This window comes from Pseudomonas grandcourensis (assembly GCF_039909015.1).
In the GTDB taxonomy this organism is placed as follows: Bacteria; Pseudomonadota; Gammaproteobacteria; order Pseudomonadales; family Pseudomonadaceae; genus Aquipseudomonas; species Aquipseudomonas grandcourensis.
Map to the genome: position 1 here is coordinate 5,207,810 of NZ_CP150919.1, position 55,687 is coordinate 5,263,496.

Below are 55,687 nucleotides of genomic sequence, written 5' to 3' on the forward strand. Positions count from 1 at the left end.
AGTTGGATGGCCCATCGAACCAAGCGGTCACATTTAAGCATTGTCCGACGAAAACGCCTAAAGCAACAAATCCTCCAGACGACCGTGCAGGCGTTCAGGAAGATTCTCTTGAATCTCGATCAAGGCGCGCTGAATGGCACTTTGAAAACCCTGGACCCCGGCAGAACCGTGGCTTTTCACCACAATCCCCTGCAAGCCGAGAAAGCTCGCGCCGTTGTGCCGGGCAGGCGCCAGATCGGCCTGCAAACGCTTCATCAACGGCAGCGCCAGCGCGCCGACCACGCGAGAGGCCAAGTTCTTCCTGAACAACGCCTCGATGCGCCCGGCAATCATGGTCGCCAGACCTTCGCTGGATTTGAGCAGGATGTTGCCGACAAAACCGTCACACACCACCACATCCGCTTCGCCACGGTACAAACCGTCGCCCTCGATAAAGCCGATGTAATTGATGCCACGGGCGCCTTGCAACAACGTCGCTGCCAACTTGACCTGTTGATTGCCCTTGATGTCTTCGGTGCCGATGTTCAGCAACGCCACCCGAGGACGCACTATGCCCAGGGTTTCAGCCGCAACCGAACCCATGACCGCAAACTGCAACAGATGCTCGGCACTGCAATCGACGTTGGCGCCCAGGTCGAGCAACTGGCAGTAACCCTTCTGTGTCGGAATCGCCGCCACCATGGCCGGGCGGTCAATGCCCGGCAAGGTCTTGAGCACGAACCGCGACAACGCCATCAGCGCCCCGGTGTTGCCGGCACTGACACAGGCCTGGACCTTGCCGTCACGCAACAACTCAAGCGCCACGCGCATCGACGAGTCAGGTTTGCCACGCAGGGCCTGGGCAGGCTTTTCGTCCATGGTGATGACTTCGGACGCCGGTGTAATCGACAGGCGCGCGCGATCCACAGCCGGATGGCCAGCGATCAATTCTTCAAGAAGGGAGGGTTGACCGACGAGGGTCAGGTGCAGCGAAGGTGTAGCAGACAAGCAAGCAAGGCTGGCCTGGACAATGCTGCGGGGACCGAAGTCCCCGCCCATTGCGTCAATCGCGATGACTTGAGCGGACAAGTGATTACTCGTCAGCGCCCTTGTCGATCACTTTACGGCCACGGTATACGCCTTCTGGCGATACGTGGTGACGCAGGTGAACTTCACCGGTGGTTTTTTCTACAGACAGGGTGCTAGCCTCGAGAGCGTCGTGCGAACGGCGCATGTCACGGGCAGAGCGGGATTTTTTGTTCTGCTGAACAGCCATAATTGATTAACTCCTAAACGTTTGGGTCACGCTTTAACTGCGCCAATACACTGAACGGGTTGGACCGCGTTACCTCGTCCTCGCTCGGTTCGGGCTCATCGAGACCCGCCGGCTGCTGGCATTCTTCCGGATGATGAGCAGGCACAATGGGCAAGGCGAGCAGAAGCTCCTCCTCGATCAGTGACTGCAGATCCAAAGGATCTTCGCCCAGTTCCAGCACGTCATAACCTTTCGGCAACGACTGGGTATTCGCACCCTCCTTCACCACAGCGTAACTGCATTCGCTGTGGATCGGCAGGGTGACCAGCTCAAGACAACGCTGGCAAACCATTTTGACTTCAGTGTCGATAAAGCTGTGGATGACCACAGATTTACGTTCATCTCGTTCAAAAACGAATTTAGCCTGCACCGTACCGACAGTGTCGGAAAGCGGGTCGCAGAGTCTCTCCAAATCGGCCAGCAGCATTTCACCTTGAAGGGTGGTGCCACGATCAGCCAATTTGCGCGGGTCAACGTGAGGTGGAATCGGGTCATTCAACATAGGCGCAGCATTATAGGGATGCCCCCGCCCATGTCAAAGGAAATTCAGCCCTGTCCGTCACTTGGAAGCCTCGCTAGAATTCGCACCTGCCTTACGGAGTTGCGCATGCTGCCATTATTACTCGCTTCCAGCTCGGCCTATCGCCGGGAATTACTGACCCGCCTGCAGCTGCCTTTCACTTGCAGCTCGCCGGATATCGACGAAAGCCATCGCCCGGGCGAATCCGCCATCGAGCTGGTCAAACGCCTCGCCGAAGAGAAAGCCCGCGCCCTGGCCGGCAGCCATACCGCTCATCTGATAATCGGCTCCGACCAGGTCGCCGTGCTGGGAGAGCGGATTATCGGCAAGCCCCACACGTTCGAAAAGGCCCGCGAACAACTGCTGGCCGCCAGCGGCGCCAGCGTGACGTTCCTGACTGGCCTGGCCCTGCTCAACAGCCAGACCGGGCACTGCCAGGTCGATTGCGTGCCGTTCACCGTACACATGCGCACACTCGACGCAACCCGCATCGAACGCTACCTGCGCGCCGAGCAACCCTACGACTGCGCAGGCAGCTTCAAGGCCGAAGGCCTGGGGGTAAGCCTGTTTCGCAGCACAGAGGGCCCCGACGCCACCAGCCTGATCGGCCTGCCGCTGATTCGCCTGATCGACATGCTGTTGACTGAAGGCGTGCAAATCCCCTGAAAGCAAAAAGATCGCAGCCTGCGGCAGCTCCTACACGAATTAGCGTAGGAGCTGCCGCAGGCTGCGATCTTTTGACCTTAAAGCCGGATCAGCGCAGCGACGGCCCGTTAAAGCCCATCCACATCGCCAAATGCTCAGCAACGCTGGCACCGAGTTTTTTCGAGAAACGATCGAATGGCGACTCCTGAACGGTGAAGTCCACCAACTCTTTCTCGCCGATCACATCCCGCGCAACCGAACTGGCATTGCCCAGCCCATCGACCAACCCCAGCGGCAGCGCCTGCTCGCCGGACCAGACCAGGCCGGAGAACAGTTCCGGATGCTCCTTATCCTTCAGGCGATCGCCCCGCCCCTGCTTCACACTGCTGATGAACTGCTTATGGGTCGTGTCGAGCACGCCCTGCCAGAAGGCGGTTTCTTCCGCTTTCTGTGGCTGGAAGGGATCGAGGAACGACTTGTGCTCGCCAGAGGTGTAGGTGCGACGCTCGACGCCCAGCTTCTCCATGGTGCCGACAAAACCATAACCGGCCGCCGTCACACCGATGGAACCGACCAGACTCGCCTTGTCGGCGTAGATCTGATCCGCCGCACTGGCAATGTAGTAAGCGCCGGAAGCCCCCAGATCGGAGATGACCGCATAGAGCTTGATGTCCGGGTGCAGGCCGCGCAGACGACGGATCTCGTCATAGACATAACCCGACTGCACCGGACTGCCGCCCGGGCTGTTGATGCGCAGGATGACACCCTTGACCTTCTTGTCCTCGAAAGCCGCGCGCAGGCTGCCAACGATATTGTCTGCGCTGGCCGGCTCCTTGTCGGCAATCATGCCCGTCACATCGATCAACGCCGTGTAATTGGCACTGCGGGTAGCGGCCTTCTCCACATCCATCAGCGGCGAAAACAGGGCAATGGCACCGAACAGATACACAAATATCAGAAGCTTGAAGAATATCCCCCAGCGACGAGACCGCCGCTGCTCCTGTATGCTGGCCAGCAGCGTCTTTTCCAGCAGCTTCCAGCTTCTGTCGTCACCGCTCTCTGCGCTCGCCTTGGCGGGCGCCTTCCATTCGTCGGTCATGCCATCCACCCCAAAAACAACCGGTTAAGCCTGCTGACTCAGCCAGGCATGCAATTCTGAAAAACGATCGATGGCCAGTAGCGGCTCATACAACTTCAACGCTTCGATCGATTGAGCGCCGTAACTGACGGCCACCGAGCCCATGCCGGCGTTGCGCGCCATCTGCAAATCAAAGGACGAATCACCGACCATCAACGCCTGCTCCGGGCGAACCTCGCAATGCGCGAGAATCTGCTCGAGCATCAGCGGATGAGGCTTGCTGGCGGTCTCGTCGGCGGCGCGAGTGATATCGAAGTAATTCTCCCAGCCATGGGACTTCAACACCCGATCCAGCCCGCGACGGGCCTTGCCGGTCGCCACAGCCAGATGATAGCCCTCAGTACGAAACGCCTCGAGCGATTCGACCACACCCTCGAACAGCGGCGAAGGCACAGCCTCCGACGCAATGTAATGCTCAGCATAGTGCTCGCGGAAGGCAATCAGCTCGGCGTCGTCGATTTCGGGGTACAGGGTGCGGATCGCTTCCGGCAAGCCCAGGCCGATGATACCTTTGACGGCCAGATCATCGCGCAGCTCAAAGCCGGAACGTTGCGAGGCAACGTGCATCGCCTCGACAATCCGACCAATGGAATCGGCCAGGGTGCCGTCCCAATCAAAGATCAGCAGCTTGTAATCAGATGGGCGCACTCAATCGCTCCACGGTTTTGGCCCACATCTCGTCGACCGGCGCTTGCAGCTTCAGCTCACCGCCATCGGGGAGCGGCACGGTCAGCATGTAGGCGTGCAGGAACAGGCGCTTGCCGCCCAGATCGCGGATTTCCTTACTGAAATCGTCATCGCCGTACTTGGTGTCGCCCGCAATGCAGTGCCCGGCGTGCAACGTGTGGACACGGATCTGGTGAGTGCGGCCGGTGATCGGCTTGGCTTCGATCAAAGTGGCAAAGTCGCCAAAGCGACGCAGGACCTTGAACACGGTCACAGACTCCTTGCCCTCCTCCTCGTCGACCTCGACCATACGCTCACCGGAGCGCAGATTGCTCTTGCCGAGCGACGCTCGAACCTGCTTGATCGAAGACGCCCAGTTACCGCGAACCAGCGCCATATAGCGCTTATCGACGCCATCACCGCGCAAGGCCGTGTGCAAGTGACGCAGCATGCTGCGCTTCTTGGCGATCATCAGCAGGCCGGAGGTGTCACGGTCGAGACGATGAACCAGTTCGAGCTCCTTGCAATCGGGACGCAACTGACGAAAGGCTTCGATGACCCCGTAATTCAAGCCGCTGCCGCCGTGAACGGCGATGCCGCAAGGTTTGTTGATCACGATCAGCGCCTTGTCTTCGAAGACAATCGAGGCCTCGAGCCGCTGCAGCAGGCCTTGTGCCAGTGGCACCGGCTCGTCGCGCTCAGGCACACGTACCGGCGGCACGCGCACGATATCGCCCGCCTGCAGCTTGTACTCGGGCTTGATCCGACCTTTGTTCACGCGCACTTCGCCCTTGCGCAAAATGCGGTAAATCAAGGTCTTGGGCACGCCTTTGAGTCGGGCGAGAAGGAAATTATCAATGCGCTGGCCGGCATATTCCGGCGAGACCTCAAGCAGTTGTACGCTTGGAGTCGGGGGGGTAGTCGTCGTCATGGCGCGGATGATAACAATTTTTTATGGAATTGAAGCACTTAATCATTGCTGCTATAGTCGCGAACGCCGCCAAAAGCGGCCTGGACAGCGGACCAACGGTCAAAAACCGGCCCTGACCAACGCAATTCACCAGGACGCGAGGCCGTCCTACGGGGCTTTCGCTACGTAACGGTGGAGTTTGCAGGTGTAACGAGCGCAGGTGACATGAGGCCTGAATCACGCCACAAAGCAGAGTTTTCACTCGTTTTGCGAGCCATATTCACGGCCAGTTCACAAAGTGCAGTCAGCTGCGAATGACCCCGAGCGAAGGCATCGGAAACAACGCCTAAATTAGCCATGATGCGTGACCTCCCCTTTCGGAGCTCACGGTAAATGCCAACCCGCTGCGGATTCTGCGCGCGGCAGCACCCGAATTATCAGGGATACGTGTAGGGTGGAGATGCACAACCGCCGGACTGTGTAGCAACAGGCTTTCTCAAGACGCTTCATCTCGTCCACAGCCGCTGGTTGATTCCTCCTCCTGACTGAGTGCTTAAGTAGCCACAGCAAGCAGGACGCGTACGTCGCGATGAAGGCCCACATTGGCCGGACTTCGCTGGACACGGGAAATGGCCAACCACTCCCGACGCACCTGACACCGACCGTGAGAAGTCGTGTGTGCCGAACGCCGTTTCCGGCAGCCCGGAAACCGACGGTACTACATGAAAAGAATGCTGATTAACGCAACTCAACCCGAAGAGTTGCGTGTTGCACTGGTAGATGGCCAGCGCCTCTACGACCTGGACATCGAATCCGGTGCACGCGAGCAGAAGAAGGCCAACATCTATAAAGGCCGGATTACTCGCATCGAACCAAGCCTCGAGGCTGCCTTTGTCGATTTCGGTTCTGAGCGCCACGGCTTCCTGCCCCTCAAAGAAATCTCCCGCGAATACTTCAAGAAAGCCCCGGAAGGTCGCGTCAACATCAAGGACGTCCTGAGCGAAGGCCAGGAAGTCATCGTTCAGGTCGAAAAAGAAGAACGTGGCAACAAGGGCGCCGCCCTGACCACCTTCATCAGCCTGGCCGGTCGTTACCTGGTGCTGATGCCGAACAACCCGCGTGCCGGCGGTATCTCCCGTCGCATCGAAGGCGAAGAGCGCAACGAACTGCGTGAAGCGCTGAACGGCCTGGTTGCCCCGGCCGACATGGGCCTGATCGTGCGCACTGCCGGCCTGGGTCGCAGCAGCGAAGAAATGCAGTGGGACCTCGACTACCTGCTGCAACTCTGGACCGCTATCAAGGAAGCCTCGCTGGATCGTTCCGCGCCGTTCCTGATCTACCAGGAAAGCAACGTGATCATCCGCGCGATCCGCGACTACCTGCGCCAGGACATCGGCGAAGTGCTGATCGACAGCGTTGAAGCCCAGGACGAAGCCCTGACCTTCATCCGCCAGGTGATGCCGCAGTACGCCAGCAAGATCAAGCTGTACGAAGACAGCGTTCCGCTGTTCAACCGTTTCCAGATCGAAAGCCAGATCGAAACCGCTTTCCAGCGCGTCGTCGAACTGCCTTCCGGCGGCTCCATCGTCATCGATCCGACCGAAGCCCTGGTGTCCATCGACATCAACTCGGCGCGCGCCACCAAAGGCAGCGACATCGAAGAAACCGCGCTGCAAACCAACCTTGAAGCGGCCGAAGAAATCGCCCGTCAGTTGCGCCTGCGCGACATCGGCGGCCTGATCGTCATCGACTTCATCGACATGACCCCTGCCAAGAACCAGCGCGCCGTGGAAGAGAAAGTCCGCGAATGCCTGGAAGCCGACCGCGCTCGCGTGCAAGTCGGTCGCATCTCGCGCTTCGGCCTGCTGGAAATGTCCCGTCAGCGCCTGCGTCCGTCCCTGGGCGAAAGCAGCGGCATCGTCTGCCCGCGTTGCAACGGCACCGGCATCATCCGTGACGTTGAATCGCTGTCCCTGGCGATCCTGCGCCTGATCGAAGAAGAAGCCCTGAAAGACCGTACCGCCGAAGTTCGTGCACAAGTGCCGATCCCGGTGGCTGCGTTCCTGCTCAACGAAAAACGCAACTCGATCACCAAGATCGAACTGCGCACCCGTGCCCGTATCGTCATCCTGCCGAACGATCACCTCGAAACGCCGCACTTCGAAGTGCAGCGCCTGCGTGACGACAGCCCGGAAGCCGCGACCAACCAGTCCAGCTACGAAATCGCCGCTGCCGCCGCCGAAGTCGAAGAAGTCCAGCCAGCCGCTGCGACCCGCACCCTGGTTCGCCAGGAAGCCGCGGTCAAGACTGCTCCGGCCCGCGCCAATGCTCCGGTTCCGACCGAAGTTGCCGCCCCGGCCCCTGCCCCGGTCGCCGTACCGGAGCCAAGCCTGTTCAAAGGCCTGGTGAAATCGCTGGTGAGCCTGTTCGCCACCAAGGAAGAGCCTGTTGCTCCGGCCGTGGTTGAAAAACCTGCGACCACCGAGCGTCCGGCCCGCAACGAAGAGCGTCGCAACGGTCGCCAGCAAAGCCGCAACCGTAACGTTCGCCGCGATGAAGAGCGCAAGCCCCGCGAAGAACGTGCACCGCGTGAAGAACGCGCACCACGTGAGCCGCGTGAAGAGCGTCAGCCACGTGAAGTGCGCGAACCACGCGAGACCCGCGAAGAAACTCCAGCAGTAGCCCGCGAAGAACGCGCACCACGCGCGCCTCGTGAAGAACGTGCACCGCGCGCTCCGCGTGAAGATCGCAAGCCACGTGGCGAGCGTGAAGAACGCGTCCGTGAACTGCGCGAACCTCTGGATGCCGCTCCGGCCGCTCCGGCTGCTCCGGCCGTCGCTGCTACCGCTGAAGAGCGTCCGGCTCGCCAGCCACGTGAAGAGCGCGCTCCACGCCCACCGCGTGAAGAACGTCAGCCACGTGCCGAACAAGCCGCCGCCGCAACTGAAGAAGAACTGGTCACCAGTGAAGAGCAACTGCAGGAAGACGGTCAGGAAGGCGCCGAAGGCGATCGTCCACGCCGCCGTTCCCGTGGTCAGCGTCGTCGCAGCAACCGTCGCGAGCGTCAGCGTGACGCCAACGGCAACGTGATCGAAGGTTCGGAAGAGTCCGAGTCCGGCGAAAACGCTGAAGCGCCAAGCGTTGCCGATCTGGCCGCCGGCCTGGCTGTCACCGCAGCCGTTGCCAGCAGCGTGATCAGCGCTCCTGCCGAAGCTGAAGCCAATGTGCAAGCCGAACGCGCTACTGCCGCTACCCTGGAAGCAGCTCCGGTTGAAGCGCCAGTCGTTGAAGCGACCACACCGGTCGAAGTCACCGCCTCGCCGGAAATCGAAGTGGCGCCAGCGCCAGAAGCTCAGCCAGCTGTTGAAGCGGCTGCCGAGCCAGCGCCAGTAGTAGAAGCACCTGCCGTGGCTGCAGAAGCGGTTGTTGAAACCGTGACTGAAACCGTGCGTGAAGTTCGCGAAGAGCAAACCGCATTCAACTGGGTTGCCGAGCCAGCCGTCGCTGAAGCCGCTGCACCAGCCACTGAGACCCCAGTGGCTGAAGCCATGGTTTCCGAGCCGGTGGTTGCCGCCGCGGAACCGGCTCCAGCACCAGAGGTTGAAGCGCCAGTCGTTGAAGCTCCGGTCGTTGCTGAAGCACCTGCTCCTGTAGTCGAAGCTGCTCCTGCCAGCGCGCTGACGCCAAGTGGCCGTGCGCCTAACGACCCGCGTGAAGTGCGTCGCCGCAAGCGTGAAGCCGAGCGTCTGCAGAAGGAAGCTGAACTGGCTGCCGCTGCCGAACCTGCACCGGTTGTTGCTGAAGTGGTTGAGGCAGCTCCTGCCCCGGCTGCCGAAGTGGCTGCCGAGCCGGTTGAGTCGGTGATCCACGAAGCACCGCGTTCCGTTCAGGAAGCGGTAGAGCAAGCCGAGGAAAAAGAACACGAGCCTAAACCTCTCGTCTGATTCCATCGGCCACTAAAAAGCCCCGCCTGGTGATCCCAGGCGGGGCTTTTTTATATCTTTGAACATCCCACAAGGATCTATGCCGGTCTGAAGGTTAGTGCTTCAGGCACATCCACATCCCACAACACACCCGGATCATCCACCGCTACTTCTACTACCCGCCCCTGGGCAAACAACGGTTTGGCGCCACGATCCCCCGATAGCGCCACCAACCCCGCCGCGAAGTCCCGTCCGAACCCGACCGGATGCCCGTACTCACCGCTCTGCACGGGGACGCTGATACGGTCATCGCCGATACCCGCCACAACTTGCTCGATACTGGATGGCAGGATGAACGGCATATCCCCCAGCACCATCAGCCAGCCATCGAGTTGCTTGCAGGCAGCGACTCCCGCAGCAATGCTGTCGCCCATTCCCGTCGATTCGATCAGCACAATCTCGCAACCATAGGCCTGAGCCATGCGTATCACTTGCGGGCGGTCAGCAGTGGTCACCAGTACGCGTTTGTCCAGCGTCGCCGGCAAGTTGACCAACGAGTGCTCGATGACGGACCGCTCCACGCCGTCACGCCCGGTGCAATCGGCCACCAATTTATCCTTTTCGGCGCCCGCCGCCTGACGAAAGCGGCTGCCCTGCCCCGCCGCCAGTACGATGACGCCAATGGACTCGCTCATACGCTCTCCCGCACGGCTTTCTTCTGCTTCAGTTCGACGCCATTTTTGACCGCCACGATTTCCGCCATGAGCGACAAGGCGATTTCCGCCGGATTATGACTGCCGATGTGCAAACCGATCGGGCCATGCAAGCGGTCAATCGCCGGCTGTGACAAACCCAGTTCAGCCAGGTTTTCCCGGCGTTTCTGGCTGTTGACCCGCGATCCCAGCGCCCCGACGTAAAAAGCCCTGGAATCCAGGGCTGTGAGCAGCGCCATGTCGTCCAGACGTGGATCATGGGTCAAGGCCACGATGGCCGTGCGTTCGTCGGTCTGGATGTTCAATACCGCCTCATCCGGCATGCCCGAAACAAATCGCCCGTGCTGCTCCTCCCAGCCGTAGACGAACTCGCTACGCGGATCGCAAATCAGCACCTCGAAATCCAGCAGCCGGGCCATTTCCGCCACATAGCGCGACAGCTGCCCCGCGCCAATCAGCAGCAAGCGCCAGCGCGGGCCATAGATCGCCCGCAAGGTCTGTCCGTCGAACGTCAACACGTCAGCTTTACTGGCCGGCTGCAAAAGCACTTCACCGGTGGCCAGGTTCAGTTCACGCGCAACGATTTCATGGGCCTCGCAACGGGCGAGCAATTGCTCGACCCAATCCCCATCGTCGATACGCTCCTCGGTCAAGCGCAAGGTGCCACCGCAGGGCAAGCCGAAACGTGCGGCTTCCTCCCGGGTCACGCCGTAGGTGATCAATTGCACCGGCGGCCCGTCAAGCGCGAGGCGCCCGTCGTGCAGCCGGGCGATCAAGTCATCTTCGACACACCCGCCCGAGACCGAACCAATCACCATGCCGTCTTCGCGCAAGGCCAGCATGGCGCCGGGTGCCCGGGGCGCGGTGCCCCAGGTTTCGACCACGCTGTACAACACCACGCGCTGACCGGCGCGATGCCATTGCAACACGCTGCGCAGGACATTCAGATCGGCGCTGTCCATCAGGCGCCAGCCTTCTGCCAGCCCGACAGCTGATAACGAACCGGCAGGTTGCGGATGCGTTTGCCGGTGGCAGCAAAGATCGCATTGCACAGTGCCGGCGCAATCGGTGGCACGCCCGGTTCACCCACACCGCCCAACGGGACGTTGCCCGGTGGCGTCACCAGATGCACCGCCACTTCTTTCGGTGCCAGGGACATGCGCGCCACTTCGTACATGTGGAAGTTATCCTGCTGGACCTTGCCGTCCTTGAAGCTGATTTCCCCCAGCACCGCATTACCCAGGCCCATGACGCAGGCGCCTTCGAACTGCGCACGAATCCGCTCGGGATTGATCTGCGGTCCGCAATCGACGGCGATGTCAGCCTTGTGCACCAGCAGCGTACCGTCGTCCTTGACCTCCACCTCGATCACCGCCGCCACATAGGTCACGAAGCTGTAATGCACCGCCAGCCCCAGGCCACGCCCCTTGGGCAACTCACGCCCCCAACCGGCGGCTTTGGCGGCGGTTTCCAGTACCGTGCGCAGACGCGCGGTGTCGATCGGATAACGCTCGGGGGATTCGCCGTAGTTCCACTCTTCACTCAAGGTGCGCGGATCGATCTGACGGTCCGGGCCGAGCAATCTGATCTGGTACTTCAGCGGATCTTCCCCGGCCTTGTGCGCCAGTTCATCGATAAAACTCTGGATCGCGAAGCCATGGGGAATGTTCGATACCGAGCGATACCAACCCACCCGGGTATGCACCGTTGCCTCGGGGTTCTCCAGGCGAATGTTGGGGATCGCATACGCCATGTTGGTGAACCCCATGCCCAACTCGAACGCCGCCTCATGGTTCATGCCCGGCGCAAACAACGCGGTGATGCTCGGTGCCACCGTACGGTGCAACCAGCCGGACGGCAGGCCGTCCTTGTTCAGGCTGGCCTTGAGGTATTCCACCGACACGGTGTGGAAGTAGGAACAGTGGATGTCGTCTTCGCGGGTCCATTGCACCCGCACCGCTTTGCCGGGGAACTCCTTGGCGAGGATGGCGGCCTCGATGATGAAGTCAGGCTTGGACTTGCGCCCGAACCCGCCCCCGAGCAAGGTCACGTTGAACGTGACCTTGTCGAACGGCAGTCCCAGGCGCTCACCGATCCGTTCCCGGGTGACCTGCGGTGCCTGGCTTGGCCCCCAGGCTTCGCACGCACCGTCCTTGAACCGCGCGATGGCGACCATGGGCTCCATCGGCGACTGTGACAGATGCGGCAAGTAGTAGGAGGCTTCCAGGGTGTTATCGGCGCCGGCCATGGCCTGGTCGATGTTGCCGGTATTGCGCACGACTTTGCCGGGCTTGAGCGAGGCCGCTTCGAGTTCCTTGCGATAGGCAATCGAGTCGTAGCTGGCGTTGGGGCCGTCATCCCACTCGATTTTCAGCGCCTCGCGGCCCTTGATCGCCGCCCAGGTATTGCTCGCCACCACGGCGATGCCGCCCAGGGGCTGGAACTCCGAAGGCAACGGACGGCTTTCGATCTGCAGCACCTTGACCACGCCGGGGACTTTCATCGCCGCGCTGCCATCGAAGCTTTTGACTTTGCCGCCATACACCGCGGGCCGCGCAATGGTCGCATACAGCATGTCGTCGAAATGCACATCGGCGCCGTACACCGCACGACCGTTGACGATATCTTCACCATCGATGGCCTTGGTGCCTTCCTTGCCGATGTATCGAAACTCCGAAGGTTGCTTGAGCTTCAGGCTATCGCGGGCCGGAACCGGCAAGGCGCCTGCGGCGGAAGCCAGGGCGCCATATCCGATTTCGCGGCCGGACGGCTCATGGACGACCTTGTGCAATTGCGCATGGCATTCACCGACCGGCACTTTCCATTGTGCGGCGGCGGCCTGTTCAAGCATGGTCCGCGCAGCGGCACCGCAGCGACGCATCGGCTCGTACCAGTGACGCATGCTGCGCGAGCCGTCGGTGTCCTGATTGCCGAAGCGCGCTTCATCGCCGGGGGCCTGCTGTACCTTGACCATCGCCCAGTCGGCTTCCAGCTCATCGGCCACCACCATGGTCAAGCTGGTGCGCACGCCCTGGCCCATCTCCGAGCGGTTGCAGATCACGGTCACCGTGCCATCGGCGGCGATACTCACATAGACTTTCGGATCGCCGACCCAGCCGTGAGGCATGCCGTCGGCGCCGAACTTCTTCTCTTTCTCTTCGGCAAACGCGTCCTGCCAGCCCCAACTCGCGGCGACCACCAGCGCACCGGTCGCCCCCACGCCCTTGAGAAAACCACGGCGACTGAGGTTGCTCAGGACGAAATCATTCGGTAACCGGCTCATGCCTTGACCTCCTTCAGGTGAGTGGAGGCCTGGCGGATCGCGGTCTTGATGCGATTGTAGGTGCCGCAGCGGCAGATGTTGCCGAGCATGGCTTCTTCGATCTGCTCGTCGCTCGGGTTCGGGTTGGTCTTGAGCAGCGCCGTCGCCGACATGATTTGCCCGCCCTGACAGAAGCCACACTGGGCCACTGCCGTGTCGAGCCAGGCTTGCTGCACGACTTTGCCGATCGGGTCGGCGTGCAGGTTGTCGATGGTGCTGACATTCTGCCCGGCGACTGAACCGATGGGCGTGATGCAACTGCGTGCCGGAGCCCCTTCGATATGAATGGTACAGGCGCCGCACAGGCCCATGCCGCAGCCGAACTTGGTGCCGTTGTAACCGGCCACGTCGCGGATTGCCCAGAGCAGCGGCATGTCCTCGGTGACGTCGAGTTGATGGTCTTGACCATTGAGTTTCAGGGTAATCATGGGCACGCCCGCATAGGTCTTGAGTTATGGGGTCGAGCAATCTGCCGCTGGATCTCGGTCGGTCGCACGCAGATCGACTCAGGCTAGTGGGCTCTCTTATGCAGACGCAGACGTCTGCACCGGGCCTTTTGTGGAGCAAGAGTGTGCATCGTTAGCTGACTAAGTTAACCGAGCATTAACAAAAAAGCCCTGCACAATAAACATTGTGCAGGGCTTTTTGATCCGTCCTGGAAGCTTAGCTCAATAGCGGTTTGGCTCCATTTCCAGATCGACATGGAAACGCTCGAAAATGTCTTTCTGGATGCGCTGAGCCAGGTTCAGCAATTGCAGGCCCGTCGCGCCGCCATAGTTGACCAGCACCAGCGCCTGCAATTTATGCACGCCAGCATCAGCCTCACGGAATCCTTTCCACCCTGCCCGCTCGATCAGCCAACCGGCGGCCAGCTTCATCTGCCCGTCGGGTTGCGCATAGGCCACCAGGTCCGGGTATTCGCCCTTGAGCCGTGCAGCCAGCGCCGCCGACACCAGAGGGTTCTTGAAGAAGCTGCCGGCATTGCCGAGTACGGCCGGGTCCGGGAGTTTTTCGTTGCGAATGCTGCAAATGGCCTGGCTGACATCGCTGGCAGTCGGATGCTCGATGCCTTGTTCGGTCAGGCGCTGACGCACCGGGCCGTACTCCAGGTGCAGATGCGCGGCGCGGTCGAGGGCGAAACGCACACGCAGGATCAACCAACGCCCCGGTTCCTGCTTGAACAGGCTGTCGCGGTAGGCGAAGTTGCACTCTTGCAATGTGAAGTCACGCAGTTCGCCGGTCTGGCGATCAAGGGCGGTCAGGCCGGCGAACACGTCCTTGATCTCGACGCCATAAGCGCCGATGTTCTGCATCGGTGCCGCACCGACCGTGCCGGGAATCAGGCTGAGGTTTTCCAGGCCGGAGAGCCCCACGGACAGTGTGTGTTGCACAAAAGGATGCCAGGGCTCGCCCGCCTCGGCCTCGATCACCACTTTGCCGCCCTCATCGCTCAGCACGCGAATCCCGCGCGTGGCCATGCGCAGCACCAGCGATTCGATGTCCGCCGTCAGCAGCAGGTTGCTGCCGCCGCCGATAACCAGCACCGGGACCTTGTGCTCCAGCCCGTAGGCCAGGGCTTCGCGCACATCGGCGTCGCTATGGGCCTCGGCAAACAACCGGGCCTGGACATCCACGCCAAAGCTGTTGAACGGCTTGAGCGAAACCTGCGATTGAACCTGCAAACTCATAACCGTCCCTTCAATTCGATCACCAGCAAATCACTGGCGTGCTCGATCAGGTCCAGCACCTGCTCGAAGCCTTGCTCGCCGTCGTAGTACGGGTCCGGCACTTCATCGACCGGCGACTGGTAGCGACGCAGGAACAGGTCCAGTTCGGCCTTGCCCTTGGCCGGTTGCAAGGCCTTGAGGTTGCGCAGGTTGCTGTTGTCCATCGCCAGGATCAGGTCGTAGGTGGCGAAATCGGCACGGCTGACTTGCTGGGCGCGCTGGGCGGACAAGTCATAACCGCGCAGCTTCGCCGCAGCCTGACTGCGCTTGTCCGGCGCCTTGCCGACATGCCAGTCGCCGGTGCCGGCGGAGGCCACTTCAACCTGATCGGCCAAACCGGCCTCGCGCAGTTTATGCCGCAGCACGCCTTCGGCCGTGGGTGAACGGCAGATGTTGCCCAGGCAGACAAACAGAACCCGCATCACGCCTCCAGCAGGCGACGAACGCGCTCAAGGTCTTCAACGGTATCGACGCCGGCTGGCGGCGCGATCAGTGCGTCGGCCACGTGGATCCGCACGCCGTGCCACAGGGCACGCAGCTGTTCCAGACACTCGGTGTTTTCCAGCCAGCATGGCCCCCAACTGACGAAATCCTGCAGGAAACCGGCGCGGTAGGCATAGATGCCGATATGGCGGCGGTATGGCACACCTTCGGGCAACTGCTCAGGGTTCACGGCAAAGGCATCCCGCGCCCAAGGCAAGGTGGAACGGCTGAACGTCAGCGCCAGGCCATTGAGGTCGCTGACGACCTTGACCACGTTGGGATTGAACAGGGTGTCCACGTCTTCGATCGGCTCGGCCAGGGTGGCCATGCGCGCTTCGGCGTGGGCCGCCAGGTTGGCGGCCACCTGATCGATCACGCTCGGCGGGATCAGCGGCTCGTCGCCCTGGACGTTGACCACGATGGCGTCGGGCGCCAGGCCCAGCTTCGTCGCGACTTCGGCCAGGCGATCGGTGCCGGAGTTGTGATCTTCACGAGTCAGCACCACTTCGGCACCAAAGCCTTTGCAGGCCTCGACGATGCGCGCGTCGTCGGTGGCCACCACCACCCGTTCGGCGCTGCTTTTGCTCGCCTGTTCCCAGACGTGCTGGATCATCGGCTTGCCGGCGATCAGCAGCATCGGTTTGCCCGGCAGGCGGGTGGAGGCGTAACGCGATGGAATGACGACGGTAAAGGCTGTGGTCATTTATCCAGGCGCTCATCGGTGGTCAGGGTGCGCGCTTCGGATTCGAGCATCACCGGGATGCCGTCGCGAATCGGGTAAGCCAGGCCTGCGCCCTTGCTGATCAGCTCGGTCTTGTCGGCGCTGAGCTTGAGCGGGCCTTTGCAGACCGGGCAAGCGAGGATATCGAGCAATTTGGTGTCCATGAGCATTCCCTGAAAAAACGGAGTTAAGGCAACAAACGAGCCGGCAGCAGGCGCATCAGCTGTGTGTCGAACCAGGCCACGAAGGCCTGCGACGGCACAGCATCGACTGCCAGGTACCACCAGTCGGCGGCGGCAAAGGCACGGCATTTCACCGCGTCCTTTTCCGTCATCACCAACGGCAATGACGGCATGAAATTCAAAGCCTCCACGCTGTATTCGGCGTGGTCGGCAAACGCATGTGGAACCGGCTGCCAGTGTAGCGTTTCGAGGGTCTTGAAGAAACGTTGCGGATTGCCGATGCCGGCCACCGCGTGAAGGGCCTGGCCGCTGGGGAAGTGGTCGAGGGGACGCCGTTCGCCGCTGCGCAGATTGACCAGCGCGGTGGGTCGCAATTGAAAGGCAAATCCATCATCGCGGTCGGCCACGGCACCGTTGTAGAGCACCGCGTCGACGCTTTGCAGGCGCTCGGCCGGTTCGCGCAATGGCCCGGCAGGCAGGCAACGGCGGTTGCCCAGGCCACGGGCGGCGTCGATCAGCACCAGTTCCAGGTCACGGGCCAGGCGGTAGTGCTGCATGCCGTCGTCGGACAGGATCAGGTCCAGCGGCTCACTGGCCAGCAAGGCTTTGACGGCGTTGCTGCGATTGGGGTCGATCATCAGCGGCACGCCGGTGCGCTGGACGATCAGCAACGGCTCGTCACCGGCGACGTCGGCGCTCTGTTCGGCCTCGACTCGCCACGGCAACTGCGGCGGTTTGGCGCCGTAGCCACGGCTGACCACGCCGACCCGCAGGCCGCTGCGCTGGCAGTGCTCGATCATCCACAGAATCAGCGGCGTCTTGCCGGTGCCACCCACGGTGATGTTGCCGACCACGATCAGCGGCACCGGCGGCTGATAGATCTCGCCCTCACCCGCCAGAAAGCGCTTGCGCTTGTTCATGACCACGCGCCGGTACAACCACTCCAGCGGCTGCAACAGCTTCAGGGCCGGATGACCTGCGTACCACGCGGCGAGCAATCGATTGGACATGGCCATCAGGGCGCCGGGGGCGCCGCCTCGATGGTAGTCATGCGCAAATGACTGAAGCCGAGTTTGCCGGCCGCATCCATGGCAGTCACAACGGACTGATGCTGAGTCTTGCCGTCAGCGCTGATGGAAAGTGGTCGGTTGGTGTCGCCGTTGGCTTCTTTTTGCAGCGCGTCCATCAGCGAGGCCAGGTCGCTTTTCGGCAATATATGGTTGTTCACCGAGAACACACCGTCGGCACTGATGGCGATATCGAGCTGCCGGGCCTGGTCGTCGGCAGATGCGCCACTGACCGCTTCCGGCAGCTCAACGCGCAACTGGGTTTCGCGGGTAAAGGTGGTGGTCACGACGAAAAACAGCAGCAGGACAAACACCACGTCGATCAGCGACACGAGGTTGATGTCCACGTTCTCCCGTTGCTTGCGGCGGAATTTCACGCTTTGCCCTCGGCCAGATCAACGTCACGGTCGCCCTGCACCACTTCAACCAGCTTGATGGCTTCCTGCTCCATGCCCACGACGAGCTCATCAATGCGCCGTTGCAGAAAACGGTGGAAGAACACCGACGGGATACCGACGATCAGACCCGAAGCCGTGGTAATCAAGGCTTTGGAAATACCGCCGGCCAGCACTGCGGCGTTGGTCGTCATGCCGGTGCCCATGAACGAACTGAAGATATCGATCATGCCCAACACGGTACCAAGCAGACCCAGCAACGGCGCCATGGCGGCGATGGTGCCCAGCGCGTTGATGTAGCGCTCCAACTCGTGGATCACCCGGGCAGCAGCCTCTTCGATGCACTCTTTCATGATCTCGCGACCATGCCTGGAGTTGGCCAGGCCGGCCGCCAGGATCTCGCCCAACGGGGAGTTGGCGCGCAGTTCCTTGAGTTTTTCCTTGTTGAGCTGTTTGTCCTTGATCCAGACCCAGACCTGCCCGAGCAAGTGCTCCGGGGTCACGCGGCTGGCCCGCAGGGTCCACAGACGCTCGGCAACGATCGCCATGGCCGCGATGGAACTCAAAATGATCGGCAGCATCATCCAGCCGCCGGATTTGACCAATTCCCACACAGTGACAGCCCCCTCGAAAAAGTGCGCCACTCTAACATAGGGGGTGCAAGCACCGAAGACCGTGATGTCGCATCCGGTCGGGCTTTGATAATGCTCGGTTATGGGTTCAAGGGCGGCGGATCGCGCCAGAAACGCCGCTCCTGGCGCATTGACCACGGCGGCTCGAAGCGTCCCAATTGCAGACGAATGGCACCCTGTTCGACGCTGTCGTAGATCGCCATTCCACGTTTTTGATAACGCGCGATGACCGTGGGATGGGGATGGCCAAACGAATTGCCCTGCCCGCGGGAGATCAGCGCCCCTTTGGGTTGCAGGGCATCCAGCAGGGCATTGGACGACGAACTGCGACTGCCGTGGTGTGGCGCCTGCAGCCAATCGGTGGGCACGGCCAGCGGACTGGCCAGCAGGGCTCTCTCGGCGGCGGCGTCGATGTCGCCACTCAACAGCAGCCGTTCGCCATTGGCCTCGATCAGCAAGACACAGGAGTTCTGGTTGCTGTCGCCAGCCAATGGCCAATGCCAGAGCTGGAAATCGACTTCATCCCAGGTCCATTGCCGACCGCTCTCACAGCTCCCGGCCTGCAATTGCGCAGGTAAGTCTGACGGTTCACCACTGACCACCTGTTTCACCGGCAAGCCCCTGGCAACCGCCGGGGCACCGCCGGCATGATCGGCGTGGGCGTGGCTGATCAGCATCAGGTCGAGCCCCTTCACCCCCAGTTTGCGCAATGCCGGCAGCACCACCCGTTCCCCTTGGTCGAGTTCACCGAAACGCGGTCCGGCGTCATACAACAACGTGTGATGCCGAGTGCGCACCAGGATCGCCAGGCCCTGCCCCACATCCAGTTGCCAGACTTCGGCCATGCCTTCCTCCAACATCGGCCTGGGCGATAAAACCAGCATCAACAGCATGGGCCACCCTAACGGGCGCATCGGTACGCCTCGCGGCAGCAGTAACAAGAAGGCGCCAATGGCACCAATTACCCAGGCCCATAGCGGGACTGCCGCGGGCACCCACGCGGGAACCTCACCGGAGACGAGCCCCAACGCCCTGAACCACCCGTCGATCAGGCCGCCCGCCAGCCACAGCAATTTCTCACCCACGTAAGGCACCGGCAGCAACAGCGTCCCGAGCAACGCCGGTGGCAGGACCACCAGACTGATCCAGGGCACCGCGAACAAATTGGCCAGCGGCCCGCTGAGACTGATTGGCAACCCCAAAGCCAGTAACAGCGGACACAGACCGATTGCAATAAGCCACTGGGCCCGGGTCCAGGTCTGCCACCAACGCCAAGGCCCCAAACGTCCGCCGAAGGTCAAAATCAAGACGGCCACAGCCGCGAAAGACAACCAGAAACCAGGCTGAAGGCTGGCCAGCGGCTCCAGCAACAAAATCCCGACGAGTGCCAACAACAGTGGCCACCATGCACCGAGATGACGGAACCGCAGGCGCCACAACAACACCATTGCAATCATCAGGCAGGCCCGTCGTACCGGCACCTCGAAACCGGCCAGCATCCCGTAACCGAGCGCCGCGGCGAATGCCAGGCCACACGCCCAGGGCAACCATGGCAGACGGTTCGGCCACAGCCCAAAGCGGGCCAGGCCGGCGATCAGCAGATACACGACGCCCGCCAGCAACCCGATGTGCTGCCCGGAAATCACCAACAGATGCACCGTGCCGGTGTCCTGCAATACCTGCCAGTCTTCGCGACTCAGCCCGGCGCCGTCCCCGAGCACCAATGCCGTCAACGCGCCGTTTCGCCCTTGGGCATCCACCGCCAGCAATCGCTGTCGGATAGCATCGCGCCAGGCCCCTCGGGCTGGCGCAAGGCGTTCGCCCTGCTTGATTGTCCCGGTCGCCCCTATGCGTTGTGCCAGCAACCAGGCCTGGTAGTCGAAGGCCTGCGGATTGAGGAGCCCGATCGGGCGCTTCAACTTGACTGCCAGACGCCAGCGCTCGCCACTGTTCACCGGTGGCCCGCCATACCAGGCCAGACGCATTTGCCGCGGCAGCCGGGTACGTCGGGACTGGATATCGGTCAATTCGAAACGCACGACACCGTCGTCATGCCGGGGCAAGCCCGTGACCCGCCCTTCGACCCAGCGGGTTTCCCCGTCCAGCGCCGGCGGCAACCGGTCATCCAGCGCCCACTGCGCATTCGCGCAGGCCCAGCTCAAACCGAACAGGTAAAACGCCACCGGATAGGTCCTGAAAGGCAGCAACATCAAACCCGCCACCGGCATCGCCAGCCACAACCAGACCGGCGGTAATGCCGGTAAAAAACGCAAGGTCAAAAGACCCAACGCCAGCGCCATCATCCCTGTGCGCATAAGCCCGTCCTTGAGAGTACCCTCAAGGCTTAGCCCGCCCGCCGCATGGGCGTCGTCAATAATTGTCACAAAGTCTGAATGGGCAGCTCATAGAATCCAGACATACTTGCCACCCTGACCGACCGAGAAGCCTTATGCCCCGGCGCTTATTCAAACGTTACATGCCAGACCCGATGAGCATCAGGGAACACAAATCCTTACGCTTTCTCGGCACGCTGTTGCATGACCCGAACCTGTGGCACCTCAACCGCCACTCCGTTGCCCGCGCCATGGCGGTGGGCCTGTTCGCCGCGTTCCTGCCGATCCCGCTGCAGATGCTGCTGGCGGCAATCCTTGCCATCATCGTGCGCGGCAACATGCCGATTGCCGTGAGCCTGGTCTGGCTAACCAACCCGATCACCATGCCTGCGGTGTTCTTCTGCACCTACCAGACCGGCGCCTGGCTGATGGACGTTCCCGCCCGTCAGTTGCCGGACTCACTGACCTGGGAATGGATCAGGGGTGAAATCTCGACCTTGTGGCAACCGTTTCTGCTGGGCTCGGTGGTGACGGGGCTGGCGCTGGGTGCATTGGCCTACTTCCTCGTAATGGCGTATTGGCGCTGGTGGGTGGCCAGGCAGTGGAAGCGGCGCAAGAAGAGCCGGATGTGAGAATGCAAAACGGCCTCCACTTGGGAGGCCGTTTTTTTTGCGGTGTCTGGGCTCGCGATGCAGGCGACGCGGTATCCCTTAGGTCCGCATCCCGCGTCCACTCACCAGCAACCTTGCACTACCGAGATACAGCACCGCGGTCGCGACCAGCATGAAGGCGATGGCCACGCTGATACGGATATCCGAAACACCAAGGATGCCGTAACGGAATGCGTTGACCATGTGCAGCACCGGGTTGGCCAGGGACACGGTCTGCCAGAACGGCGGCAGCAAGGTGATCGAGTAGAAGACCCCGCCCAGGTAGGTCAGTGGCGTCAGCACGAAAGTCGGAATGATCGAAATGTCATCGAAATTGCGTGCAAACACGGCGTTGATGAAGCCCAGCAGCGAGAAAATCGTCGCGGTCAGCACCACCACCAGAATGGTCACGCCCAGGTGGTGCACCTGCAAGTGGGTGAAGAACAGCGACAGCAGGGTCACGATGATCCCCACCATCAACCCGCGCAGTACGCCGCCCAGGGTGTAGCCGATCAGAATGGTGTGCGGCGACAGCGGCGAGACCATCAGTTCTTCAATGGAGCGCTGGAACTTGCTGCCGAAGAAACTCGACACCACGTTGCCGTAGGAGTTGGTGATCACCGACATCATGATCAGCCCCGGCACGATGTACTCCATGTAAGTGAAGCCACCCATGTCGCCAATCTGCCGACCGATCAAATTACCGAAGATCACGAAGTACAGGACCATGGTGATGGCCGGCGGCAGCAAGGTCTGCGGCCAGATCCGGGTGAACCGCCGGACTTCACGGTAAACAATGGTGTTGAGGGCAACGAGGTTGGGGCGCAGCTCGGAACTCATACCGCCACCTTCGACAGATTTTTCTCCACCAGGGACACGAACAACTCCTCGAGGCGATTGGTTTTGTTACGCAGGCTCAGCACTTCGATGTTCTGCTGCGCCAACTGGGTGAACAGCGCGGTGATGCCCATGGACTTGTCCACCTGGACTTCCAGAGTGTGGCCGTCGATCAACCGGGACGGATAGCCGAGCAACTGCGGAGCCACTTGCAGCGTGTTCTTCATATCCAGCAGGAACGTTTCCACATGCAATTGGCTGAGCAACTGCTTCATGCTGGTGTTCTCGACAATGGTGCCGTGGTCGATGATGCCGATGTTGCGGCACAACTGCTCAGCCTCTTCCAGATAGTGGGTGGTGAGGATGATGGTAATGCCTTTCTGGTTCAGCTCGGTGAGGAAGCTCCACATCGAGCGACGCAGTTCGATGTCCACCCCGGCGGTCGGTTCGTCGAGGATCAGCAGGCGCGGTTCATGAACCAGCGCGCGGGCGATCATCAGGCGACGCTTCATGCCGCCGGACAGTGAACGCGACGGCACGTCCTTCTTGTCCCACAGGCCGAGCTGGGTCAGGTACTGTTCGGCGCGTTCCTTGGCGATTTTCGCCGGGATGCCGTAGTAGCCGGCCTGGGTCACGACGATGTCGAACGTCTTTTCGAACTGGTTGAAGTTGAATTCCTGAGGCACCACGCCGATGGAGCGCTTGAGCTGCGCAGGATTCCTGTCCAGGTCGTGACCGAAGATATTCACCGTGCCGCTGGTCTTGTTCACCAGGGTCGAGAGAATGCCGATGGTCGTGGATTTGCCGGCGCCGTTCGGGCCGAGCAAGGCGAAAAAGTCACCTTCGGCGACATCCAGATCGATACCACTCAGGGCCTGGAAACCGTTGCCGTAGGTTTTGGTTAGCTGCCGGATGGACAGAGCGGAACTCATATCTGATTTACGCACCAAGAAGGGAAGAAAGGGATAAGTATGGGCGGCGGCGAACAATACAACCGCAGCGACCTGGCACAATGGTGCTTGTCGCCGCCACACAAGTACAGTCAAGCGTGTCGATAGTGAGTATTAAGTCAACGCGGTCATGACCGCCTTTTGATACGCCGGACGCTGTTTCAACCGCGCGTACCAGGCCTGCAGATGGGGTTGCGGCGCTCGCTCGATCGGCATCTCGAACCAGGCATAAATGAAACTGCCCAAGGGAATATCGCCCATGCCGATCTCGTCTCCGGACAGGTAGGGCTTGTTCGCCAATGCCTGATCGGCCATCGCCAGCAGCGTGTCGCATTCCTTGATCGCCGCCTTGATGGCGGGCCAGTCCTGCTGGTCTGCCGGGGTACGCAGCACACCCCAGAACACGGTACGGAACGGACCGGCAAAGCTTGAGGTGGTCCAGTCCATCCACTTGTCGGCAGTGGCGCGAGCCTTGAGATTGTTCGGGTACCAGGCCGTGCCGTCGGCATGCAAGGCCATCAGGTAACGCACAATGGCGTTGGATTCCCACAACACAAAACCGTCGTCTTCAATGACAGGCACGCGACCATTGGGATTCATGGCGCGGTACTCGGGCGTATCGACGACACCAAAGGCACCACCGGCGTCGATTGCCTCATAGGCCAGCCCCAGCTCTTCGGCGGCCCACAATGGTTTTCTGACATTCGACGAGTTTTTCCGACCCCAGATCTTCAGCATGACCGCCTCTTTTTCGGTAAGTGGGCAGGCAGCATACGCCGGATCAGGCGCGACTCAAATCGCTCTGCATGTCGCCCAACAGCGGTTGCTGCTGCTCGCCGAACAGGTGCGGATAGCATTTTTCCAGGTGTTCGAAAAAGAACGTTTCAGGGACGTCGGCGAACTGGCCGTGATCGACGAGGTACTCCATCAGCTTCGCGCCATCGCGGTTGAAGGGATGAAAAACGCTGTCATTGATCCCGTCGAATTCCAGCGGCGCCACATTGAACAGATCGCAGAGTTTGCGGTTGAACGCTGGCGTCGCCTTGACCCAGCGATCCTGCAAGTAAAATTCGGTGTAGCCGTGCATGGCAAACATGTCGCTCTTGAGCAACTCAAGCAGCCGTGGCGTCGACAAATGATTGCGCACATCCGCCAGGCCGATCCGCGCAGGAATCCCGCAATGCCGCGCAGCACCTGCCAGCAACGTGGCCTTGGGAACGCAGTAGCTCTCCCCGGCCGCCAGCGCATAACTGCCGCGCAGGGTCTGCGGGTCGCGACTGAATGTGTACGGGTTGTAGCGCACCGCTTCGCGCACGGCGTAATAGAGACTGATCGCCTGCTCCAGCGGATCGCGACTGGCGCCACGGTGCTTTTCGGCGAACTCCACCACGGACGGATGGTCACTATCGATGAAGCGGCCGGGACTCAGGTACTCGTGCATGAGAATAATCTCCTGGGGAAGCCCCGAGTCTAGCGAGAGCCTCAGCACAGAGATAACGACGTTTCGGCCAAACATGGGCGCTTTGCCGCTCGCTCAATCAACGCTTTTCCCACGATTCCAATCACATCGCTCCAACCAGCCTGTTTCGCGGATGCCGTCTAAGCTCTGTGGGCTGGTTCGCCCTGGTTTCACGGAGGAATGAATATGCTGCTGTTGTGGATACTGGTTCTGCTGGTCGGGATTGCTTATTTGGCCCACCGCCGCATCGCCCCACTGCCCGCCTTGGTCATCGTGGCCATCTATGTCGTGGCCATGGGCGCTTTCAGCCGCGCGCCGGGCTGGTTGTTGCTGGTTTTCTGGGTGTTGATCGCCGCCGTCGCAGCCCCCCTGCTGCTGCCCGACCTGCGCCGCAAATTGTTCAGTGCGCCGATGTTCAACTGGTTCCAGAAAACCTTGCCGCCGATGTCGCAAACCGAACGCGATGCCATCGACGCCGGCACGGTCTGGTGGGACGGCGAGCTGTTCAGTGGCCGTCCGGACTGGAGCAAACTGCTGTCCTATCCCAAGGCGCAATTAAATGAAGAGGAACAGGCTTTCATCGACGGGCCGACCGAAACACTCTGCACCATGGTCAATGAATGGCAACTCGGTCAAACCATGGACCTGCCGCCGCAAGCCTGGACCTTCATCAAGGACAACGGCTTTTTCGCCCTGATCATCCCCAAGGAGTTTGGCGGCAAGGGCTTCTCCGCCTATGCCCACTCACAAGTGGCGATGAAACTGGCGAGCCACAGCGGCGACCTCGCCTCCACCGTGATGGTCCCCAACTCCCTCGGCCCGGCCGAACTGTTGCTGCACTACGGCACCGACGAACAACGCAATCATTACCTGCCTCGCCTGGCGCGCGGTGACGACATCCCGTGCTTTGCCCTGACCGGTCCGCTGGCCGGCTCCGACGCCGGCGGCATGCCGGACTCCGGGGTGATCTGCAAAGGTGAATGGGAAGGCCAGGAAGTCCTCGGCCTGCGCCTGAACTGGGAAAAACGCTACATCACCCTCGGCCCGGTGGCCACCCTCCTCGGCCTGGCCTTCAAGGCCTACGACCCGGATCACCTGCTGGGCGACAAGGAAGACCTGGGCATCAGCCTGGCGCTGATTCCGACCGACATCGCCGGTGTCGACATCGGTCGCCGGCATCTGCCCTTGGGCGCCGCGTTCATGAATGGCCCGAACTCAGGCAAGGATGTGTTCGTCCCGCTGGAGTTCCTCATCGGTGGCCAGGAAATGCTCGGCAAAGGCTGGATGATGCTGATGAATTGCCTGTCGGTCGGGCGTTCGATTTCCCTGCCCGCGGTGGGCACCGGCATGGCCAAGTTCACCAGCCTGGTGACGGGCCAGTACGCTCAGGTTCGCGAGCAGTTCAATGTGCCGATTGCCACGTTCGAAGGCATCCAGGAAGCCATGGCCCGCATTGGCGGCAATGCCTGGATGATGGACGCCGCCCGCATGCTCACCGCCAATGCTGTCGATCTGGGCGAGAAGCCGTCGGTGCTGTCGGCGATTCTCAAGTACCACCTGACCGAGCGCGGCCGCGACTGCATCAGCGATGCCATGGATGTGCACGGCGGCAAGGCGATCATCATGGGGCCGAACAATTACCTCGGCCGCAAATGGAACGGCGCACCGATTTTCATCACCGTCGAAGGCGCGAACATTCTCTCGCGCAACTTGATGATCTTCGGCCAGGGCGCGATTCGCTGCCATCCCTTCGTGCTCAAGGAAATGGCCCTCGCCGGCCGTGAGGACAAGGATCAGGCGCTCAGAGAGTTCGATGAGCTGCTGCTCAAGCACATCGGTTTTGCCGTGGGCAACGCCGCCAGTACGCTGGTTCTCAATCTCGGTTTCGGGCACCTGGAACACACCCCGGGCGACAAACTCAGCCAAGGTTACTTCCGCGCCCTCAATCGTCAGGCCGCTGCTTTTGCCCTGCTCGCCGACCTCAGCATGATGTTGCTGGGCGGCGCACTGAAACGCCGCGAACGCTTGTCCGCACGACTGGGCGACGTACTGAGCAACCTTTACCTGGCCTCGGCCGCACTCAAGCGCTACAACGACCTCGACTCACCGCAGTACATGACACCACTGCTGACCTGGGCCATGGAAGAAAGCCTGGGCCAGGCGGAACGGGCCATGGATGAACTGCTGAGCAACTTCCCGAACAAAGTCGTGGGCTACCTGTTGCGGGTGATCGTGTTCCCGTTCGGTCGCCGGCACAAAGGGCCATCGGACAAACTCGGTGCCGAAGTCGCTGGGGTGATCGGCCGCGCCAAGGGCGACCCGGCACTGGAGGAAGTGCTCCTGGGTTGCTACCGCCCGCAAGGGAGCGACGATCCGGTGGGTGCATTGCAACACGCCTGCAATCTGTTGAGCGCCGCACAGCCGTTGCAGAAGAAACTGCATGTGGCACTCAAGAGCGGCCAGGTCAACCCGGTGGCTGGCGAGTCGGTGATCGATGCTGCACTTGAGGCTGGCGTACTGCAGCCGGTGGAAGCCCAAACCCTGCGTGAAGCCGAAGCGGCCCGGCGCAAGGTGATCGATGTCGATGACTTTGACCAAGAGGCCTTGGCACTGGCCGAGGGAAAAATCCGCTGATCCCTTCAAATGTGTAAAAACGGGCGCGGGCGCTTTATACTCCCGCGCCCGTTTTGCTCTTGAGGACTTATCTCGTGTCCAACATCGTTGCCGATCATCTCGTTTTACTCGACCACCTGCGCAGCATCCTGGTCGCCGTAGGTGAGGCCGAGCAGGTTCCCGAAGAAAGCCATGCCTTGTTCCTTGAGCGCTTCGACGAACTGCTGGCGTCACTGCCGATCGAGCCGATCGAAAGCCAATACCTGGGCCAGGACATCCTGACTCAAGTCATTTCCCGTTATCCGCAAATCGCCCACCTGATTCCACGGGATCTACTGTGGTATTTCGCCGGTGACTGCCTGCACTACTTGTCCGATGAAGAAATCGACCTGTATCAGGCACTGGAAGAACGCCGCTTCGAAGCCGAACAGAACGACGAACCTTTCGACTGGAACCAGGAAAAGCAGCTGCTGGCGCTGTCGAACCAGGACCGCAAGCACTGATCTTCAATCAGTGATGCCAAAGGCCCGCATGTTCAAGCATGCGGGCCTTTTTTGTTTATTGCCTTCAGCGCAACCCGCCAGTTTCAGGCAACCGCACTGTTCTGCGACCTTGCCCATAGCGTTCGCCTGCCTATCTCCAGCCTTTGCACCAACAGTTTTCTCTCTAACTCATGGCACTTTGGTTTGATTGAACTACCTTCAAACTACAAGAAGTCATAACGGCTCGAGTTTCCACGTTAGCTTCAGTGATCAGATAGCGGATTGGCAAAAGGAGTTACCTCACCATGATCCTGGCAGGCGTTTTCCGGCTATGTACCTGCATTGCCGATTACTTTCAGGGGAAATCAGGACAACAGACAGTGCCGTCCATGGCCGCGAGTCTCGCTCTTGCCGGCAGTCCAGGTCACCGGATCACTGAAAACCGTTTCAGCAAAGGTCGCTCGCTATCCAGCCAGATCAGCGAATTGCGCCCGCTCGTGCGTAGCACGCAAGGAATAACGCCTGGGCCATGGATGAGTGGTCTGGCGCATTGGGGGGGATAGTCCGATCCCCATGAAGTGATCCGAGACAACTCGGCCTGACTAAAAATGGCCTATCCAGCGAGGATGTACTCAATGAGCTTTCGTACCGAGCCCGCTTTCAAGCGAATTATCCATGGCCTGTTCTGGATGGGCCTGAGCGTGGATGCGGCTCAGGCCGCGCCGGCCAACTGCCCGCAACTGGACAACTGGCCGACAACGTACGAGGTCGGTCAGGGACTTCAGAATGAACTGCGCAGCCCCGTTCCGGTAACGCAACTGGCGGTGGGTGACCCGAAAATTGCCGACGTGCAACCCAGCGGCAGCAACGCCTTCATACTCACGGGCATTGCGCCGGGGACCACCAGCCTGATGGTCTGGACCGCCTGTTCGAAAACGCCGCGCCAAAGCATGGTGTTCGTCAAGGGCAAGGCCACGTCGGCGCTGACCAGCGCGCCGACGGTACCTTCCGACGACCCGCTGCTGCCGAGCCAGGTGCAGACCGATGTCCGTTTCGTTGAAGTCAGCCGGACCAAGCTCAAGGAAGCCTCCGCCTCGATTTTCGGCGTCCGGGGCAACTGGCTGTTCGGCTCGCCGAGAACCTTGCCCACCATCAGCGGCATAGTCACGCCGTCGATACCGGTGAGAAACGACCAGTTCAACCTCACGTTTGCTACCGGCAGTACCCTGGTTGCGATCAACGCGCTGGAAGGCAGCGGTTTCGCCTACACCCTGGCGCGACCAAGCCTGGTTGCGCTCAGCGGGCAAAGTGCGAGTTTCCTGGCCGGCGGTGAAGTACCGATTCCAGTGCCCAGTTCAGGCAGCGATAACGTGTCCATCGAGTACAAGGAATTCGGTATACGCCTGACCCTGACGCCAACCATCGTCGGGAAAAACCGTATCGCACTGAAGGTGGCGCCGGAAGTCAGTGAACTGGACTTCACCAACGCCGTGAGCATCGCCGGCACGATAGTCCCGGCCCTGACCGTGCGCCGTACCGATACCAGCATCTCCCTGGCCGACGGCGAAAGCTTCGTCATCAGCGGCCTGATCAGCACCCACAACGACTCCCAGGTGAACAAGTTTCCGGGGTTGGGCGATATCCCGATTCTGGGCGCGTTTTTCCGCGACAACACCATCAACCGTGAAGAGCGCGAACTGCTGATGATCGTCACCCCGCATCTGGTCCAGCCATTGGCTGCCGATGCACCACTACCGACATTGCCTGGCGAGCAGCTGCGCAATTACGACCCGAACTTCTATCGCATGTTTTTCCTGGAAAATGGCGACTTCGACAGTCTCAGCGGGCTCTCGCAATGAACCGTAGCCTGAACCAGACGTGCCTCGCCCTCACTCGTAACGGTGACCTTGAACGCTTGCCGGGCCAGCTGTATTGCCATTGGCCAGGCGTTCAACGTGTTGTAGCCAGGGGACATTCGATGAAAGCAGTCATTGCAATAGCAGCGACATTAATGCTCGCAGGTTGTGCCAGCAATGGCCTGTCTTCGCGACCGGCCAGCTGTGCCAAGCCCGGTTCGGAGCAAGAACTGGCCCTGAACCTGGCCGACAACATGGCCGAAGAAGGCCGTTTGTATGCCAGCCTGGCAAATCTGGAAGGATTGTCCGATAACCTGGTCCAGGTTCGCCTGCGCAAGGCTCGCGTAATGCGCTTGATGGGGCGTAGCGGCGACGCGCAGCCGTTGTACGAAAGCTTGCTCGGCACCTGTCTGGCGGCTGAAGGGGAACATGGCCTGGGCCAGTTGGCCGCCGCCAGAAATGATAACGCCACCGCTGCCACTCACCTTGAGCGTGCGGTGAAGATGGCCCCCACCGACGACAGGATGCGAAATGACCTGGGGGTCGTCTACCTCAATCAGCGACGGATCCCTGAAGCACGCTTTGAGTTCATGACGGCCATGGAGCTCAAGCAGGCAAACACACTGCCGGCACTCAATATGGTGACGTTGCTGATCTATCAGGATAACTGGAAGGCGGCAGCCGAACTCGTGACCCGCGCCGACTTGAGCCCCAAGCAAGTCGTAGAGGCTCAAACCCGCGCGGAAAAACTCAAGGCCTCCGCCAAAAAAGTGGTGGTCTCCGAGGGGAATCGCAAGACTGAGGTAGCCGATGCCTCTTCCAGTGCGAACAAGTAGAACGTACGAGGAGTCGAGATGAATACCAAACGGCTGTTGATCGTGTGCATGACTTGCCTGTCCACCAGTGCCTGGGCCATTGAGCCGGGGCCCTCTTCGCCGTATCAACAAGGCACCGAACAGTGGTTGCAGCTACAGATTCGCGGTGTGGTTGCCTCCCCTCACCTGCAAACCGCATCGGCCACCGAACGTGATATGGCCATGCAGCGCTGGCTGAACAGCTTCAACTACCCGATTCCGCAATTTTATGACCAGGATTCAGCGGGACAAATGACCATCGGCGGTGGCAGCAACTGAGACAAGTCGATGAGTGATCAGCCTCTGGCGTAATCCAGAGTGGCCTGGCTGCAAAGCCGGGCTTTATGTTGTGTGCAGGAAAGCAGTGACATCGATGCATTATCCTTCCCTGGACGGATTACCCCGGAGCAGATGTGTTGATCTTTGGCGGAAAAGTGCAGGTCAGGCTCGGGTGGCAAGGCTGTCGTACTCGACAGCCTCAAACCGTTTGATCTCACCCGAATGCTCTCAACACCCCGATCAGGGCCGGGCCGATGGCAACCAGAAAGAAGCTCGGCCACAGGCAAAAGATCAGCGGAAATATCAGTTTGGTACCGATTTTCGCCCCCGCCTCTTCGGCCGCCTGGGTGCGCCGGTCACGGAATTCATCGGCATAGATACGCAGGGTGTCGGCCACGCTGGTACCAAAGCGGATGCTCTGCGCCAACAGGCTGACCAATCCTTGTACATCATCCAGACCGGTGCGCACAGCCAGTTGCTTGAGCGCCTCGGTACTGGTAATGCCCGCGCGGATTTGCGCATTGACCTGGGCCAGTTCTTCAGCCAGCTCAACGTGGCTGACCGACATCTCTTCAGCCACACGTTCAATGGTCGTGGGCAGGGCCAGGCCCGATTCCACGCAGACGACCATCAGATCCAGCGCATCCGGAAACGCGACACGCAGCCGGTTTTGACGCGCCTCCTTACGCTTGCTGACATACAGCGCCGGCAGCAGCCATCCGATACCGGCCGCCATGAGCACCACCAACAGGCCGATCATCAATGAGACCTTGGGGATCAACGGCAACAGCAGCAACGCAAGGCCGATCAGTAACAGCGGTAACATCAGGCGCACCGCCCAGTACATCTGCACCGCCGAAGAGGAACGGTAACCCGCATGCATCAACAGGGTCCGGGTTGTGGACGTCTTGGTCGACTCGGCCGAAGCAAAGCGCTGGCCGACCCGCTCCAGCAGCAATTGCAGGTTACCCGGAGCCTCCTGCCCGACCGTATTGCCAAAATGACCACGCTTGATCAACGCCAGGCGACGCTGCACCGGGTCCTGAAGGCCCAACATCAGCAACATCAGGGCAATGACCGCAAACACCGTGCTCAAACCGATCACGCTGATGAACAATATGCGCGCCAGTTCCTCGTTCCCCGTAACCCGACTGAACAACCCCAGTAAAAAGTCCATGACCCTGTACCTCCCGGTAGCGAATACCGCTTAAACCTGAATCCGGATGATTTTCTTTATCCAGAAAATCCCGACCAACATGGCGACAAAAGCCCCGATGATCAGCTTATGGCCCGTGGGATCATTGACCAGCACAGGGAGGTAACTGGGGCTTGTAACGATGATTGCGATCGCCAGCACGAAAGGAATCGCCACCAGCACCCAGGCCGACATACGTCCTTCCGCCGACAAGGTCTTGATCTTGCGCTGGAAGCGGAAGCGTCCACGGATCAGCCGACTCAGGCGCTCCAGCACTTCCGTCAGATTGCCGCCGGTCTCGCGGTGGATGAGGATCGAGGTCACCAGCATCATCACCGTCATGCTCGGCATGCGCTCCAGCAGGCCGAGCATGGCCCGGCGCACATCGTTGCCATAGTTGATATCGGCGAAGGTCAGGCCAAACTCATGAGCGACCGCTCCTTGGTGCTCCTCGGCGACCAGGCGCAGGGTTTCATTGAACGGGTGCCCGGCGCGCAGGGCCCGGCACATGGCATCCAGCGCATCTGGCAACCCTTCCTCGAACTGCGCAAAACGCTTGTTGCGATCACGCAGGATTTTCAGGACCGGAATCCAGGCCACCACAAAAGCCAGCGCCAGCGCCATCCACCAGATCGGCGAAAACATCAGGACTACCGCGCCAACAGCAACGCCCAGAACAATCCCGAGCAATACCACCCGATAAGCACGATATTCATGGCCCGACTGCTCGATCAACTGCGTCAGGTTCGCCATAAAAGGCAACTGCTCGAGCATCGCCTCCAGTGGCGACAAGCGCGTCAGGTACTTCTGCCTCAACACCGTTTGCATGTTGGGTAGATGGTTGGCTTTCTCCAATACATGCAAGCGGCTGCGGATGAGCTTGCGCATCTTGCCGGCTTCGCCGAATACCGGCACCGCCACGCCTTGGGACAGAAGGAAGACGGCAATAAACACCATGCCGAGGAACATCAGAATGAATTCACCGGGAATATTGTTCATGACTGCCGTGCCTCCATCCACTCAGGCCTGAACATCGTAAGCGGCAACTCGATGCCGCGCTTGGCCAGCACATCACGGAAGGCGGGGATCATGCCGCTGGGCCGATAATCACCCATCACTTCGCCGTTTTCGCCCATGCCATGGCGCGCAAAGGAGAAGATTTCGGTCATGGTGATGATCTCGCCTTCCATGCCGTTGATTTCCTGCACGCTGACCAGTCGGCGCTTGCCGTCCTCCTGGCGTTCCAGCTGAATCACCACATCGATGGCCGAAGCGATCTGCTGACGCATGGCCTTGATCGGGAAGGTTGCCCCGGTCATCGACACCATGTTTTCGATCCGCCCCAACGCATCACGCGCGGTGTTGGCGTGGATCGTGGTCAACGAGCCGTCGTGGCCGGTGTTCATCGCAGTCAGCATGTCCAGCGCCTCGACGCCGCGCACTTCGCCGATCACGATGCGGTCCGGGCGCATCCGCAGGCTGTTGCGCACCAACTCCCGCTGGCTTACCTCGCCGCGCCCCTCGATGTTCGAAGGCCGGGTTTCCAGGCGCACCACGTGGGGCTGCTGCAGTTGCAGTTCGGCCGAGTCCTCGATGGTGACGATCCGTTCGTTTTGCGGAATGAAACTGGACAGGACATTGAGCATGGTGGTCTTGCCGCTGCCGGTACCGCCAGAAATCAGCACGTTCAAGCGCCCACGCACTATCGCCTTGAGCAGCAGGGCAATGGCCGGGGTCAATGTGCCCACCTGGATCAGGCTGTCGGTATTGAGCAGGTCCACCGCAAAGCGCCGGATCGACATGCTCGGGCCGTCGATGGCCAGCGGCGGGATAATCGCGTTGACCCGCGAACCGTCCTTGAGCCGGGCGTCCACCAACGGCGAGGACTCGTCGATACGCCGACCCAGGCTGGAAACGATACGGTCAATGATGTTCAGCAAATGCTGATCATCGCGAAAGCGCACATCGGTGCGCTGCAGTTTGCCGAAGCGCTCGACATAGACCGAGGCATAGCCGTTGACCAGAATGTCGGACACGCTGTGATCGGCCAGCAACGGCTCCAGGGGGCCAAGGCCGAGCACTTCATCGGTGATCTGCTTGATGATCAACTGGCGGCTGGAGGTACTCACCGGTGCCGAATGCTCATCGAGCAGGCGCTGGCAAATATCGCGAATCTGCCGCGTGGCCTCAGCCTGTTCCAGGGAGTCCAGCAAGGACAGGTCCATGACCTTGAGCAACTGCTGGTAGATCTTTTCTCGCCACTCGGCTTCCACCGGGGTGACCTGACTTTTGGTTTCGTAAAGAACGTCCGGTATTGCACGTTCCCACGCCATTATTTCCTCGGCCGGATCCGGCTGGTCGTCACCCGGCTGGTTAGCCGACGACGGGGCGGTTTTACCGGACTGTTTGCGCAAGCGGTTACGAAAGTCGCTGATCATGGGTCACCCCCCGAAAAAACGGTTGAAGGCACGTTTGAACACGCCTTTTTTTCCAACAATCTGGTTGCCGAGCAGGTCATCGGCCACGTTGCGCAGGGCAACGGTGATCGCCGCCTTCGGCGCATGCAGACCCAACGGCACGCCAGTGTTCTGACTCTGGCTGACCAGGTTGAAGTCGTTGGGTAATTTCGACAGGTTCGTGCAGCGCAGCGCCTCGCCGATATCCTTGAGGCTGACCGCTGCCGTCTTGTCATAGCGGTTGACCACTATCTGCAATTGATCCCCACGCACGCCCAGGTCTTCGCGAAGGATCCGCACCAGGGAGCTGGCATCGCGCAGATGGCTGACGCTTTGCTGCACCACCACGTACACCCGATCCACCTGTTCCAGCACTGAGCCAGTGAGGTGGTCGATTTGCCGCGGCAGATCGATCACTACCCAGTCATAGCTGGCGCGGGCCAACTGCATCAGGGTGTCAAGTTGCTCGGGTTGAGCATCCTGCGGCAGACACAGCTCACCGGCCCGGCCACCCAGCACATGCAAGGTCGGGCTGAAGTGGCTGCAAAAACCGCGTAGCGCAACACTGTCCATGCCGTCGATCTGATGCAACACCTCAAGATGGCTGTGGGTTTGCGCCACATCCAGGTAATGCGTCACGCTGCCAAACTGCAGGTCCATATCCAGCAACAGGGTACTGCCCCCCTTCATGCTGAGCTGCTGAGCCAGGTTGCAAGCCAGCATGGTGCCGCCGGATCCGCCCTTGGAGCTGATCACGGCGAGCAATTTCCCTTCTGCCCCGCTGCCGGTCCGAACCTCCATGACCAGCCGATTCAAAGCGGCAACCAGTTCTGTCTCGGCGACAGGCTCCGGCAGCACGTCACGGGCGCCGGCCTGCATCGCCAGACGCATGCCTTCCTGTTCGCTCAGCAGCCCGCAGACCAGCATCGGCGGACGCTCATGGGCCGGGCGCTGCAACAGCGCCGCCAGCTCCTCGCGCCACAGGTGGCTAACGCGCAACAGCAACAGATCGGGCATTCGGTCCAGACCGTAGAGCGGGTCGACATGCCCATTGCTCACCAGGCGAGTGCTCACCTCCAGGCTGGGCATGCGTTGGCAGACGCTCTGCAGATCGCGCAACGACGAGGCATCACGGCTACTGATCAGCAACCGTAGCCCGGCTTTGCCGGTCGAGGTGGTGAGTGGAGTGTCCTTGGTATTCAGCATGGCGTGATCTCCCCGGAATCGGAATGACGCCCGAGGCTTTCGCGTGGCAACGTTGCCCTGAATGCAGGCAAGGTAATGGGCACACCGAACCCGGGAATGAACAGATTGAAAACGAAGTTCTGCAGACTCAACCGGACATAGCGGATGGCACGAAAGCCATTGGCGCTGACAGTGTCAGCGGGGTTGGCCACCTGGGCACCGTTTACGTCCAGATAGGTCAACGTCAGGTTGGTGGTGGCCAGGTTACCGATCAGTTGGCTATTGCCTGCATTGCCCGCCGCATTGAAGATTGCCCGCCGCAACACCACCGGATCGCTGATATTGCACACCGCCGCCAGGCGCGTACCACGGCGCACGGCTTCATCCAGCGCATTGACCGTAAAGTACAGACGGCCCATTTCCACCACGCCGAACAACAACGTGAACATCAGCAGCCCAATGAAAGAGAACTCCACTATATAGGTGCCGCGCATGTGTTTTCTGTTCATCACAGGGCCCTCATCACGGTACTGGCGACCAGCGGAATGCTCAGCGCAATCTGGTTACCAAAAAATCCTGGAATCGCTCCATTACAATTGCCACTGCCAATCACCGGGCAAAAGTTGTAGGTAATGGTGACCCGTACATGGTCGACACCCACTGCGGCGACCACTACGTTTGCGGCCGTCAACCCGGACACCACCGGCGTGCCGGTCTGGCTGGGTACGCCATACACCGCTACATTTTTTGTCTGGGTCTGCAGCGTACTGCTCAGGGCAACCATGCCGAGCGTCGAGTTCCAGGCCTGACTGGCGACAAAACGGTCGGCATCGCGGCTGGCCTGCAGCAATACGTTGTACTGGTAGAGCATGCGGCCTAACTCGCCGAGGCTCAGCAACAGCAGGAGCAACACCGGCAGCACCAGGGTGAACTCCACCAGCGCCACGCCCTGCTGTGCCCGTGGTCGTTTAAAGGTGTGATGTCTCATGACGCCTCCTACGAGTCAGTGCTCGGAGTGCCGATGCTGAGATAGGTTTTGTAGAGCTGGATGATCTGCGGGCCGGAATCGGTCGACGGCGAGGGGCCGGCCACATTGTCGCCTTCGCACTCGCGCACAAACTGGCCGAAGATCTGCGCTTGTGTGCCGCCGCCATTCATAGGCTGCACCACGAAATAGCAGCCAAAGCCCAGGACAGGGATCGTGGATGAACCGCCCTGTTTGCCGGTGCAGTCACCAACAACGATTTTCAGCATCCGGCGCTCGAAGACCCCTCCGTTCTGACAACCACTGCCGGACCCCGCCACACAGGCGGCAACTCTTGCCTTCCAGTCGTTGTAGTCCAGTATCGCTTCACCGCCCGCGGTGAGATTGCCACCGCTCGAGATGACGGGTTGCCCCTTGTACAGCGTCTGCGCCGGGGTGACCGAGTCGTTGTACGTGATCGCGGGATTGCTCGACGACGTCACCATGTCTGGCGGATAGTCCGAGGCACTGACCGGGCCGTTGTAGATGCCGAAGCGCGTATTCAAACCTTGAGACGCAGGGCCGACCGTGTTGCCGGGTGAGGTCTGGACAGTCTCACCCACATTGCGGCAGACCGAGCCGCCACCGGCCAGGTCTTCTCTGACCGAACTGCCACCCGAACCGAAATCAAGCAATTGAAAGTTGCCAGGGCCAATGGGGGACGAATTGCTGGCAGCTGACTTCAACACCTGCAAATCACCAAACTGGAAACCCCAGAACATGCCGGCGGCCGGGTTGTATTGAGTCGAGTCGCCACAGATCATCAACGGTGCGACATCACATGGGTTGGTGGGACTGGGTCCGGCGGTGGCGATCGCCGCCACCGCTTTGGTTCCCAGGCCGCCAGAACCGAATGCCTGGGCGAAGTTCCAGAAAAATCCCGTCAGGTTATAGCTCGCTACCGATACCCGAACGTACTTGGCATCCGCCGGCCCGGGAAAGGAGAACGGGCCATAGACACTGCTTGCCAGTTCCACCACTGCAAATGCACCGGCGTTGCCGCCGACAGCCGTGGCCAATTCTTTGTTGCCCGTGGCATTGGCATTCTGTACCAGCGTATTGAGTGCAGCGGTCTGCGTCGTGCTGGCACTGTTGACACCACCCGTCACCTGACTCAGGGTTTTGGCGCCACTCAGGGCGGCGGCATCCACCGCATTCTGCAGGCGCGTTTTGTTCAGCATCAGATGCCCGCCGTCCAGAGCCAACGCCGCCATCATGCCGATCACCGCCAACGCGATGACCATCAATACACTCACCGATCCTTCCTGGCGCCTTGGCGTCGAAGTGAACGGCCGCTGAATACGAAGATTCATCATCAAGCCCTCGATTGCCGATACTGATCCGGATCGGCTCCACCAATACCCTGGTGCCCGGATACGGTTGTGCCCTGTCAGCGAATGTTGACTACTTTGGTTTCGGTCCCGCGGATAACGGTGATACCCCCACCCCCGCCATTGCTGCGCTGTACCACGCGCTTTGGCGCCTCGGCGGTGGCCACGGCCATGGCCGGGGCCGGGGCCGGGGCAGCAGGCGTAGCAGGCGCAACGGCCGCAGCTTTCTTCTCGAGGTTCAGCGGGTTACGCAGCGCCAGTTGCAACTTGCCTTCCGTCTGCGCCGTGACCAGGGTTTCCGCTTCAGCGGCCGACATTTCCAGGGTCACCGCACGCACCACGACCGGTTGGGTCTTGTCGGTGCCCGCGGTCTGATCCACCGCCAACACCCGCAAGTTCTCGAGGATGGTCCTGGACGTAGCGCTGTTACTCCCGGCATTGGTGGTTTTGGTCGCCAGTACATCGACCCGGTTACCCGGCAACAGGAATCCGCCGACGCCGACCACATCGTCCACGCGTACCGATATGGCGCGTTTGTCAGGTGCAATCAAAGAAGCCAGGGTGCTGCCCCCCAGGTGCTCGCTCAGACGCGCACCGCGCACGATGTCGCCCCGCAGAATGTCGAACGTTGCGATCTTGCCCACGGCTTTTTCACTGGCATCGAAGGCATCGTCCGGGATCGTATCCATGGGCATGCGTACGGTCGTGACCTGCTGGGCCTCGACCATTTGCCCGAATGGAATCTCTACCGTGGCGACCACCACGTTTCGAAGGTGGTCATCCGGACTGGCATTGAGCCGCGCGCTCAGCCATGAATCAGCCATCCATGCAGCCCCTAGGCCCATGGCCAGGGAAACGCCTATCAGGGTAAGCGTGCGAGAGCTCATGTCAGTATCTCCGTATCAAAGAAAGTTGAGCTGGACGAAGTAGTTGTGCCAGGCCCATTCCAACTCTTTCGGTGACAGTGGTCCGGAACCGCCCATATAGCGCTGGCGATCGAGTGCCATGTTCAGGAGATCACGGGGGTGGCAGGGCACCAGGGGCATGCCTTCACTTGCATAAAGCCTTTGCAGCACATAACGCAACAGCAGCGGGTCATAGGAAATACCCAGACGCTCGCTTTCCTGACGCCAGATCTTTTCGTACTCCTCGGGCTTCAGGTAACCGAATTGCAGCTTGTAGCCAATCCGGCGAAGGAAGGCCTCATCGGCCAGCTCCAGGGGATTGAGGTTGGTGGAAAACACCAGAATCAGATCGAACGGCAGCTCGCAATGCCGACCGCCACCCAGGTTGAGGAAATCGCGTTTCTCCTCCATCGGGACGATCCAGCGATTGAACAGCTCGGCAGGCGCCATGCGCTGGCGCCCCATGTCGTCGATGATGAACAGGCCATTGCTGGCCTTGAGCTGCAAGGCGGCCTGGTATTGGCGGGTGAAGGGGTCATAGCGAACGTCCAGCTGTTCCATGGTCAACTCGCCGCCCGTGATGACGATCGGGCGTTTGCAGCACAGCAGTCGACGGTCGATGCCTTCGTTGAGCATCAGATTGTTCTGTTGAGCGTTATCATCGAGCCGCTGATGCACCTGCGGGTCATAGATCTCGATCACCGACTCGTTGATGACGATGGCATGAGGGACCCAGATGGCCTCGGCGAACAGACGGATCAGCCGACTGCTGACATAAGTCTTGCCGGTACCCGCGGGGCCATAAATCATGATTGCGCGCCCGGAGTTCATTGCCACACCCAGCTGATCGAGCATCCCCTCCGTTAGCACTACGCCCGCGAGGGCATTGCGCATATCGTTGGCGTTGATGCGTCCATGGTGAATGGTCTGCAACTTGATCAGGGAGCGGTAGGTGCTCACCGGGAAGGGGGCCGCACCGATATAGCCACTGCGCGACAGGGCATCGCGGGCGGCACTGCGACCACGTTCGGTCAGGCCGTAGCGCAGCATCTGCCCACCCGTTTGACTCACCTGGCCCAGCACTTCGACACGACCATCCTTGCGCAGAAACGCCAGGACCTCTTCAAGTACCGCGCCGGTCAGCGCCAGGCGGTCCACCAGCCGTGACATGTCTAGCACGCCGGCGTCGTGCAAATGCTTGCACACCAACTCGCCGAGAAAACTGTCGGTCAGACCGGTTTCGCGGATTGTGCACGGCTGAGGAGCCAGTCGTTGCACCGCTTCCCGCTCATTTGGGAAGGCATCAGTATCAACCATGACGTGCATGACTAAACTCCCAATCCACTGGCAATGAGTTGCCAGTAGATGCTGCCCAGCGTGCCGAGCAAAATTGCAACTGAGTAAGGAAAAGGCTTGCCGGCTACTTCATCCGAAGTTGGCGCCAGATAAGCCTGCGCCCTTAGAATCAACCAATAACGCCCCAGGGTCTGAAACAATTGACCGCGATACAGCACTATCAAAAAACCGCACACGCCGCCGGCTATCAAACTGAACATTGCAGCCCACAACGCGAAATGGAATGGTAGAAAACTGCCGACCATGGCCATCAACTTGACGTCACCGGCGGCCATGCCACCGAAGGCGTACATGGGCAGGAACAGCGCAAAACAGATCAGAATGCCCAACAGGCTGTCACCCAATCCACTGATGCCACCCGAATACATTTGAGCCCCCAGCCCCAGGGCAAGCCCCAACAAGACCAGCATGTTGGGAATACGGTGGCGAAGCAGATCGCTCACCACCGCGACGCCCAGCAGTCCTAGCAGTACAGCTGTCGACACCAGCAATTCCATGGACATGGCACGTCTCCCCTGACGGGACTATCGTTAGCAGCCAGTACCTTTGACCGCAGTGCACAGCGCTGTGATCTTGGTGTTCACCTCGCCGCCCAAAGTTACAAACATTGCGGCAACAGCTACCGTAACTAACCCACCGGCAACGGCGTACTCCACAATGGTCAGGCCATCTTCATCTTTGACGAACTTGCTTATCGAAGTTCTGATTGCTTGCAGAGTCATTTTTGTGTACCTCACTTCAGCGACCATACGGCTCAGAAAGTACATTGGCGGGGACAGCGCGAAGCGCCCCGCCACCGTGAGTTGCAATCATCAGCAGCCACTACCTTTGACCGCCGTGCACAGCGCTGTGATCTTGGTGTTCACGTTGGTACCCAAAGTCACAAACATTGCGGCGACAGCCACCGTAATCAGCCCACCGGCCACCGCGTATTCCACAATGGTCAGGCCGTCTTCGTCTTTGACGAATTTCACTACCGAAGCCTTGATTGTTTGCATGATCATTTTGCCCACCTCACTCGAATGTTGTTTTTTCTGAGGCAGTACTTTCTGCGCTGCCTGAGTGCAACACTAGTCAGGTGCAAGGCATGGGCGTTAGGAAGATTTTGCACATCGATAGGACTTTTTTGCGGGGCGGCCGAATACGAGACGTTGGCCGTTGCACTGGTAAGGAGGGTGAAAACAAGGCATTGAAACGCAAAGGCAATTGCCATTGATTCACAAGCGACAGGCGGCTCAACCCGGGTTTGCCGACAACACACAAGCAAACACTCGTCCCGGGCAACCTTCCAGGAGACTCATAGAGCGAAAGGAACTAAAAATCGCCTGTTCTATCGGGATTAAATCTGCAAAGTGATATCACTTTGGTAATACTGGCGATGAGAGTCACTAGAACCCCCAGAGTAGAGACATGACGTCCATTTTGACCCAAAGGCCATCGCTCCTGTGGTTCGATCTGACTCATGATCGGTCCACGAAAGAACTCGTCACGCAGTTCGAGGACGCCTGCGATTGCAAACTGGCAAAAAACTCCGTGCTGCCCATCAGGGAGCACGCAGACATGATCTGCATCCACTTTGATCGCCCCGACACTCCAGGCTTGAGGTTATTGCTGGAGATCAAACGCACCACCCCCACCATTCCGATCACCATGTTTACCGTGCAGCACTCCGAGGAGCTGGCGGTATGGGCCATGCGCTCCAGCGTCTGGGAATACATGGTGCTCCCACTCTCGCCCACCGAGAGGAAGCGTTACCTGACGGCGGTGATGCAGCTCTGCGAGCTGCGACGAAATGCCAACGGCCAGGGCAAGACATCGCAGATCGACCACTCGCCGACCCTGCCGGACAGCATCCGGCTGACCTCAGGACATCAAAAACACCAGGCGCTGACTAATGTCATGCTGTACATCGAACAGCACTTTCGAGACAGCATCGATCAGAGGGATCTGGCGCAGCGCTGCGGCATGACGACATTTCGCTTCAGCCGCCTGTTCAAGGAAACCAATGGGCTTGGCTTCACCGACTACATCCTGAACAAGCGCATGAACTTCGCCAAAGACCTGCTCGACAACAGCCAGATGCCGATTACCAGCATCGGCTATGAGGCCGGCTTCAAGGATCCTTCCTACTTTGCCCGTGCCTTCAAGCAGTTCGCCAACTGTACGCCCAGCGAATACCGCCTGGCACGCCAACTCAAAGCGGCTGCAGCTGCGCAACTGGTAGAGGATGAGAAAACCACTGAAGCGCTCGAAAGCCTGGTGCAAAGCCTCAGCGGTTGATCCGGTTTTTTACGCGCAAACAAAAACGCCGCTCAATGAGCGGCGTTTTCGTTAAATATGGAGCGGGAAACGAGACTCGAACTCGCGACCCCGACCTTGGCAAGGTCGTGCTCTACCAACTGAGCTATTCCCGCAAATGGCGTCCCCTAGGGGACTCGAACCCCTGTTACCGCCGTGAAAGGGCGGTGTCCTAGGCCACTAGACGAAGGGGACACGCTACCCGGAACACATGGTGTGTGTTTCGGTGTCCAGAGCCGCATCCGAAGACTTGGTTCTGGTTTCACTCAGCCCTGCCCGAAAGCAACGCTGTTTAAAATTGGAGCGGGAAACGAGACTCGAACTCGCGACCCCGACCTTGGCAAGGTCGTGCTCTACCAACTGAGCTATTCCCGCATTGGCGTCCCCTAGGGGACTCGAACCCCTGTTACCGCCGTGAAAGGGCGGTGTCCTAGGCCACTAGACGAAGGGGACACACGTACAACATTCACTCCCTGCTTCGTTTCGCTGTGTGCTTTACGCTGCAAGTGGCGCGCATTCTATGGATGGATTGAGAGGTCGTCAACCCCCTGATATAAATTTATTTAAATCAATGACTTCGCCCTGCTTTTGAGAGCCATTGCGGTTTTTCCGCTGCCCGGCGTTTGACGCCTATATTCTGGCACCCGCCAAGACGTTATAGTCCACCGGGTGATGGCAATCTGTATATCGAGTGCCATCATTTATAGAAGCGGGGCTCCGGCCGATATAAGTACAAGCATGTCCGATCCAACCCGTCGTGCGGGCCTGGGCGCTCAAATGCCAAGCCACCAGACTCGCATGCGCAACCTATAAAGAGGTCTTACCGGTGACGCCACTCATGATCACCCTGCTAGTTGTAGCCGGGATCGCACTGTTGATCGCCATTGGCTACATGAACCATGTGGTGGAAAACAACAAGCTGGAAAAGGCCCGTACCAAGATTGAACTCAACGATCGCCTGCGACGCTGCGGCGAAATCACCGAGACGTTCCCCGGCCAGCTGATGACCCCGGCCCTCAAGCTGCTGTTGGCCCGCCTGGAACTGAACGTCTGCCGGCGCCTGCTTAACCTGGAGAAATCCAGCGCCAACCTCAAGGCACGGATCGCCGAACTGGAGGCCCTTGTCGGCCAGGGTGAATCCATCCCGGTCAACAATCCGCCGGCACCGATCCAGACCGAAGCCAAGGCCAAGGATGTCCGTTTCCTGCTCGAAGCCCTGCACGGCCAGATTACCCGCGCGGCACAGGACGGCTTCTTGCCCCCTAACGAAGCCAAGCGCTGGATTCGTGAAGTGCGCCACATCCTGGTGCTGCTGCACATCGAGTTCTTCAACAACCTCGGCCAGCACTCCCTGCAACAGAATCAGCCCGGGCAGGCTCGCCTGGCATTCGAGCGCGGCGTGCAATACCTGCGCAAACAACAGGAGCCACAGGTCTACGCCGAGCAACTCCAGTACCTGGAAAAACTCCTGGCCCGCGCCAACGACCAGGTCATGGATCGCATCGCGCCGGTCGAAGGCGAGGTCAACCAGTTGACCGAAGGCCTCAAAGACGTCGAGGCCGATGCGGACTGGAAAAAGAAAGCGATCTACGACTGATCAGCGAAAACACAAAAGCCACCCAGCAGAGGTGGCTTTTTTTTGGTCTGGCCGATGATCAGTTCAAAGCCTGAAATGCCCCACCATCCCCTTCAGTTCAACCCCAAGCTGCGCCAACTGGATACTGGACGCGGCATTGCCCTGCATCGCCAGCGATGACTGATCGGCACTGGCGCGAATGCTGGTGACACTGCGGTTGATCTCCTCGGCCACCGAGCTCTGCTCCTCGGCCGCCGCTGCAATCTGCTGGTTCATCTGCTGGATCAGCGACACCGCCGCCGCAATGCTTCCCAACGCACTCTCGGTCTGCAAGGCATCGCTGACTGCCAGCTTCACCAGCTCGCCACTGCTCTGGATCTGCTGCACCGACGACTGCGCCGCCGTGCGCAAGGCGCTGACCAGGCGTTCAATTTCTTCGGTCGATTGCTGGGTTCGCTTGGCCAACGCACGCACTTCATCGGCCACCACGGCAAAGCCCCTGCCCTGCTCGCCGGCCCGGGCCGCCTCGATCGCCGCGTTCAATGCCAGCAGGTTGGTCTGCTCCGCCACGCTTTTGATCACACTCAAAACCGTGCCGATATTCTGGATTTCCGCACTCAGGCTTTCGATGCTCGAACTGGCCGAGGCGGCCGAGTCCGCCAGTTGCTCGATCCGCGCCATGCTCTGGCGCACCACCAGCTGACCACTTTCAACCTTGCCGTCAGCCGTTTGCGCAGCCAATGCCGCTTCTTCGGCATTGCGCGCGACATCATGCACCGTGGCCGTCATCTGATTCATTGCGGTGGCGACCTGTTCGGTTTCCTCCTTCTGCGTGCTGACTTCGAGATTGGTCTGTTCAGTCACCGCCGACAACGATTGGGCGGAAGTCGCCAACTGCTCGATACCCGACTGCAAGCCGCTGACTATATGGCTGAGCCCCGCGCCCATTTGTTGCATTGCCTGCATCAACTGGCCGATTTCGTCACGGCGTGTCACGTCAATGGTCGCACTCAAGTCCCCGGAGGCAATCTGCTGCGCCACCTGAATCACACGGCGCAGCGGTGCCACGATCAACCGGGTGATGAACCACGCGGCAACCAGCCCGACCAGTAATGCCAGCGCGGAAGAGCCAATGATAAGCAGCGAGTTCTTTTTCAGTTCAGCCTGCATCGCCAGGTCTTGCGCGACATAAGCCTGATCCACCCGCTCGACCACTTGGGCTGCGCGCTGATGCAATTGTTGATAGACGGTTTTTTCCTGCTCCAGCAGGCCGGTGTACTCGGCGAGCTTGTCACTGAAACTGGCGATATGGCCTGTGACCTCATTGAGGACGGTCTGATACCCCTCGTCCTTGACCGTGGTCTTGAGCTGCTCGGCCTGGGTCAATGCCTGGCTGGCCTGTTCGATCTTGCCCTGCCCGGCGCTGTCGTCGCCTTTGCGGCTTTGATCCAGGCGCACGCGGGCTTCATTCATGGCTTGCAGCATCAAGCGTGAAACCTGGCTGACCTGGCTGGCCTGCTCAAGGAATTGCGCACCGTCCTTGCCTTCGGAATCCTTCAGCGTATAGGCGCCGTCATCGGCGAGCCCGGACTGCAATACATCAAGATTATTGGCCACGCTGGACACCGACCAACTGGCCATTTCCAGGGCCAGATCCTTGGCCTGGGTGAGCGAGACGAATTCGTCGAAAGCCTTGCGATAGGCACCCAGAGACTGTTCGACATCATTCATCACCGGCACGTTGGCCGCCGACGCGGCCTTGAGCTGGCCGGCCAGGGCGATCAAGCCATCGACGCCCTCATGCAGGGCATCGACGGTTTTCGGATTGCCGTGCAAGGCGTACTCCTGCTCCAGCAGCCGCACCTTGAGCAGACCGCTGTTAAGCGATGACATCTGCTTGAGCCCGTCGAAGCGCTGGCTGATGGTTTGCAGGGACCAAACACCAATGCCCGCCACCACTGCGGTCAACAACAGCACCAGGACAAACCCGACACCCAGTTTTTTCGCCATACCGAGGTTGGCAAAACGTCCTTGCACGGCCGAATTCATTGCACTTAGTCCCCTGCCAAAGTCTGTAGACGCAGATTCGCAACGGGCCAGTGGCAACACAAGGCTCTGGCGCCGGAATAATGGCAAAAAGCTACGCCAACGTCGTTTTCAGAACGCTTGAGGTCGATCCCGGGCAGTGGCCTGAAAGAACGCCCGGGCACGCGGATCGCAGGCATATGCCACGTTGATACGCTGCCAGTCACTGGCCTCCCCCGAGGGGTTGAAGGCTGTCTTCGATGACAGCAGTACACCCAGACGCCGGGCGTGGGTCCGCAGCTGATCGAAGTCGGACATTCGTGATCGTGCCCAGATGAACAGGCCTCCCGCCGGCTTGCCGAACACTTCCCATTCGGCATCTTCCAGCAATTGCAGCACCGCCAGCCGGTCGCTGCTCAAGCGTTGGCGCTGACGCTGCACCAGTTTGCGGTAGGCACCGTTAGCCAACAGGCACGCCAGCACCGATTCGCAAAATCGCGAAGCGCCCATGCCACTGATCATCTTGACCTCGGCCATGCGCGTAATGACTTCGGCATCGGCCACCACGAAACCCACCCGCAAGGAACTGCTGAGTGTCTTGGAAAAGCTGCCTACGTAGATCACGTCGTCGTCCAGCGCAGCCAGTCGCATACCGGAACCACTGTGCAGATCCGCATAGACGTCGTCTTCGATCACCTGCACACCAAAGGTCCTCGCCAGCTGCAGCACGCGGCGCGCCACCACCGGTGCAAGGCTGCTGCCGGTCGGGTTGTGATAGAAGCTATTGATGATCATCCCTTGAGGCCGGTGTTTGACCAGCACCGATTCGAGCACGTCCACGTCCGGCCCGCGCGGCGTTCGCGGTACCTCGACCATGTGGATGCCGTGCAGCCTGAGCAGGTCGAACAGCACCGGATAACCGGGACTCTCCACGACCACACAGTCACCGGCCTTGAACAGTGTCCGCACGATCAGGTCGAGCCCCTGACTGGCACCCGCCGTGGTCATGATCCGGTTGTCCTGCGCCCGGATATCCAGCTGCCGAAGGTGCTTGAGGATCTGTTGTCGCAAGGCCGGCAAACCTAGCGGCGTGCTGTAGTTGAACAGGCTGGCCGTGTCGGTACGACTGACTTGCCGAATCGCGTAAATCAGATCGTCTGTCTCGCGCCAGCTTTCAGGCAGCCCGCCACAGCCCAGCCTCAACTCAGTCGAACAGGGCCCGATCCCGGGGTCAGCCCCCTCGAACCAGACAGGCTCGTGCTTTGCGCCTGTGGCCAATGCCGGGTCGGCAACCGCATAGCCGGCGCCATGACCTGACACCAGCATCCCTTGCGTCACCAGACGTTCACAGGCCTGAACGACGCTTACCTGACTGAGCAAATTGACCCGCGCGATCTGTCGCACCGAAGGCAGGCGCGTACCGGGCGATACCCCGCTGGAATGAAGCCAGCAGGTCAGCGCGTCAACAATTTGCTGTACGACGGGCACCAGCGCCTGTCGGTCGATTCTCAATTCCATGAGCAAGCAAACTCCTGTTGATTTTGCGAGAAGCAGTTAATCACAGGAACGTTCGAAGACATGTGCGACAACGCCGCCAAAACCCTTTGCTCTAATCATTTGAAACACATTGCCTGGCCCTTTAGCGGAACCAAAAAACCTGTGGGAGCGGCGGTGCGGCGCTTTTTAGAACGCAGTAACACCACCATCCACCGCCAGCGAATGGCCGGTCGTGAACGCCGCGCCATCGCTGCACAGATACAACACCGCGCTGGCGATCTCTTCGACCTTGCCGATGCGACCGACCGGATGCATGGCGTTGGCGAACTCGCCTTTTTTCGGGTCGGCTTCATAAGCGCGGCGGAACATATCCGTGTCGATCACCGCCGGGCACACCGCGTTGACCCGGATCTTCTTCTTGGCGTACTCAATGGCCGCCGACTTGGTCAGGCCGATCACTGCGTGTTTAGAAGCTGCGTAAATGCTCATTTTCGGCGCTGCCCCAAGGCCGGCCACCGATGCCGTATTGACGATCGCACCACCCCCTTGCGCCAGCAGCAGCGGCAACTGGTACTTCATGCACAGCCAGACACCTTTGACGTTGACGCCCATGATCGCGTCGAACTCGTCGAGCGTACCGTCGGCCAACTTGCCTTTCTCGATTTCGATACCGGCATTGTTGAAGGCATAGTCGAGGCGACCGTAAGTGTTGATCACCTCATCCATCAGATTTTTTACATCGCTTTCCAGGGTAACGTTGCAGCGCACGAAGGCCGCTTCGCCACCGGCCGTACGAATCAGCGCCACCGTGCCCTCGCCGCCCGCCACGTCCATATCGGCCACTACTACCTTAAGGCCCTCGGCGGCAAATGCCTGGGCGGTCGCGCGTCCAATACCGGCCGCCCCGCCTGTCACCACGACCACCTGGCCGGAAAACGTCATGCTCATTGTTATGTCCTCGAATAGAAGAGTGCGGGGAATCGCGTAGGACCAGTCTAGCCATGGAGGTCTTGAACACGGCAGCACTATCAAGGCTCCGGTTGGGCGCCCATGAGTTGCAGTGATGGAACTGCCGTACCAACTATCACTGCACTGGATCAACCTGCATTCGCCGCATCAGCCGAACTTGCGACATCGGCGCTGACCGGCTATCAACAAAGCTTCATTCATCTTGAGTGCCTGCCATGACCTCCCAGATCAATCGCCAATTCCTGCTCGCCAAACGTCCGGTTGGCGCGGCGACCCGTGAGACATTCACTTACCAGGAAGTACCGGTCGGCGAGCCGGCGGCGGGCCAGATCCTGGTCGAAAACCAATACCTGTCCCTGGATCCGGCCATGCGCGGCTGGATGAACGAGGGCAAGTCCTACATCCCGCCGGTCGGGCTCGGCGAAGTCATGCGCGCCTTGGGTGTGGGCAAAGTCGTTGCTTCGAACAACCCGGGGTTCGCCGTGGGTGATTACGTCAACGGCGCCCTGGGCGTGCAGGATTTCTTCCTCGGCGAGCCCCGAGGCTTCTACAAGGTCGATCCGAAACTGGCACCGCTGCCACGTTACTTGTCCGCCCTGGGCATGACCGGGATGACGGCGTACTTCGCCCTGCTTGACGTCGGCGCGCCGAAGGCCGGTGACACCGTGGTGCTGTCGGGTGCGGCAGGCGCCGTGGGCAGCATTGCCGGGCAGATCGCCAAGATCAAAGGCTGCCGGGTGGTTGGCATCGCTGGCGGCGCCGACAAGTGCAAGTTCCTGATCGATGAACTGGGTTTCGATGGCGCTATCGACTACAAGAGCGAAGACGTCCTCGCCGGTCTCAAGCGCGAGTGCCCGAAAGGCGTCGACGTGTATTTCGATAACGTGGGTGGCGACATTCTCGACGCGGTGTTGAGCCGCCTGAACATGAAGGCGCGGGTGGTAATTTGCGGCGCCATCAGCCAGTACAACAACAAGGAAGCGGTCAAGGGGCCGGCCAACTACCTGTCGCTGCTGGTGAACCGCGCGCGCATGGAAGGCTTTGTGGTGATGGACTACGCCGCCCAGTACGCCAGCGCCGCCCAGGAAATGGCCGGCTGGATGGCCAAGGGGCAACTCAAGAGCAAGGAAGACATCGTCGAAGGGCTGGAGACTTTCCCGGAGACGCTGATGAAATTGTTCAGCGGCGAGAATTTCGGGAAGTTGGTGTTGAAGGTGTAACCCGATATTTGAAGTAATCCCAAAACCACTTTGGGAGCGAGCTTGCTCGCGATAGCGGAGTGTCAGGCGACATTGACGTCACTGACCCTCCCTCATCGCGAGCAAGCTCGCTCCCACAGGTTTAGCGGTGTTTAAGCCAGTTCAGCCACAACCGAAGCCAGTGCCTTGGCTGGATCCGCCGCCTGGCTGATCGGACGGCCGATCACCAGATAGTCGGAACCGGCATCCAGTGCCTGACGCGGTGTCAGGATGCGGCGCTGGTCGTCCTGGGCGCTGCCCGCCGGACGAATCCCCGGGGTCACCAGTTGCAACGACGGATGCGCCGCTTTCAGCGCCTGGGCTTCCAGGGCCGAGCACACCAGGCCGTCCATCCCGGCTTTTTCCGCCAGTGCGGCCAGGCGCAGCACCTGCTCTTGCGGCTCGATGTCCAGGCCGATGCCCGCCAGGTCTTCACGCTCCATGCTGGTCAACACGGTCACGCCAATCAGCAGTGGTTTGGGACCAGTGCGCTGATCCAGCACTTCACGGCACGCAGCCATCATGCGCAGGCCGCCGGAGCAATGCACGTTGACCATCCACACACCCATTTCCGCAGCCGCCTTGACGGCCATCGCGGTGGTGTTCGGGATGTCGTGGAACTTGAGGTCCAGGAACACTTCGAAACCCTTGTCGCGCAGGGTACCGACGATTTCCGAGGCGCAGCTGGTGAACAGTTCCTTACCGACTTTGACCCGGCACAGCTTCGGGTCCAACTGATCGGCCAGCTTCAGTGCGGCGTCACGGGTAGGGAAATCCAGGGCGACGATGATGGGAGTCTGGCAGGCGGACATGAGTGGGCTCTCAGGCAAGTCGAAATCGGCGCGCATTGTAGCGGAACCGGGGCCGCTGCGGGACCCGATGATCGGTAAATCGTCGCGACGGCTCAGGCAAGACTAGCCCTTGAGGCCATTGTGTCGAGTTCGATACAGACACGACACGCCCGCAACACCCTGGCCCGCTACCCTCGGCAACCGCAACAGGCCCCTGCAACAGCACTTCCCGCCTCAGGGCCGGACGCCTATGCTGGAACCACAACCTCGCAGCCTATCTTTGTGGTTGGCAGCCTACCTGGCAGATGAACGCACGCATGCACAACACCCAAGCACCCGTGAACGACGACCAAAAAACGCCCGGTGACGACAAACGCTGGAGCATTCGCGCCCTGATCGTCGACGATGACGTCCCGATCCGCGAATTGATGATCGACTACCTGGCCCGGTTCAACATCCACGCCAGCGGCGTCACCGATGGCGCCGCGATGCGCCTGGCGATGCAGGCAGAGCATTTCGACGTGGTGGTGCTCGACCTGATGCTGCCCGGTGAAGACGGTCTGTCGCTGTGCCGCTGGCTGCGCGCCGAATCGGACATCCCGATCCTGATGCTCACCGCCCGCTGCGAACCCACCGACCGGATCATCGGCCTGGAACTTGGCGCCGACGACTACATGGCCAAGCCGTTCGAACCTCGCGAACTGGTGGCGCGGATCCAGACCATCCTGCGCCGGGTGCGCGATGACCGCAGCGAACAGCGGTCGAACATTCGTTTCGACAATTGGCGCCTGAATAGCGTGCTGCGCCAACTGATCGCGGACGATGGTCTGGTGGTGCCGCTGTCCAACGCCGAATTCCGCCTGCTCTGGGTATTTATCGAACGTCCGCGCCGCGTACTCAGCCGTGAACAACTGCTGGACGCCGCTCGCGGTCGTTCGATCGAAGCCTTTGATCGCAGCATCGACCTACTGGTGTCGCGCCTGCGCCAGAAACTCGGCGACGATCCCAAGGCTCCGCAGTTGATCAAGACCGTCCGCGGCGAGGGTTACCTGTTTGATGCCCGAGACATCGGCTGATGCGCGGGCGCTTCGATACGCTGTTCGGCCGCCTGTTTGGCGTGCTGTTGCTGGCGATTATCCTCGCGCACCTGCTGGCCTTTGCCTGGTTTCACCATTACGGCCCGCCGCCACCGCCGCCTCCCCCGGAGTTTTCCGAGGGCCAGGACGGGCCACGCCCGCCACTGGACCCGAACCTCGAGAAACGGCCACCACGGCCGTGGTTCGGCGGCCCCCTGGTGCCCCTGACGTTTCAATTGGTCACACTGATCATCGCCGCATGGTACGGCGCCAAACTGCTGAGCCGGCCGATCCAGCGCCTGAGCGACGCGGCCGAGCGCTTGAGCGAAGACCTCGACAGCCCGCCACTGGATGAATCGGGACCAAGGGAGGCGCGGCAAGCGGCGCACACGTTCAACAAAATGCAGCGCCGCATCCTGGAACAGGTCAAGCAGCGCTCGCGCATGCTGGGTGCCGTATCCCATGACCTGCGCACGCCGTTGTCGCGGCTCAAATTGCGGCTGGAGAAAATCGACGACAACAAGTTGCAAGGCCAGATGCGCCAGGACCTCGACGACATGATCAACATGCTCGACGCCACCCTCACGTATCTGCATGAACAGCGCACCAGCGAAGCCCCGCAGTGGATGGATGTGCAGGCGTTGGTGGAATCCCTGAGCGAAAATGCCCAGGACCAGGGCGCAAACGTCCAGGCCAGCGGCCACTGTGCGCCTCTGCAAGTGCAGCCAATGGCCTTGCGTTCCTGCATCAACAACCTGATGGATAACGCCCTGCGCTATGCAGGACAAGCGCTGATTACCCTGCAAGACCATCGTGAACAGCTGGTGATTCGAGTCATCGACCATGGCCCGGGCATCGCCGCGGAACAACGTGAAGCGGTGTTCGAACCCTTCTTTCGCCTTGAAGGCTCGCGCAATCGCAACTCCGGCGGCGTTGGCCTGGGCATGACCATTGCCCGGGAGGCCGCGCAACGGATGGGCGGGCAACTGACACTGGAAGAAACCCCCGGTGGCGGCCTGACAGCGGTTATCCATCTGCCGCGCACCTGAAAGCCACACCGGCCCTTTGTGGGATATTGGTGAGGCTGAAGGCCATGTGTACCACTCGGTACAAACTCAACATACCCACGACAACTCGCCCCTCGAGTCTGCATAAGCCGGTACACCACCGGTTTATCTTTCCAGGGAGTGAGCCCGATGATCGGTAGCATCAGCAGCAATTACTCGAACTACACAAGTACCAGCAGCACAACCAATAGCGCCCGCAGCCAGCAATTCCAGAAGGACCTGCTGGCCAAACTCGACAGCAACAGCGATGGCACGGTCGATCAGGATGAACTCAACAGTGCCTTGTCGCCAAAATCCCACGACGGCCTGCTGGTCAACCTGAGCAAGAATTTCGCCGACCTCGACAGCGATGGCAGTGGCAGTGGCAGCGCGACCGAACTGAGCAGCGCGTTGCAGGCCAGCAACGGCAACTCGTCGACCAGCACCGACACCAGTGCCGCATTGCTCAAGGCACTGGACAGCGACAGCAGCGGTAGCGTGAGCAGTGATGAACTCAAGGCAGCTTTGCAGACCGGTCGCGAGCAGAACACCAACAGTTCTTCCGATCAATCGAGCGTAAATGACGCGCTGCAAAAGATGATCGCCAATCTGAGCAAGCAGTATTCGCTCGATAACGTAGCGAGTGTGGGCAAGTACCTGAACGTGGCGACCTGAGTCAAAAGCTTCGCGAGCAGGCTCGCTCCCACATTGATCTGTGTCGAACACAAAACCAGTGTAGGAGCGAGCCTGCTCGCGAAGAGGCCCTGAAGCCCAATGCAAATTTCAGGGCCGGCGATCGTCAACCCGTGCCTGGGTCTTGCTCCAGTCGATCAACAGACTGTAGGCCACCGCCAGCAATGTCGGGCCAATGAACAGTCCGATAAAGCCAAAGGCAATCAACCCGCCAAACACCCCAAGCAGCACAATGACCAGCGGCAGGTTACCGCCACGGCTGATCAGGTACGGCTTGAGCACGTTGTCGACACCGCTGATGACGAATGTGCCCCAGATGCCGAGGAATATGGCCATTCCGTACTCGCCCTTCCAGGCCAGCCACGCCGTCGCCGGAATCCACACCAGCGGCGGGCCCATCGGGATCAGGCTGAGCATGAACGTCACGATGCCAAGCACCAGCGCACCCGGTACGCCGGCAATCAGGAACCCGATCAGTGCCAGGGTCGCCTGGGCCGCCGCGGTGCCGATCACACCGTTCACCACCCGCTGAACCGTGCCCGCCACCAGTTCGATGTAGTAGCCGGCCCGCTGACCGATCAGCCGCTCCAGCAACGTGTGCACAAACGCCGCCAGGCGCGGCCCGTCACGATAGAAAAAGAACACGAAGACGATGCTCAGGGTCAGTTCGAGAATACCGCCGCCGATCTGCGCGCTGCGCGCCAGCAGCCAGTTACCCACCTGCCCCAGATAAGGTTTGAGCGACACTATCATCGCCGCGCCCTGTTCATCGATGCTGTTCCAGATCCCGACCAGCCGCTCGCCCACAAAGGGAATCGAACCCAGCCACACAGGTGCTTCGGGTAGCCCCTCGACCTGCGCATCCTTGATGAAGGCCGTGGCATCGCGCACATGATCGGCAAGGTTGAAACCCAGCCACACCAGGGGTGCCGCTACCAGCACCATCCAGCCCAGCGTCAGCAATGCCGCCGCCAGCGACTCGCGGCCATTGAGCCAACGGGTCAGCAGGCGCATCAGCGGCCAACTGGCAAACGCCAGGACCGCGCCCCAGAACATCGCCGACCAGAACGGCGCCATCACCCAGAAGCTCGCGCCGAACAACACCACGAGCAGGATCTGCACCAACAGGCGATCGTTATTGATCATCAAAAATCTCGAAAAAGTCAGTCAGCAAAAGAGTAGGCGAACGCAGCTTGCACGTTCGCCAGGTACAGCCTAGCGCAATAGCTCGATGTGCAGGCCAGAGCCCTCGGCACTGCCGGTTTCCATCCGCGCGGCACGCACGCCCTGGGCAATCAGTGCCTGACGCCAGGCTTCGGCGTTCGCTCCGGAAATGCTGACCCGCAAGGTGGTGTCCAGATTCAGTCCGCGAGAGATCAGCCGTAGCCAGGTCTCGTCAGGTGCGCTGTTCAACGTGGAAAAATCGAGCTCGCCGGTGCTCTTGAGTTCACGCAGCAAGGTCGCGGAGGTCGGCAACAACTCGCCCAGCGGTGCCGAAGCTTCGAACTGCTCGACATGCAGGTAAGCTTTGCGATTGCCCCGGGTGATGCTGTACAGCGCGACGAGCGTGTTGTCCCTTGGAGCGGCAAGACGCAGCAGCAGATAGGCCTGTTGATCGTCGGCGCCGTACAGCTTGGCGTTGCCGAAGACTTCATTGGCCCAGAGACTGCTTTCGCCGCAATCGCGCGCCTGGCACCAAAAGAGCAACCCGGCGTCCTGCTTTTGCAAAGCCTCGCGGGCAGCGGTGAACGCCTCGATGGATGAATGCTCCGGTGGCAACTCGTAGGTCACCGAAGTGACGTTGCCGCGGGCACTGACCTGGCCGTCGAAGCGTAACTGGCCACTGATTTTACGGATCGAGCCCAACGGGTAGATCCGCTCCAGTTCGGCGGTGGGGCGATAGTCGACAATCTGGGCATCGACCATGCGCGGCACTATCGGCAGGTCCTGACTGCCCGGGACATCGGCGGCGAACGACAAGGAACTGAAACTGCACAGCACCAGCAAACTGAATGAACGCATGGATAGACTCATCGGATCAGCATGGCCTGGGCGCCCTTGATAATACTGGCTTCATCGGCGCGTTTCGGTACCTGCAAACCACGCTGCACCGCGGGCCGGGCCTCCAGGGTTGCCATCCAGCGTTGCAACGCCGTCAAGCCCTCAACCGAGACGCCCGACCACTCGTAGCCGCGCACCCAGGGAAAGGTGGCGATGTCGGCAATGCTGTACTCGCCGGCCAGGAACTCCACGCTTTGCAAACGCGTGTCGAGCACTTCGTAGAGGCGACGGGTTTCATGCTGATAGCGGTCGATGGCGCCCTGGAGTTTTTCCGGAAAGTAGCGGAAGAACACATTGGCCTGGCCCTGCATCGG

The 55,687-nt window shown here is 60.4% G+C and carries 55 protein-coding genes and 4 tRNA genes (1 of these 59 only partly in view); 14 read left to right on the plus strand and 45 right to left on the minus strand.

Annotated elements, in window-relative coordinates; all coding sequences use genetic code 11:
* Positions 1-57 precede the first annotated feature (57 nt).
* Genes plsX through AABM52_RS23235 form a run of 3 tightly spaced genes read right to left on the minus strand, consistent with a single transcriptional unit; the run spans position 58 to position 1,796 of the window.
* The gene (gene plsX / locus AABM52_RS23225) at positions 58-1,068 is read right to left on the minus strand and encodes a phosphate acyltransferase PlsX (protein ID WP_347908254.1); all 1,011 of its coding nucleotides are present in this window, start codon (positions 1,066-1,068) and stop codon (positions 58-60) included.
* Between the two features lie 4 nt (positions 1,069-1,072).
* Positions 1,073-1,255 carry a 50S ribosomal protein L32 gene (rpmF, locus tag AABM52_RS23230; protein WP_003179396.1) on the minus strand — a complete coding sequence of 61 codons (183 nt, stop codon included), beginning with the start codon at positions 1,253-1,255 and terminating at the stop codon, positions 1,073-1,075.
* A 13-nt stretch (positions 1,256-1,268) separates the two neighbouring features.
* Positions 1,269-1,796, minus strand: coding sequence for a YceD family protein (locus tag AABM52_RS23235; RefSeq protein ID WP_008152342.1), 528 nt, complete (start codon positions 1,794-1,796; stop codon positions 1,269-1,271).
* Positions 1,797-1,901: 105 nt separating this feature from the next.
* Here AABM52_RS23235 and AABM52_RS23240 point away from each other — a divergent pair, with 105 nt between their 5' ends.
* Positions 1,902-2,480 carry a nucleoside triphosphate pyrophosphatase gene (locus AABM52_RS23240; protein WP_347908257.1) on the plus strand — a complete coding sequence of 193 codons (579 nt, stop codon included), beginning with the start codon at positions 1,902-1,904 and terminating at the stop codon, positions 2,478-2,480.
* A gap of 88 nt (positions 2,481-2,568) precedes the next feature.
* Here the strand turns inward: AABM52_RS23240 and AABM52_RS23245 are convergent, their stop codons facing one another.
* Genes AABM52_RS23245 through rluC form a run of 3 tightly spaced genes read right to left on the minus strand, consistent with a single transcriptional unit; the run spans position 2,569 to position 5,194 of the window.
* Entirely contained in the window at positions 2,569-3,558 is a 990-nt protein-coding gene (locus tag AABM52_RS23245; protein WP_347908258.1) for a S49 family peptidase, read from the minus strand.
* A 24-nt stretch (positions 3,559-3,582) separates the two neighbouring features.
* On the minus strand, positions 3,583-4,245 hold the full coding sequence (locus tag AABM52_RS23250) for an HAD-IA family hydrolase (protein WP_347908260.1): 663 nt from the start codon (positions 4,243-4,245) through the stop codon (positions 3,583-3,585).
* Complete coding sequence (rluC, locus tag AABM52_RS23255; protein WP_046037476.1) at positions 4,232-5,194, minus strand: 23S rRNA pseudouridine(955/2504/2580) synthase RluC; 963 nt, start codon at positions 5,192-5,194, stop codon at positions 4,232-4,234. The genes AABM52_RS23250 and rluC overlap by 14 nt, the downstream gene beginning before the upstream one ends.
* Before the next feature lie 701 nt (positions 5,195-5,895).
* On the opposite strand from rluC, the gene rne reads away from it, so the two are divergent.
* Positions 5,896-9,117 (plus strand): ribonuclease E, encoded by a 3,222-nt coding sequence (gene rne, locus AABM52_RS23260; RefSeq protein ID WP_347908262.1) that lies wholly within the window; start codon positions 5,896-5,898, stop codon positions 9,115-9,117.
* Positions 9,118-9,194: 77 nt separating this feature from the next.
* On the opposite strand, the gene AABM52_RS23265 is transcribed toward rne, so the two are convergent.
* From AABM52_RS23265 to AABM52_RS23320, 12 genes are all read right to left on the minus strand, one after another.
* Positions 9,195-9,791, minus strand: a complete 597-nt coding sequence (locus AABM52_RS23265) for a nucleotidyltransferase family protein (protein ID WP_347908264.1) — start codon at positions 9,789-9,791, stop codon at positions 9,195-9,197.
* Positions 9,788-10,771 carry an XdhC family protein gene (locus tag AABM52_RS23270; protein WP_347908266.1) on the minus strand — a complete coding sequence of 328 codons (984 nt, stop codon included), beginning with the start codon at positions 10,769-10,771 and terminating at the stop codon, positions 9,788-9,790. Before AABM52_RS23270 ends, AABM52_RS23265 begins: the two co-directional genes overlap by 4 nt.
* Complete coding sequence (locus AABM52_RS23275) at positions 10,771-13,092, minus strand: xanthine dehydrogenase family protein molybdopterin-binding subunit (RefSeq protein WP_347908267.1); 2,322 nt, start codon at positions 13,090-13,092, stop codon at positions 10,771-10,773. The genes AABM52_RS23270 and AABM52_RS23275 overlap by 1 nt, the downstream gene beginning before the upstream one ends.
* Positions 13,089-13,559 carry a (2Fe-2S)-binding protein gene (locus tag AABM52_RS23280; protein ID WP_347908269.1) on the minus strand — a complete coding sequence of 157 codons (471 nt, stop codon included), beginning with the start codon at positions 13,557-13,559 and terminating at the stop codon, positions 13,089-13,091. The genes AABM52_RS23275 and AABM52_RS23280 overlap by 4 nt, the downstream gene beginning before the upstream one ends.
* A 240-nt stretch (positions 13,560-13,799) precedes the next feature.
* Entirely contained in the window at positions 13,800-14,819 is a 1,020-nt protein-coding gene (murB, locus tag AABM52_RS23285; protein WP_347908271.1) for a UDP-N-acetylmuramate dehydrogenase, read from the minus strand.
* Positions 14,816-15,280 carry a low molecular weight protein-tyrosine-phosphatase gene (locus AABM52_RS23290; RefSeq protein WP_347908273.1) on the minus strand — a complete coding sequence of 155 codons (465 nt, stop codon included), beginning with the start codon at positions 15,278-15,280 and terminating at the stop codon, positions 14,816-14,818. Before AABM52_RS23290 ends, murB begins: the two co-directional genes overlap by 4 nt.
* Positions 15,280-16,044: a 3-deoxy-manno-octulosonate cytidylyltransferase gene (gene kdsB / locus AABM52_RS23295; protein WP_347908274.1), complete on the minus strand. Its 765-nt coding sequence runs from the start codon at positions 16,042-16,044 to the stop codon at positions 15,280-15,282. Before kdsB ends, AABM52_RS23290 begins: the two co-directional genes overlap by 1 nt.
* On the minus strand, positions 16,041-16,226 hold the full coding sequence (locus tag AABM52_RS23300; RefSeq protein ID WP_003179363.1) for a Trm112 family protein: 186 nt from the start codon (positions 16,224-16,226) through the stop codon (positions 16,041-16,043). The genes kdsB and AABM52_RS23300 overlap by 4 nt, the downstream gene beginning before the upstream one ends.
* A gap of 23 nt (positions 16,227-16,249) precedes the next feature.
* Positions 16,250-17,260: a tetraacyldisaccharide 4'-kinase gene (gene lpxK / locus AABM52_RS23305; RefSeq protein WP_347908275.1), complete on the minus strand. Its 1,011-nt coding sequence runs from the start codon at positions 17,258-17,260 to the stop codon at positions 16,250-16,252.
* The gene (locus AABM52_RS23310; RefSeq protein ID WP_347908276.1) at positions 17,260-17,688 is read right to left on the minus strand and encodes a biopolymer transporter ExbD; all 429 of its coding nucleotides are present in this window, start codon (positions 17,686-17,688) and stop codon (positions 17,260-17,262) included. Before AABM52_RS23310 ends, lpxK begins: the two co-directional genes overlap by 1 nt.
* Positions 17,685-18,320 carry a MotA/TolQ/ExbB proton channel family protein gene (locus AABM52_RS23315; RefSeq protein WP_167368554.1) on the minus strand — a complete coding sequence of 212 codons (636 nt, stop codon included), beginning with the start codon at positions 18,318-18,320 and terminating at the stop codon, positions 17,685-17,687. Before AABM52_RS23315 ends, AABM52_RS23310 begins: the two co-directional genes overlap by 4 nt.
* 98 nt (positions 18,321-18,418) lie before the next feature.
* Positions 18,419-20,653, minus strand: a complete 2,235-nt coding sequence (locus tag AABM52_RS23320) for a DNA internalization-related competence protein ComEC/Rec2 (protein ID WP_347908277.1) — start codon at positions 20,651-20,653, stop codon at positions 18,419-18,421.
* A 134-nt stretch (positions 20,654-20,787) separates the two neighbouring features.
* On the opposite strand from AABM52_RS23320, the gene AABM52_RS23325 reads away from it, so the two are divergent.
* Positions 20,788-21,303 (plus strand): DUF2062 domain-containing protein, encoded by a 516-nt coding sequence (locus tag AABM52_RS23325; protein ID WP_347908278.1) that lies wholly within the window; start codon positions 20,788-20,790, stop codon positions 21,301-21,303.
* Positions 21,304-21,381: 78 nt separating this feature from the next.
* Here the strand turns inward: AABM52_RS23325 and AABM52_RS23330 are convergent, their stop codons facing one another.
* From AABM52_RS23330 to AABM52_RS23345, 4 genes are all read right to left on the minus strand, one after another.
* The gene (locus AABM52_RS23330) at positions 21,382-22,161 is read right to left on the minus strand and encodes an ABC transporter permease (RefSeq protein WP_046037490.1); all 780 of its coding nucleotides are present in this window, start codon (positions 22,159-22,161) and stop codon (positions 21,382-21,384) included.
* A complete protein-coding gene (locus AABM52_RS23335; RefSeq protein WP_347908280.1) occupies positions 22,158-23,090 on the minus strand; it encodes an ABC transporter ATP-binding protein in 933 nt (310 codons plus the stop codon). Before AABM52_RS23335 ends, AABM52_RS23330 begins: the two co-directional genes overlap by 4 nt.
* A gap of 132 nt (positions 23,091-23,222) precedes the next feature.
* Positions 23,223-23,846 carry a glutathione S-transferase family protein gene (locus tag AABM52_RS23340; protein WP_150754010.1) on the minus strand — a complete coding sequence of 208 codons (624 nt, stop codon included), beginning with the start codon at positions 23,844-23,846 and terminating at the stop codon, positions 23,223-23,225.
* A 43-nt stretch (positions 23,847-23,889) separates the two neighbouring features.
* Positions 23,890-24,549: a transglutaminase family protein gene (locus tag AABM52_RS23345; protein ID WP_347908281.1), complete on the minus strand. Its 660-nt coding sequence runs from the start codon at positions 24,547-24,549 to the stop codon at positions 23,890-23,892.
* A 204-nt stretch (positions 24,550-24,753) separates the two neighbouring features.
* Here AABM52_RS23345 and AABM52_RS23350 point away from each other — a divergent pair, with 204 nt between their 5' ends.
* The 5 genes from AABM52_RS23350 to AABM52_RS23370 all read left to right on the plus strand — a co-directional run bounded on the left by AABM52_RS23350 (position 24,754) and on the right by AABM52_RS23370 (position 30,651).
* The gene (locus AABM52_RS23350; protein ID WP_347908283.1) at positions 24,754-27,201 is read left to right on the plus strand and encodes an acyl-CoA dehydrogenase; all 2,448 of its coding nucleotides are present in this window, start codon (positions 24,754-24,756) and stop codon (positions 27,199-27,201) included.
* Between the two features lie 74 nt (positions 27,202-27,275).
* A complete protein-coding gene (locus AABM52_RS23355; RefSeq protein ID WP_347908285.1) occupies positions 27,276-27,683 on the plus strand; it encodes a PA2817 family protein in 408 nt (135 codons plus the stop codon).
* 614 nt (positions 27,684-28,297) lie between these two features.
* The gene (locus tag AABM52_RS23360) at positions 28,298-29,521 is read left to right on the plus strand and encodes a type II and III secretion system protein family protein (protein WP_347908287.1); all 1,224 of its coding nucleotides are present in this window, start codon (positions 28,298-28,300) and stop codon (positions 29,519-29,521) included.
* Between the two features lie 119 nt (positions 29,522-29,640).
* On the plus strand, positions 29,641-30,354 hold the full coding sequence (locus tag AABM52_RS23365; RefSeq protein ID WP_347908289.1) for a tetratricopeptide repeat protein: 714 nt from the start codon (positions 29,641-29,643) through the stop codon (positions 30,352-30,354).
* Positions 30,355-30,372: 18 nt separating this feature from the next.
* A complete protein-coding gene (locus AABM52_RS23370) occupies positions 30,373-30,651 on the plus strand; it encodes a DUF3613 domain-containing protein (protein ID WP_347908291.1) in 279 nt (92 codons plus the stop codon).
* Between the two features lie 214 nt (positions 30,652-30,865).
* Here the strand turns inward: AABM52_RS23370 and AABM52_RS23375 are convergent, their stop codons facing one another.
* The 12 genes from AABM52_RS23375 to AABM52_RS23430 form a co-directional block, all read right to left on the minus strand.
* A complete protein-coding gene (locus tag AABM52_RS23375; RefSeq protein ID WP_347908292.1) occupies positions 30,866-31,828 on the minus strand; it encodes a type II secretion system F family protein in 963 nt (320 codons plus the stop codon).
* 30 nt (positions 31,829-31,858) lie between these two features.
* Positions 31,859-32,845 carry a type II secretion system F family protein gene (locus tag AABM52_RS23380; protein WP_347908293.1) on the minus strand — a complete coding sequence of 329 codons (987 nt, stop codon included), beginning with the start codon at positions 32,843-32,845 and terminating at the stop codon, positions 31,859-31,861.
* Positions 32,842-34,284: a CpaF family protein gene (locus tag AABM52_RS23385; protein WP_347908295.1), complete on the minus strand. Its 1,443-nt coding sequence runs from the start codon at positions 34,282-34,284 to the stop codon at positions 32,842-32,844. Before AABM52_RS23385 ends, AABM52_RS23380 begins: the two co-directional genes overlap by 4 nt.
* Positions 34,285-34,287: 3 nt before the next feature.
* Complete coding sequence (locus AABM52_RS23390) at positions 34,288-35,508, minus strand: AAA family ATPase (protein ID WP_347908296.1); 1,221 nt, start codon at positions 35,506-35,508, stop codon at positions 34,288-34,290.
* Positions 35,502-35,996, minus strand: a complete 495-nt coding sequence (locus tag AABM52_RS23395; protein ID WP_347908298.1) for a TadE/TadG family type IV pilus assembly protein — start codon at positions 35,994-35,996, stop codon at positions 35,502-35,504. Before AABM52_RS23395 ends, AABM52_RS23390 begins: the two co-directional genes overlap by 7 nt.
* On the minus strand, positions 35,996-36,475 hold the full coding sequence (locus AABM52_RS23400) for a TadE/TadG family type IV pilus assembly protein (protein WP_347908300.1): 480 nt from the start codon (positions 36,473-36,475) through the stop codon (positions 35,996-35,998). Before AABM52_RS23400 ends, AABM52_RS23395 begins: the two co-directional genes overlap by 1 nt.
* Positions 36,476-36,483: 8 nt before the next feature.
* Positions 36,484-37,827 (minus strand): TadE/TadG family type IV pilus assembly protein, encoded by a 1,344-nt coding sequence (locus AABM52_RS23405; protein WP_347908302.1) that lies wholly within the window; start codon positions 37,825-37,827, stop codon positions 36,484-36,486.
* A gap of 74 nt (positions 37,828-37,901) precedes the next feature.
* Entirely contained in the window at positions 37,902-38,729 is an 828-nt protein-coding gene (cpaB, locus tag AABM52_RS23410) for a Flp pilus assembly protein CpaB (RefSeq protein WP_347908304.1), read from the minus strand.
* Between the two features lie 15 nt (positions 38,730-38,744).
* Positions 38,745-40,073, minus strand: coding sequence for an AAA family ATPase (locus tag AABM52_RS23415; protein ID WP_347908305.1), 1,329 nt, complete (start codon positions 40,071-40,073; stop codon positions 38,745-38,747).
* A gap of 2 nt (positions 40,074-40,075) precedes the next feature.
* The gene (locus AABM52_RS23420; RefSeq protein ID WP_347908307.1) at positions 40,076-40,606 is read right to left on the minus strand and encodes a prepilin peptidase; all 531 of its coding nucleotides are present in this window, start codon (positions 40,604-40,606) and stop codon (positions 40,076-40,078) included.
* A gap of 27 nt (positions 40,607-40,633) precedes the next feature.
* A complete protein-coding gene (locus AABM52_RS23425) occupies positions 40,634-40,825 on the minus strand; it encodes a Flp family type IVb pilin (protein ID WP_347908309.1) in 192 nt (63 codons plus the stop codon).
* Positions 40,826-40,915: 90 nt separating this feature from the next.
* Positions 40,916-41,107 carry a Flp family type IVb pilin gene (locus AABM52_RS23430; RefSeq protein WP_347908310.1) on the minus strand — a complete coding sequence of 64 codons (192 nt, stop codon included), beginning with the start codon at positions 41,105-41,107 and terminating at the stop codon, positions 40,916-40,918.
* 406 nt (positions 41,108-41,513) lie between these two features.
* Between AABM52_RS23430 and AABM52_RS23435 the strand changes: the two genes are divergently transcribed.
* Complete coding sequence (locus tag AABM52_RS23435; RefSeq protein ID WP_347908311.1) at positions 41,514-42,383, plus strand: DNA-binding response regulator; 870 nt, start codon at positions 41,514-41,516, stop codon at positions 42,381-42,383.
* A 58-nt stretch (positions 42,384-42,441) separates the two neighbouring features.
* On the opposite strand, the gene AABM52_RS23440 is transcribed toward AABM52_RS23435, so the two are convergent.
* The 4 genes from AABM52_RS23440 to AABM52_RS23455 form a co-directional block, all read right to left on the minus strand.
* Positions 42,442-42,517: transfer RNA gene (locus tag AABM52_RS23440), tRNA-Gly, on the minus strand.
* 3 nt (positions 42,518-42,520) lie between these two features.
* Positions 42,521-42,596: transfer RNA gene (locus AABM52_RS23445), tRNA-Glu, on the minus strand.
* 104 nt (positions 42,597-42,700) lie between these two features.
* Positions 42,701-42,776 (minus strand) — tRNA-Gly (locus AABM52_RS23450).
* A 2-nt stretch (positions 42,777-42,778) separates the two neighbouring features.
* Positions 42,779-42,854 (minus strand) — tRNA-Glu (locus AABM52_RS23455).
* 373 nt (positions 42,855-43,227) lie between these two features.
* Here AABM52_RS23455 and AABM52_RS23460 point away from each other — a divergent pair.
* The gene (locus tag AABM52_RS23460; protein WP_347908313.1) at positions 43,228-43,998 is read left to right on the plus strand and encodes a hypothetical protein; all 771 of its coding nucleotides are present in this window, start codon (positions 43,228-43,230) and stop codon (positions 43,996-43,998) included.
* A gap of 63 nt (positions 43,999-44,061) precedes the next feature.
* On the opposite strand, the gene AABM52_RS23465 is transcribed toward AABM52_RS23460, so the two are convergent.
* The 3 genes from AABM52_RS23465 to AABM52_RS23475 all read right to left on the minus strand — a co-directional run bounded on the left by AABM52_RS23465 (position 44,062) and on the right by AABM52_RS23475 (position 48,447).
* A complete protein-coding gene (locus AABM52_RS23465; protein WP_347908315.1) occupies positions 44,062-46,026 on the minus strand; it encodes a methyl-accepting chemotaxis protein in 1,965 nt (654 codons plus the stop codon).
* Positions 46,027-46,134: 108 nt separating this feature from the next.
* Complete coding sequence (locus tag AABM52_RS23470) at positions 46,135-47,520, minus strand: PLP-dependent aminotransferase family protein (protein ID WP_347908317.1); 1,386 nt, start codon at positions 47,518-47,520, stop codon at positions 46,135-46,137.
* A 165-nt stretch (positions 47,521-47,685) separates the two neighbouring features.
* Complete coding sequence (locus AABM52_RS23475) at positions 47,686-48,447, minus strand: SDR family oxidoreductase (protein ID WP_347908319.1); 762 nt, start codon at positions 48,445-48,447, stop codon at positions 47,686-47,688.
* A gap of 236 nt (positions 48,448-48,683) precedes the next feature.
* On the opposite strand from AABM52_RS23475, the gene AABM52_RS23480 reads away from it, so the two are divergent.
* Positions 48,684-49,688, plus strand: coding sequence for an NADP-dependent oxidoreductase (locus tag AABM52_RS23480; protein ID WP_347908321.1), 1,005 nt, complete (start codon positions 48,684-48,686; stop codon positions 49,686-49,688).
* A 131-nt stretch (positions 49,689-49,819) separates the two neighbouring features.
* On the opposite strand, the gene pyrF is transcribed toward AABM52_RS23480, so the two are convergent.
* Positions 49,820-50,518, minus strand: coding sequence for an orotidine-5'-phosphate decarboxylase (gene pyrF, locus AABM52_RS23485; RefSeq protein ID WP_008016546.1), 699 nt, complete (start codon positions 50,516-50,518; stop codon positions 49,820-49,822).
* Positions 50,519-50,814: 296 nt separating this feature from the next.
* Here pyrF and AABM52_RS23490 point away from each other — a divergent pair, with 296 nt between their 5' ends.
* The 3 genes from AABM52_RS23490 to xopAW all read left to right on the plus strand — a co-directional run bounded on the left by AABM52_RS23490 (position 50,815) and on the right by xopAW (position 53,294).
* On the plus strand, positions 50,815-51,573 hold the full coding sequence (locus AABM52_RS23490; protein WP_347908323.1) for a response regulator: 759 nt from the start codon (positions 50,815-50,817) through the stop codon (positions 51,571-51,573).
* A complete protein-coding gene (locus AABM52_RS23495) occupies positions 51,573-52,622 on the plus strand; it encodes a HAMP domain-containing sensor histidine kinase (RefSeq protein WP_347908325.1) in 1,050 nt (349 codons plus the stop codon). The genes AABM52_RS23490 and AABM52_RS23495 overlap by 1 nt, the downstream gene beginning before the upstream one ends.
* Before the next feature lie 147 nt (positions 52,623-52,769).
* Positions 52,770-53,294, plus strand: coding sequence for a XopAW family type III secretion system calcium-binding effector (gene xopAW, locus AABM52_RS23500; protein ID WP_347908327.1), 525 nt, complete (start codon positions 52,770-52,772; stop codon positions 53,292-53,294).
* 108 nt (positions 53,295-53,402) lie between these two features.
* Here xopAW and AABM52_RS23505 read toward each other — a convergent pair whose 3' ends face one another.
* The 3 genes from AABM52_RS23505 to AABM52_RS23515 all read right to left on the minus strand — a co-directional run.
* Entirely contained in the window at positions 53,403-54,458 is a 1,056-nt protein-coding gene (locus AABM52_RS23505) for an AI-2E family transporter (RefSeq protein WP_347908328.1), read from the minus strand.
* 69 nt (positions 54,459-54,527) lie between these two features.
* The gene (locus AABM52_RS23510) at positions 54,528-55,334 is read right to left on the minus strand and encodes a DUF4892 domain-containing protein (protein WP_347908330.1); all 807 of its coding nucleotides are present in this window, start codon (positions 55,332-55,334) and stop codon (positions 54,528-54,530) included.
* Between the two features lie 8 nt (positions 55,335-55,342).
* Positions 55,343-55,687, minus strand: the 3' portion of a protein-coding gene (locus AABM52_RS23515) for a glutathione S-transferase N-terminal domain-containing protein (RefSeq protein ID WP_347908331.1). It continues 315 nt past the right edge of the window; 345 of the gene's 660 nt are visible here — the last part of the coding sequence; its start codon lies beyond the right edge, outside the window; its stop codon occupies positions 55,343-55,345.

Excerpts from the sequence above, each read along its gene's own strand:
- AABM52_RS23400 (WP_347908300.1), bottom strand. The coding sequence starts at position 36,475 with ATGAGACATCACACCTTTAAACGACCACGGGCACAGCAGGGCGTGGCG.
- AABM52_RS23385 (WP_347908295.1), bottom strand. The coding sequence starts at position 34,284 with ATGATCAGCGACTTTCGTAACCGCTTGCGCAAACAGTCCGGTAAAACC.
- AABM52_RS23405 (WP_347908302.1), bottom strand. The coding sequence starts at position 37,827 with ATGATGAATCTTCGTATTCAGCGGCCGTTCACTTCGACGCCAAGGCGC.
- lpxK (WP_347908275.1), bottom strand. The coding sequence starts at position 17,260 with ATGGCCATGTCCAATCGATTGCTCGCCGCGTGGTACGCAGGTCATCCG.
- rluC (WP_046037476.1), bottom strand. The coding sequence starts at position 5,194 with ATGACGACGACTACCCCCCCGACTCCAAGCGTACAACTGCTTGAGGTC.
- rpmF (WP_003179396.1), bottom strand. The coding sequence starts at position 1,255 with ATGGCTGTTCAGCAGAACAAAAAATCCCGCTCTGCCCGTGACATGCGC.
- cpaB (WP_347908304.1), bottom strand. The coding sequence starts at position 38,729 with ATGAGCTCTCGCACGCTTACCCTGATAGGCGTTTCCCTGGCCATGGGC.
- pyrF (WP_008016546.1), bottom strand. The coding sequence starts at position 50,518 with ATGTCCGCCTGCCAGACTCCCATCATCGTCGCCCTGGATTTCCCTACC.
- AABM52_RS23415 (WP_347908305.1), bottom strand. The coding sequence starts at position 40,073 with ATGCACGTCATGGTTGATACTGATGCCTTCCCAAATGAGCGGGAAGCG.
- AABM52_RS23280 (WP_347908269.1), bottom strand. The coding sequence starts at position 13,559 with ATGATTACCCTGAAACTCAATGGTCAAGACCATCAACTCGACGTCACC.
- AABM52_RS23350 (WP_347908283.1), top strand. The coding sequence starts at position 24,754 with ATGCTGCTGTTGTGGATACTGGTTCTGCTGGTCGGGATTGCTTATTTG.
- AABM52_RS23380 (WP_347908293.1), bottom strand. The coding sequence starts at position 32,845 with ATGAACAATATTCCCGGTGAATTCATTCTGATGTTCCTCGGCATGGTG.
- AABM52_RS23245 (WP_347908258.1), bottom strand. The coding sequence starts at position 3,558 with ATGACCGACGAATGGAAGGCGCCCGCCAAGGCGAGCGCAGAGAGCGGT.
- AABM52_RS23275 (WP_347908267.1), bottom strand. The coding sequence starts at position 13,092 with ATGAGCCGGTTACCGAATGATTTCGTCCTGAGCAACCTCAGTCGCCGT.
- AABM52_RS23270 (WP_347908266.1), bottom strand. The coding sequence starts at position 10,771 with ATGGACAGCGCCGATCTGAATGTCCTGCGCAGCGTGTTGCAATGGCAT.
- AABM52_RS23435 (WP_347908311.1), top strand. The coding sequence starts at position 41,514 with ATGACGTCCATTTTGACCCAAAGGCCATCGCTCCTGTGGTTCGATCTG.
- AABM52_RS23365 (WP_347908289.1), top strand. The coding sequence starts at position 29,641 with ATGAAAGCAGTCATTGCAATAGCAGCGACATTAATGCTCGCAGGTTGT.
- AABM52_RS23375 (WP_347908292.1), bottom strand. The coding sequence starts at position 31,828 with ATGGACTTTTTACTGGGGTTGTTCAGTCGGGTTACGGGGAACGAGGAA.
- rne (WP_347908262.1), top strand. The coding sequence starts at position 5,896 with ATGAAAAGAATGCTGATTAACGCAACTCAACCCGAAGAGTTGCGTGTT.
- AABM52_RS23290 (WP_347908273.1), bottom strand. The coding sequence starts at position 15,280 with ATGCGGGTTCTGTTTGTCTGCCTGGGCAACATCTGCCGTTCACCCACG.
- AABM52_RS23470 (WP_347908317.1), bottom strand. The coding sequence starts at position 47,520 with ATGGAATTGAGAATCGACCGACAGGCGCTGGTGCCCGTCGTACAGCAA.
- AABM52_RS23420 (WP_347908307.1), bottom strand. The coding sequence starts at position 40,606 with ATGTCCATGGAATTGCTGGTGTCGACAGCTGTACTGCTAGGACTGCTG.
- AABM52_RS23395 (WP_347908298.1), bottom strand. The coding sequence starts at position 35,996 with ATGAACAGAAAACACATGCGCGGCACCTATATAGTGGAGTTCTCTTTC.
- AABM52_RS23330 (WP_046037490.1), bottom strand. The coding sequence starts at position 22,161 with ATGAGTTCCGAGCTGCGCCCCAACCTCGTTGCCCTCAACACCATTGTT.
- AABM52_RS23240 (WP_347908257.1), top strand. The coding sequence starts at position 1,902 with ATGCTGCCATTATTACTCGCTTCCAGCTCGGCCTATCGCCGGGAATTA.
- kdsB (WP_347908274.1), bottom strand. The coding sequence starts at position 16,044 with ATGACCACAGCCTTTACCGTCGTCATTCCATCGCGTTACGCCTCCACC.
- AABM52_RS23465 (WP_347908315.1), bottom strand. The coding sequence starts at position 46,026 with ATGAATTCGGCCGTGCAAGGACGTTTTGCCAACCTCGGTATGGCGAAA.
- xopAW (WP_347908327.1), top strand. The coding sequence starts at position 52,770 with ATGATCGGTAGCATCAGCAGCAATTACTCGAACTACACAAGTACCAGC.
- AABM52_RS23300 (WP_003179363.1), bottom strand. The coding sequence starts at position 16,226 with ATGGACACCAAATTGCTCGATATCCTCGCTTGCCCGGTCTGCAAAGGC.
- AABM52_RS23475 (WP_347908319.1), bottom strand. The coding sequence starts at position 48,447 with ATGAGCATGACGTTTTCCGGCCAGGTGGTCGTGGTGACAGGCGGGGCG.
- AABM52_RS23345 (WP_347908281.1), bottom strand. The coding sequence starts at position 24,549 with ATGCACGAGTACCTGAGTCCCGGCCGCTTCATCGATAGTGACCATCCG.
- AABM52_RS23340 (WP_150754010.1), bottom strand. The coding sequence starts at position 23,846 with ATGCTGAAGATCTGGGGTCGGAAAAACTCGTCGAATGTCAGAAAACCA.
- AABM52_RS23360 (WP_347908287.1), top strand. The coding sequence starts at position 28,298 with ATGAGCTTTCGTACCGAGCCCGCTTTCAAGCGAATTATCCATGGCCTG.
- AABM52_RS23325 (WP_347908278.1), top strand. The coding sequence starts at position 20,788 with ATGCCCCGGCGCTTATTCAAACGTTACATGCCAGACCCGATGAGCATC.
- AABM52_RS23370 (WP_347908291.1), top strand. The coding sequence starts at position 30,373 with ATGAATACCAAACGGCTGTTGATCGTGTGCATGACTTGCCTGTCCACC.
- AABM52_RS23335 (WP_347908280.1), bottom strand. The coding sequence starts at position 23,090 with ATGAGTTCCGCTCTGTCCATCCGGCAGCTAACCAAAACCTACGGCAAC.
- AABM52_RS23235 (WP_008152342.1), bottom strand. The coding sequence starts at position 1,796 with ATGTTGAATGACCCGATTCCACCTCACGTTGACCCGCGCAAATTGGCT.
- AABM52_RS23495 (WP_347908325.1), top strand. The coding sequence starts at position 51,573 with ATGCGCGGGCGCTTCGATACGCTGTTCGGCCGCCTGTTTGGCGTGCTG.
- AABM52_RS23510 (WP_347908330.1), bottom strand. The coding sequence starts at position 55,334 with ATGCGTTCATTCAGTTTGCTGGTGCTGTGCAGTTTCAGTTCCTTGTCG.
- AABM52_RS23320 (WP_347908277.1), bottom strand. The coding sequence starts at position 20,653 with ATGCGCACAGGGATGATGGCGCTGGCGTTGGGTCTTTTGACCTTGCGT.
- murB (WP_347908271.1), bottom strand. The coding sequence starts at position 14,819 with ATGAGTTTGCAGGTTCAATCGCAGGTTTCGCTCAAGCCGTTCAACAGC.
- AABM52_RS23425 (WP_347908309.1), bottom strand. The coding sequence starts at position 40,825 with ATGACTCTGCAAGCAATCAGAACTTCGATAAGCAAGTTCGTCAAAGAT.
- AABM52_RS23390 (WP_347908296.1), bottom strand. The coding sequence starts at position 35,508 with ATGCTGAATACCAAGGACACTCCACTCACCACCTCGACCGGCAAAGCC.
- AABM52_RS23430 (WP_347908310.1), bottom strand. The coding sequence starts at position 41,107 with ATGATCATGCAAACAATCAAGGCTTCGGTAGTGAAATTCGTCAAAGAC.
- AABM52_RS23480 (WP_347908321.1), top strand. The coding sequence starts at position 48,684 with ATGACCTCCCAGATCAATCGCCAATTCCTGCTCGCCAAACGTCCGGTT.
- AABM52_RS23505 (WP_347908328.1), bottom strand. The coding sequence starts at position 54,458 with ATGATCAATAACGATCGCCTGTTGGTGCAGATCCTGCTCGTGGTGTTG.
- AABM52_RS23490 (WP_347908323.1), top strand. The coding sequence starts at position 50,815 with ATGCACAACACCCAAGCACCCGTGAACGACGACCAAAAAACGCCCGGT.
- AABM52_RS23265 (WP_347908264.1), bottom strand. The coding sequence starts at position 9,791 with ATGAGCGAGTCCATTGGCGTCATCGTACTGGCGGCGGGGCAGGGCAGC.